The organism is Paenibacillus sp. 2TAB19 (genome assembly GCF_052115185.1).
Lineage (GTDB): Bacteria > Bacillota > Bacilli > Paenibacillales > Paenibacillaceae > Pristimantibacillus.
In genome coordinates, this window is sequence record NZ_JBFRGE010000061.1 from 1 (window position 1) to 42,230 (window position 42,230).

38 protein-coding genes, 1 riboswitch and 1 other annotated feature are annotated in these 42,230 nt (G+C 48.9%); of the genes, 31 read left to right on the plus strand and 7 right to left on the minus strand.

Features of this window, described 5'->3' with window-relative positions; translation table 11 throughout:
- Both AB4Z33_RS22670 and AB4Z33_RS22675 read left to right on the plus strand, forming a co-directional pair.
- The coding region (locus tag AB4Z33_RS22670; RefSeq protein ID WP_442052063.1) for a sensor histidine kinase at positions 1-1,622 on the plus strand (1,622 nt) is incomplete at its 5' end.
- Entirely contained in the window at positions 1,600-2,250 is a 651-nt protein-coding gene (locus AB4Z33_RS22675; RefSeq protein ID WP_442052064.1) for a response regulator transcription factor, read from the plus strand. The genes AB4Z33_RS22670 and AB4Z33_RS22675, both read left to right, overlap by 23 nt.
- A gap of 144 nt (positions 2,251-2,394) precedes the next feature.
- On the opposite strand, the gene AB4Z33_RS22680 is transcribed toward AB4Z33_RS22675, so the two are convergent.
- Positions 2,395-4,329, minus strand: a complete 1,935-nt coding sequence (locus AB4Z33_RS22680) for an ABC-F family ATP-binding cassette domain-containing protein (protein WP_442052065.1) — start codon at positions 4,327-4,329, stop codon at positions 2,395-2,397.
- 158 nt (positions 4,330-4,487) lie between these two features.
- Here AB4Z33_RS22680 and AB4Z33_RS22685 point away from each other — a divergent pair, with 158 nt between their 5' ends.
- The 11 genes from AB4Z33_RS22685 to groL all read left to right on the plus strand — a co-directional run bounded on the left by AB4Z33_RS22685 (position 4,488) and on the right by groL (position 13,959).
- Entirely contained in the window at positions 4,488-5,096 is a 609-nt protein-coding gene (locus AB4Z33_RS22685; RefSeq protein ID WP_442052066.1) for a 5-formyltetrahydrofolate cyclo-ligase, read from the plus strand.
- A 36-nt stretch (positions 5,097-5,132) separates the two neighbouring features.
- Complete coding sequence (gene moaC, locus AB4Z33_RS22690; protein ID WP_442052067.1) at positions 5,133-5,612, plus strand: cyclic pyranopterin monophosphate synthase MoaC; 480 nt, start codon at positions 5,133-5,135, stop codon at positions 5,610-5,612.
- 27 nt (positions 5,613-5,639) lie between these two features.
- Positions 5,640-6,134 (plus strand): MogA/MoaB family molybdenum cofactor biosynthesis protein, encoded by a 495-nt coding sequence (locus AB4Z33_RS22695; protein WP_442052068.1) that lies wholly within the window; start codon positions 5,640-5,642, stop codon positions 6,132-6,134.
- Positions 6,131-7,195 carry a molybdopterin-binding protein gene (locus tag AB4Z33_RS22700; RefSeq protein WP_442052069.1) on the plus strand — a complete coding sequence of 355 codons (1,065 nt, stop codon included), beginning with the start codon at positions 6,131-6,133 and terminating at the stop codon, positions 7,193-7,195. Before AB4Z33_RS22695 ends, AB4Z33_RS22700 begins: the two co-directional genes overlap by 4 nt.
- A gap of 90 nt (positions 7,196-7,285) precedes the next feature.
- Positions 7,286-7,519, plus strand: a complete 234-nt coding sequence (locus AB4Z33_RS22705) for a twin-arginine translocase TatA/TatE family subunit (RefSeq protein WP_442052070.1) — start codon at positions 7,286-7,288, stop codon at positions 7,517-7,519.
- A gap of 79 nt (positions 7,520-7,598) precedes the next feature.
- Entirely contained in the window at positions 7,599-8,408 is an 810-nt protein-coding gene (gene tatC / locus AB4Z33_RS22710; protein WP_442052071.1) for a twin-arginine translocase subunit TatC, read from the plus strand.
- Positions 8,409-8,542: 134 nt separating this feature from the next.
- Positions 8,543-9,703 (plus strand): YhgE/Pip domain-containing protein, encoded by a 1,161-nt coding sequence (locus tag AB4Z33_RS22715; protein WP_442052072.1) that lies wholly within the window; start codon positions 8,543-8,545, stop codon positions 9,701-9,703.
- Between the two features lie 36 nt (positions 9,704-9,739).
- Complete coding sequence (locus AB4Z33_RS22720) at positions 9,740-10,333, plus strand: TetR family transcriptional regulator (protein ID WP_442052073.1); 594 nt, start codon at positions 9,740-9,742, stop codon at positions 10,331-10,333.
- Positions 10,334-10,552: 219 nt separating this feature from the next.
- Positions 10,553-11,737 carry a DUF2264 domain-containing protein gene (locus AB4Z33_RS22725; RefSeq protein ID WP_442052098.1) on the plus strand — a complete coding sequence of 395 codons (1,185 nt, stop codon included), beginning with the start codon at positions 10,553-10,555 and terminating at the stop codon, positions 11,735-11,737.
- A 217-nt stretch (positions 11,738-11,954) separates the two neighbouring features.
- Positions 11,955-12,236 (plus strand): co-chaperone GroES, encoded by a 282-nt coding sequence (gene groES, locus AB4Z33_RS22730; protein ID WP_442052074.1) that lies wholly within the window; start codon positions 11,955-11,957, stop codon positions 12,234-12,236.
- Between the two features lie 88 nt (positions 12,237-12,324).
- Complete coding sequence (gene groL / locus AB4Z33_RS22735) at positions 12,325-13,959, plus strand: chaperonin GroEL (protein ID WP_442052075.1); 1,635 nt, start codon at positions 12,325-12,327, stop codon at positions 13,957-13,959.
- A 355-nt stretch (positions 13,960-14,314) separates the two neighbouring features.
- On the opposite strand, the gene AB4Z33_RS22740 is transcribed toward groL, so the two are convergent.
- Positions 14,315-15,292, minus strand: coding sequence for a tRNA dihydrouridine synthase (locus AB4Z33_RS22740; RefSeq protein WP_442052076.1), 978 nt, complete (start codon positions 15,290-15,292; stop codon positions 14,315-14,317).
- 257 nt (positions 15,293-15,549) lie between these two features.
- Here AB4Z33_RS22740 and AB4Z33_RS22745 point away from each other — a divergent pair, with 257 nt between their 5' ends.
- The 7 genes from AB4Z33_RS22745 to tyrS all read left to right on the plus strand — a co-directional run bounded on the left by AB4Z33_RS22745 (position 15,550) and on the right by tyrS (position 23,778).
- The gene (locus tag AB4Z33_RS22745; RefSeq protein WP_442052077.1) at positions 15,550-16,662 is read left to right on the plus strand and encodes a hypothetical protein; all 1,113 of its coding nucleotides are present in this window, start codon (positions 15,550-15,552) and stop codon (positions 16,660-16,662) included.
- Position 16,663: 1 nt separating this feature from the next.
- The gene (locus AB4Z33_RS22750; protein ID WP_442052078.1) at positions 16,664-17,332 is read left to right on the plus strand and encodes a hypothetical protein; all 669 of its coding nucleotides are present in this window, start codon (positions 16,664-16,666) and stop codon (positions 17,330-17,332) included.
- Between the two features lie 102 nt (positions 17,333-17,434).
- On the plus strand, positions 17,435-18,649 hold the full coding sequence (locus tag AB4Z33_RS22755) for an ROK family transcriptional regulator (protein ID WP_442052079.1): 1,215 nt from the start codon (positions 17,435-17,437) through the stop codon (positions 18,647-18,649).
- A gap of 135 nt (positions 18,650-18,784) precedes the next feature.
- A complete protein-coding gene (locus AB4Z33_RS22760) occupies positions 18,785-19,690 on the plus strand; it encodes an aldo/keto reductase (protein WP_442052080.1) in 906 nt (301 codons plus the stop codon).
- 42 nt (positions 19,691-19,732) lie between these two features.
- Complete coding sequence (locus tag AB4Z33_RS22765; RefSeq protein ID WP_442052081.1) at positions 19,733-20,563, plus strand: amidohydrolase family protein; 831 nt, start codon at positions 19,733-19,735, stop codon at positions 20,561-20,563.
- Positions 20,564-20,929: 366 nt separating this feature from the next.
- Positions 20,930-22,126 (plus strand): MFS transporter, encoded by a 1,197-nt coding sequence (locus AB4Z33_RS22770; RefSeq protein WP_442052099.1) that lies wholly within the window; start codon positions 20,930-20,932, stop codon positions 22,124-22,126.
- Between the two features lie 98 nt (positions 22,127-22,224).
- Positions 22,225-22,446, plus strand: a binding site (T-box leader).
- A gap of 66 nt (positions 22,447-22,512) precedes the next feature.
- Complete coding sequence (gene tyrS / locus AB4Z33_RS22775; RefSeq protein ID WP_442052082.1) at positions 22,513-23,778, plus strand: tyrosine--tRNA ligase; 1,266 nt, start codon at positions 22,513-22,515, stop codon at positions 23,776-23,778.
- 56 nt (positions 23,779-23,834) lie between these two features.
- On the opposite strand, the gene AB4Z33_RS22780 is transcribed toward tyrS, so the two are convergent.
- Positions 23,835-24,134, minus strand: coding sequence for a hypothetical protein (locus AB4Z33_RS22780; RefSeq protein ID WP_442052083.1), 300 nt, complete (start codon positions 24,132-24,134; stop codon positions 23,835-23,837).
- A gap of 101 nt (positions 24,135-24,235) precedes the next feature.
- A riboswitch (cobalamin riboswitch) is annotated at positions 24,236-24,436 on the plus strand.
- A gap of 162 nt (positions 24,437-24,598) precedes the next feature.
- Between AB4Z33_RS22780 and AB4Z33_RS22785 the strand changes: the two genes are divergently transcribed.
- Genes AB4Z33_RS22785 through AB4Z33_RS22805 form a run of 5 tightly spaced genes read left to right on the plus strand, consistent with a single transcriptional unit; the run spans position 24,599 to position 35,137 of the window.
- Positions 24,599-30,931, plus strand: a complete 6,333-nt coding sequence (locus AB4Z33_RS22785; RefSeq protein WP_442052084.1) for an S-layer homology domain-containing protein — start codon at positions 24,599-24,601, stop codon at positions 30,929-30,931.
- Between the two features lie 33 nt (positions 30,932-30,964).
- Positions 30,965-31,873: a DUF4430 domain-containing protein gene (locus AB4Z33_RS22790; protein WP_442052085.1), complete on the plus strand. Its 909-nt coding sequence runs from the start codon at positions 30,965-30,967 to the stop codon at positions 31,871-31,873.
- Positions 31,870-32,775: an energy-coupling factor transporter transmembrane component T gene (locus AB4Z33_RS22795; protein WP_442052086.1), complete on the plus strand. Its 906-nt coding sequence runs from the start codon at positions 31,870-31,872 to the stop codon at positions 32,773-32,775. The genes AB4Z33_RS22790 and AB4Z33_RS22795 overlap by 4 nt, the downstream gene beginning before the upstream one ends.
- Positions 32,748-34,427 (plus strand): ABC transporter ATP-binding protein, encoded by a 1,680-nt coding sequence (locus AB4Z33_RS22800; RefSeq protein ID WP_442052087.1) that lies wholly within the window; start codon positions 32,748-32,750, stop codon positions 34,425-34,427. The genes AB4Z33_RS22795 and AB4Z33_RS22800 overlap by 28 nt, the downstream gene beginning before the upstream one ends.
- Positions 34,409-35,137: an ECF transporter S component gene (locus tag AB4Z33_RS22805; RefSeq protein WP_442052088.1), complete on the plus strand. Its 729-nt coding sequence runs from the start codon at positions 34,409-34,411 to the stop codon at positions 35,135-35,137. The genes AB4Z33_RS22800 and AB4Z33_RS22805 overlap by 19 nt, the downstream gene beginning before the upstream one ends.
- Positions 35,138-35,420: 283 nt before the next feature.
- Here AB4Z33_RS22805 and AB4Z33_RS22810 read toward each other — a convergent pair whose 3' ends face one another.
- Together AB4Z33_RS22810 and AB4Z33_RS22815 are read right to left on the minus strand one after the other, a co-directional pair.
- A complete protein-coding gene (locus AB4Z33_RS22810) occupies positions 35,421-35,831 on the minus strand; it encodes an ImmA/IrrE family metallo-endopeptidase (RefSeq protein WP_442052089.1) in 411 nt (136 codons plus the stop codon).
- Positions 35,832-35,839: 8 nt separating this feature from the next.
- On the minus strand, positions 35,840-36,262 hold the full coding sequence (locus tag AB4Z33_RS22815; protein WP_442052090.1) for a helix-turn-helix domain-containing protein: 423 nt from the start codon (positions 36,260-36,262) through the stop codon (positions 35,840-35,842).
- A gap of 246 nt (positions 36,263-36,508) precedes the next feature.
- Between AB4Z33_RS22815 and AB4Z33_RS22820 the strand changes: the two genes are divergently transcribed.
- From AB4Z33_RS22820 to AB4Z33_RS22845, 6 genes are all read left to right on the plus strand, one after another.
- Positions 36,509-37,129: an ECF-type sigma factor gene (locus AB4Z33_RS22820; protein WP_442052091.1), complete on the plus strand. Its 621-nt coding sequence runs from the start codon at positions 36,509-36,511 to the stop codon at positions 37,127-37,129.
- A 202-nt stretch (positions 37,130-37,331) separates the two neighbouring features.
- Positions 37,332-37,520, plus strand: a complete 189-nt coding sequence (locus tag AB4Z33_RS22825) for a hypothetical protein (RefSeq protein WP_442052092.1) — start codon at positions 37,332-37,334, stop codon at positions 37,518-37,520.
- Positions 37,521-37,523: 3 nt separating this feature from the next.
- Positions 37,524-38,840 carry a phage tail sheath family protein gene (locus AB4Z33_RS22830; protein ID WP_442052093.1) on the plus strand — a complete coding sequence of 439 codons (1,317 nt, stop codon included), beginning with the start codon at positions 37,524-37,526 and terminating at the stop codon, positions 38,838-38,840.
- A gap of 1 nt (position 38,841) precedes the next feature.
- Positions 38,842-39,306 (plus strand): phage tail tube protein, encoded by a 465-nt coding sequence (locus tag AB4Z33_RS22835; RefSeq protein ID WP_442052094.1) that lies wholly within the window; start codon positions 38,842-38,844, stop codon positions 39,304-39,306.
- 33 nt (positions 39,307-39,339) lie between these two features.
- Positions 39,340-39,762 carry a phage tail assembly chaperone gene (locus tag AB4Z33_RS22840; protein WP_442052095.1) on the plus strand — a complete coding sequence of 141 codons (423 nt, stop codon included), beginning with the start codon at positions 39,340-39,342 and terminating at the stop codon, positions 39,760-39,762.
- A gap of 231 nt (positions 39,763-39,993) precedes the next feature.
- Positions 39,994-40,830 (plus strand): hypothetical protein, encoded by an 837-nt coding sequence (locus AB4Z33_RS22845; RefSeq protein WP_442052096.1) that lies wholly within the window; start codon positions 39,994-39,996, stop codon positions 40,828-40,830.
- Between the two features lie 63 nt (positions 40,831-40,893).
- On the opposite strand, the gene AB4Z33_RS22850 is transcribed toward AB4Z33_RS22845, so the two are convergent.
- Complete coding sequence (locus tag AB4Z33_RS22850) at positions 40,894-41,826, minus strand: IS3 family transposase (protein WP_442052100.1); 933 nt, start codon at positions 41,824-41,826, stop codon at positions 40,894-40,896.
- The gene (locus AB4Z33_RS22855) at positions 41,817-42,149 is read right to left on the minus strand and encodes a transposase (RefSeq protein ID WP_442052097.1); all 333 of its coding nucleotides are present in this window, start codon (positions 42,147-42,149) and stop codon (positions 41,817-41,819) included. Before AB4Z33_RS22855 ends, AB4Z33_RS22850 begins: the two co-directional genes overlap by 10 nt.
- Between the last annotated feature and the right edge of the window lie 81 nt (positions 42,150-42,230).

Consider the following 42,230-nt stretch of genomic DNA (forward strand, 5'->3'; position numbering starts at 1 on the left):
TTATTATCGTACTGCAATTAGTACGAAAGTTTTTGTTTTATCGGAATTCAAAGCTTATCTCGCTATTTAAGATTACGCTTATGTCTCATCTTGTTGCCTTTACGCCATTTACTACGATGAATTTGCTTCCGCTTTTTGTCGGTGGAGGTCAAATACTGCCTGCAGCTTTCACAGCGCTCTTTCTGTTTGTCCTTCCAATTGTGTATTTTTATTTGTTGACCTCCAATCAACTATTCGATATCGACTTTATCCTAACAAGGTTTAAATATTATACGTTGCTTGCGATTGTGCCCTCGATGGCCATTGCTGCCGCATTGTTGTTTATCGTGAGCAATACTAGCTACCATTCAACATGGAGCAGCGGATTGGTTATGTTTGTCGTTATCTATACCGGTATGACGTTGTTCTTGTACATGAAGGAACAAATTGACCATCGTTATCGTCCCAAGCTGTTCAAAGCGATGTACAGTTATCAAGACAGTCTTGATCGCTTCTCCCGCAAAATAGCTCGTGTAATGAAGCAAGCCGACTTAGAAGAAATCTTGAAGCAGGAGATCAATGAGCTTCTGCCGGTAAGCGGCATTCATTTCCTGCTCGTCGATTACTCGGAAAACGCTGTATATCCAATAGGCGAGACGCCTGAGGAGCTTATTACGGGAGAGTTTCTGCTAGGAGCTTCATACTCCATGCAGGTTGGCGAGTTAATAGATCTTCCTTACGGACTGGGATTAGTTATCGGACGTCAGAGAACCCGCTATCATATTTTGTGGATCGGCATGAAGACGAATCATACGAGATTCAACTCGGATGAGCTGCGTTGGTTGAAGACAATGTCCAACTACGCAAGCATTGTTTTCGAAAATCTGTATTTAATTGAAGGCTTGATCGAGGATTTGGAATCGGAACTTAAGAAGGAGCATAACACTTCTCCTTGGGTACTGCGCCTCTTATTCTGTCTGTCCGAAAACGAGCGTCGGAAGCTGGCCGCCGATCTGCATGACTCCGCGCTGCAGGATCAGCTTCTATGGTATCGCAAGCTGGAAGCGATTATGATGGATCATCCAATGACGGATACGCTCGAGACGGAGCTGCAGGATATTAAGGAAGGCTTGCTCGACGTTATTCATCAAATTCGGGAAACGTGCAATGAGCTTCGTCCTCCTCTTCTGAAGGAAATGGGGGTTATTGAGGCGGTTGAATCCATTATTGAGCTTACGCAGATGCGCGTAAACTTCGCGGTTGATTTCCGAGCGAAGCCATTCGACCGTCCGCTTAATGAAGAGCAGATTACTGCTATTTACAGAATCGTACAAGAGCTACTACGGAATGCKGGCAAGCACTCCAATGCTAAGCTCATCCGGCTTGAGCTGGAAATGAAGCATGACATGATTTATTTCAGATATAAAGATGATGGAATTGGAATGGATGTCAATCAGATGATTGCGACATTCGAGCATATGGGGCTATCCGGCATTAAAGAGAGAGTGACAAGCCTTGAAGGCGACATCACCTTCCATTCGCAGCGGGGAAGAGGCCTCGAAGTAATTATTTTGATACCGGAGAAAATGACCTCTGGGCTGTCGGAAATGGGGATTTCGCGTGATTCGTATCTTATTAGTTGACGACCATCCTTCTGTAGGCGAAGGGACAAAAACGATGATTGAGCAAGACCCCGACATGGAAGTCACGGTCGTTCTCTCAGCGATAGAAGCGCTTGATATGATTCAAACGAAAAGCTTCGACTTGATCTTGTGCGACTTGAACATGCCGGGAATAAGCGGGCTGGAATTAACGAAGCGGTTAATACAGCAGGATGCTGAACGGAAAGTCATTATTTATACCGGTTATGAGATCGGCACGCACTTTAACTTGTTAATCGAGTCAGGAGTATCTGGGTTTATCTCGAAGACGATATCGAGGGAGCAATTACATAATGCGATTCGTTGTGCGATGCGGGGCGACGCGGTCATTCCAATCTCGCTTCTGAAGCAGCTGCGAAGGAACGAGATTAAGCTTGAACGTCCGGAGCTGTCGATCGAGGATGTATCGATTAATGAGAAGGAGCAAACGATCCTGCATGAGGTTGCGACGGGCGTCAGCAATAAGGAGCTTGCCGCAATGCTGCACGTGAGCCAGCGCAACGTTGAATATCAGCTTTCTAAAATATTCGAGAAGCTAAGCGTTCGCTCACGTTCAGAAGCGATCAAAGAGGCGCAACGCTTAGGCTTAATAAGCTTGGAGCAGTATTAAGAAGAAGCCGGTTAGACATGAGTTATTCATGTCCAGCCGGCTTCTTGCCATTCATGCGATTAACGAGGCTAATCATATATAACATCGTTTGCTCAGATAATGGATGACTGAATTGCTGCATGAAACGATTCCTCCGTTTCGTAGCTACATATATTTCTCCCATTCCTCATATGCGCTTGCTAGAGCGGTCTTGTGCTTCTCGATCACGGCTTGTATCTCCTGAATGCGAACATAATCGTTAAAAATTGCCGGATCAGCCAGCTTCTCTTCCCATTCAGCGATCTGCTGCTCCTCGGAAGCAATATCTTGCTCAAGCTGTTCAAGCTTCCGCTGGCGGCTCCGCTCTTCTCGCTTCGCTTGCTTGTCTGCCTCATACGAGGTAGCGGGAGCATTGTCAATTGTTGCCGATTTKGAGGCGTTTGTGGCTTGCTTCGCTAACGCTTCAAGGCGCGCTTCCTCGATCTCGGCTTTTTTCTCTATCATATCGTCATAATTTCCTAGGAAATGATCAGTACCGTTCGGATTTAATTCGACAATTCGCTCGGCCATCTTATTTAGGAAGTAACGGTCATGGGAGATGAATAGCAGCGTGCCTTCGTAATCCATAAGCGCTGCTTCAAGCACCTCTTTACTGAACAAGTCCAAATGGTTGGTAGGCTCATCGAGAATAAGCACATTCGCTTGCGCGAGCATAAGCTTGGCTAGCGAAACTCGTGCCTTCTCCCCGCCGCTTAGTGACGAGACCCGCTTCAATACATCTTCACCGCTGAACAGGAAGTTGCCTAGTACTGTGCGAATACGAGCTTCTTCCATGTGAGAATAGGCGCTCCACACTTCTTCCAAGACGGTGTTGCTTCCGTTCAGACGTGTATGCTCTTGATCGTAATAGCCGATCTTCACGTTAGTCCCCCATCGCACGGTACCGCTGGAAGGCTCGTTCTGTCCGACAAGAACTTTAAGCAATGTTGATTTGCCGATCCCGTTCGGTCCAATCAAGGCAACCGTTTCGCTGCGGGAGAGCTGGAAGGAGACGTTATTGAATAGCGGCTTCGGTTGTCCAGGAAATGCAACGGACAAGCTGCTGACGTCAAGTACGTCCTTGCCGGTCATTCGCTCAATCTCGAAGCTGAAGTGGGCTTTCTTCAAGTCGCCCATCGGCTTGTCGAGGCGATCCATCTTTTCCAGAGCCTTGCGTCTGCTCTGCGCTCGCTTTGTCGTAGAAGCTCGTACGATATTTTTTTGTATGAATTGCTCCAACTTGGAAATCTCGTCCTGCTGCTTCTCAAATTGCTTCATATTACTCTCATAATCGGCAGCCTTCAGCTCCATGTAGCGGCTGTAATTGCCTGTATAGCGCTTAGAGACATGCCGCTCGATCTCAATGATGGTCTGGGCGAGCGCATCAAGGAAATAGCGGTCATGGGAGACAACGACGATTGCGCCCGAGTATCCGCGCAGGTAACCCTCAAGCCATGTCAACGTTTCGATGTCCAAGTAGTTAGTTGGTTCATCGAGCATAAGCAGATCAGGCGCTTGCAGTAGAATTCGGGCAAGCGCGAGCCGCGTCTTCTGTCCGCCGCTTAATGTAGCGATTCGCGTATCAGGCGGGAACTGTCCGAAGCCCATCCCGTGCAGTACGCTGTTAATGCGCGTGTTGATCTCGAATCCGCCTTGCTCGCGGAACCAGTCCGAACGCTTCGCATATCTCTCAAGCGTGTCAGCATATCGCTTCTCATCGTCATGCAAGGCAGGATCGGCAATCTTCACTTCGAGATCGCGCAGCTCCTGCTCAGCCTCCAGCAGATGAGCGAAGACAGCCCTCATTTCGGCTTCGATTGTACGATCCGTGTTAAGGCCGCTATTTTGAGCTAAGTAACCGATTCTGGTTTCTTTCGCTTTATGAATATCGCCGGAATCGGCAGTGATCTCGCCGGCAATAATTTTTAACAATGTCGACTTGCCTGCACCGTTGACGCCGACGAGTCCGATACGTTCGCGCTCCAGCACTTGCATTGAAATATTGGATAGTACGACGTCAACGCCGTAGCTCTTCGTTATATTGGATACTTGCAGCAGCATCTTGAAACCTCCAGCCAATAATTGCATCAGAATTTGTTGCTTGCCATCCTCTCTAGTTTACCATAAATGGGCGCTTCCATTGGCGAAAGTTGTATAAGAGTGGTAAACTAAAATAAATGGAAGCATATGACGGGACATAGAGTAGGTGGTCTGCCCTTATGGAGGATAAGGAACGGAATGGGAAGCAGGCTATCCGCTCGGAAATGACGCGAATACGGAATGGACTAGCCGAGGAAGAGCGGAGAGCTTGGTCGCTCGCGGCTAGCGGACACGCAGCAGCGTATTTGGAAGCGCGCTCGGTGGAAGCTTTTATGGCGTATGTATCCTTCCGCAGCGAATTGGATCTTTCATCTCTTATCGAGTGGGGCTGGGAGAAGGAGCTGGAAGTGATCGTTCCCAAGTGTAATACTGCCGATCGCACCATGACRCTCTATCGACTCAAGAACTGGAATCAATTGAAGCCTGGCGAATATGGCATTATGGAACCGGACCCGCTTGCAGCCGAGGAGCTTAATCCTAAGCGGATGCCTCAGGTCGTCTTTGTACCAGGTATTGCTTTCGATTTGAACGGTGGCAGAATGGGTTACGGAGGCGGCTATTATGATCGGTTCGCTGCGAAGCTACATGATGCTGGAGGAGCGGCTAATCGTGTTCAGTGGATAGGAGCCTCGTTCGAAGCTCAATTGGTAGAGGAATTGATGCTTGAGCCGCATGATATTCGTATGAATGGAATATTGACGCAGCGTCAGCTATATTTGACAATATAGGAAGCAGAAGAGTATGGATAGAAGGAGCGAATAGTGGTGGAGCTGACTCACTTTAACGAACAAGGCCGCGCGCGCATGGTGGATATATCGGATAAGGAAGTTACGGCTCGCTCGGCAACAGCAAGTACGCTGGTGAAGATGAATCCGGACACGTTATCGCGCATCAAGGCAGGAACAATAGGCAAAGGCGATGTCCTTGCTGTTGCTCAAGTGGCAGCGGTTATGGCTGCTAAGAAAACATCAGACTGGATACCGATGTGTCATCCGCTTCCGCTAACAGGCGTGAATATTGTATTCACTGATAATGGAACGGATGAGCTTTATATAGAAGGAACAGTTAAGACGACAGGTAAGACAGGCGTTGAGATGGAGGCACTAACTGCAGTATCTGCGGCTGCGCTGACCGTATACGATATGTGCAAAGCACTGCAGAAGGATATGATAATCGGGCCGACACAGCTCGTTGCGAAGAGCGGCGGCAAGAGCGGCGATTACCGAATATCAACAAACCTGTAATCGGACTTGGGATGGGAGGAATGGCAAATGCGTTGGAAGGTAGCCATACTGACGGCAAGCGACAAAGGCTCGCGCGGGGAACGCGAGGATACGAGCGCACAAGTGATTCGCGAACTTATCGAAGAAGAGCTTGGCGGGGAAATCGTCGATTATCGAATCGTTCCAGATGAGCAGGATGAAATTATGGCGGCTATTATCGAAATGACGGAATATTTCCATGCGGATCTCGTGCTTACGACAGGCGGTACTGGGCTTGCCGCAAGAGATATTACGCCGGAGGCGACGATGAAGGTGATCGATCGTATCGTGCCAGGACTTGCAGAAGCTATGCGCATGGGCGCTTTGCAGAAGACGAGACGAGCGATGCTCTCGCGAGGCGTTTGCGGCATTCGCGGCAACTCCTTAATCGTTAACTTGCCTGGAAGTCCGAAGGGTGTACATGAGAGTTTGATGGCGATTATGGATCAATTGCCGCATGCATTGGACATTTTGTCGGGAAGACTTGGTGATCATAGAGCATGAGCAATACGAACGATAACTCGGAAATAACGACTTCATCTACATCATTGGTTCAATCGACGAGGCTGAGGGAAGTGTCGGTGTACGATGCGATCGGCTTACGACTTGCGCATGATCTAACGCAGATTATCCCTGGCCAGTTCAAGGGAAGGTTATTCAAGAAAGGCCATCTGGTGACGGAGGCTGATATTCCTAAGCTGCTCGACATTGGCAAAGAGCATATTTACATCATGGAGCTTGGCGATAATGATCTCCATGAGGATGATGCTGCCATACGGATGGCCAAAGCGCTTTACGGTGAGGGATTAGTACTTAATGAGCCGCATGAGGGCAAGGTCAGCATGAAGGCGAGCGCTCAGGGACTTGTTCATATTGATCGTTCAATTGTGGATGCTATTAATCGTCTTGGCGAAATCGCGCTGGCTACGGTGAAGACGAATACGGTTGCTGAGCCTGGCAGGCAGTTAGCGGCAACGAGAGCGATTCCACTGTATGTTCCGAAAGAGAAGGTTGAGGAAGTCGAACGATTGGCTGAAGAATATCGGGCAACACATGATGGCGCCGCGCCCATCCGTGTGCGTCCGCTTCGTTCATTAAAGGCGGGATTGCTTACGACGGGCGGAGAAGTGTTCAGTGGACGAATCGAGGACAAATTCGGTCCAGCCGTTAAGAGMAAGCTGGAGGCACTCGGATCAGAAGTTGCAGAACAGCGCTTCGCTCCTGATGATCGACAAATAATTGTCAAGGAAATACACTACTTGCTGGGCAAGCGGTATGATATGATACTAGTAACAGGCGGAATGTCGGTTGATCCAGATGATCGAACGCCAGGCGCGATTAAGGAAGCCGGTGCTCACATTGTCAGCTACGGAACGCCGATGCTGCCAGGCTCTATGCTGTTGATCGGCTATTTGGACGGCGTGCCGATTATGGGACTGCCAGGCTGCGTTATGCATGATCCTTATACATCATTCGATGTACTGCTGCCTCGTATTCTCGCTGGAGATACGATTGTGCAGGACGACATTGTAGATATGGGGTACGGAGGGCTATACGGCTGTTAAAGCGAACCTCGCATTGTCTTTCCATATTGAGCTAGGTAATAATTGTGAGATCGCAACTGCTAATTACGTTATTGTATAGGAGGTTTTGGAATGTCAGGCATAGGTGCAACAGGTATTATATTGCTCGTTCTTGTCGCATTGCTGCTGTTCGGTCCTAACAAGCTGCCAGAGCTTGGACGGGCATTCGGACGGACGCTGCGCGAGTTCAAGGCAGGAGCAAAGGACATCATGGAAGACGATGATCGCAAGGACAAGGATACGAATCGTGTTGAAGTGAATCRGGTAGACAATTTGGAGAAGAACAATAAGCGGCTTCCGGACTGACCGGGCCCGCTTTTTTGTTGAAATATGGACTTAGATAAGCATGATCTAGGCAGTTCTTGCGGAATGGAGGATAAAGCAGATGGGATCGGATCAAAACAGCTCGTCGGAGCAAAAGTCGCGCAAGCAGCTTATTCGTGAAGAAGGGCTCATGCCGCTGCTTGGACATCTCGGCGAACTGCGCAAACGTATCGTTTACATACTGATTGCCCTTACGTTAGGACTTGTTGTAGGACTGCTGCTGGCTCAACGGGTCTATAACTTCCTAATGAGTCAAAAGCCTGCGAATACGATATCGCTTCATACGTTCTCGTTATGGGACGGTATCGGCATGTACATGAAGTTTGCTTTCGTCATAGCGTTAATCATTGCGTTGCCGATCATTGCTTACCAGCTATGGGCGTTCGTAAAACCTGCGCTGCATGAGCATGAGCAGAGATCGACTTTAAAATATGTGCCGTTCGCGCTCATTATGTTTTTGATCGGACTCGCCTTTTCGTATTTTGTTGTGTTTCCGCTAGCTTTCAACTTTACAAGAAGCGTATCGGAGCATTTGAACCTGGAAGAAACGTATGGCATTGCTCAATACTTTACGTTTATGTTCAATATTCTAATACCGATATCGTTACTGTTCGAGCTGCCGCTCGTTATTATGTTCCTTACAGCGATTAGGCTGCTTAATCCGAAGCGGCTGCGCAAGATGCGCCGCGTCGCTTACTTTATTATGATCTTCATTGGCGTAACGGTGACGCCGCCGGATTTCATTTCGGACATATTGGTCGCCATACCGTTAATATTGCTGTATGAAGTCAGCGTTATTCTGTCAGGCTTTGTGTATCGCAAGCAGCAGGATAAGGATGCAAGATGGGAAGCGGAATTCGGACAAGGTTAGATATGATGCCAAAGGGAAGAAGAAGGTGACCAGACCTTCTTCTTTTTTTATTGTTGACAGAAAATAAATCCGGCAGTATTATTTAAACAGTTGTTTAAAACGAATGTTTAACAGAGACAGAGGAGTGGATAGGGATGGGTACAGCAATAAAGGCATTTATGAAGCGGCCGACGACAATCGTTGGTATTGTTACAGCACTGATGTTTCAAATTATTTTTTCGGTCATTTGGATGACTGGCTATAACGGTGTAACGGATCGGGTGGATCAGCTGCGTATTGCGGTTGTTAATGAGGATGCACAATTCGGACAGCAGATTGCCGATAATTTGGTGAAGGAGCTGCCGTTCGACATGGTTCAGCTCGATAGTATCGATGAAGCGAAGGAACAGCTTGACGCGCGCGATCTGCAGATGATTGTGTATGTGCCGGCTGACTTCTCGCAGAAAGCATCTGCGCAAGGCGAGCAGGCTTCGGTGCAATATTTGCTTAATGAGTCGAATCCGGCTCTAATTAAGAGCATTATGAGCGGCGCAGCAGCTCAGATTACTTCAGAGGTTAATACACAAGCGGTAGCAGCAGGACTGCAAAATGTACTTGGCAGCTTGAACATGCCTGAGGAGCAAGCTACGGCAGCAGCCTCGAGCTTGTCGCAGCGTGTCGTATCCGATATTCAATCGACAAATGTGGTACAAGGAATGAACAATCAGATGGTTCCGATGATGATGGTTCTTGCATCATACGTTGGAGCAATGATTATGGGGATGAATCTAGAGCAGTCCTCAATGGCCGTAAGCGGCCAAGTAAGCAGATGGAGACGCTTCGGCGCGCGCAGCATCATTAATATTGTCGCTGCCTTATTCGTATCTCTTGTAGGTGCTTCTCTCCTAGTAGCTCTTGGGGGACAGATCGAACAAGGTTTCCTGCTGCTATGGCTGTTCGAGTTCGTATTCTTGCTTACCTTCATGTTCGTATCCCAAATGTTCTTGTACTTGTTCGGAATGGCCGGCATGCTCTTCAACATTATGCTGCTATCGGCACAGCTTGTATCGTCCGGAGCGATCGTTCCGCGGGAACTGTTGTCTGATTTCTATACCGGCTTAGGCAATGCGCTGCCGGCTACTTACGCAGTCGACGGCAATATGAACTTGCTCTTCGGCGGTCCGGCAGTCGGTTCAGATATTATTAGCTTGCTCATTATCACGGTCATTGCCGCTGCTATCAGCGTCTTCGCAGTAGCCGTTAAACGCCGCCAGCCTGCAACGCAGCCGACGGCAGCTATCGCAAGCCACAAATAATAATTTGCAAAAGAACAGCTTTGACGGAGGAACGCCATGTCGAACGTGGATACCGATATAAAAATAAGAATATTGCATGCTGCCAAGAAGCTGTTCGCCGAGAACGGCTTCGAAGGTACGTCAGTCCGGCAAATCTGCGAAGCGGCTGGCGCTAACGTAGCGCTTGTGTCGTATCATTTTGGAGGCAAGGAGAATGTGTTCGCGGCCTTGTTCGAAAATTTTTTTCCTAATGATAAAATACGTACTTTGCAGGCCAAGCAGATCGAGCCGGTCGCTGGCGTTAGGCTGGTTATCCGCGAGGTAACACTCTACCGCCAGGCCGAGCCCGAGCTCATCCGCATTGTTCAACAGGAGATTATACTGAACACGCCGCGGATTCAGAAAATTCGCGAGCATGTAATGCCGATGTGGGAGCAGCTGCGTACATGGTTGAAGCAGGGCCGTGAACAAGGCAAGTTTGAATTCCGATCATTGGATACCGTGCTCATGTCGATTGTCGGGACGCTGCTATTTCACCGCGATAAAGAATATTGGACGGTGCTCCAGAGCCAAGAACAAGATTCTATTGAGATGATGATTGAAGATATGACGACGTTTATCATGAACGGCCTGCAATGTAGCTCGGAATAGAATACTGAAACAATAGAAGCCGCAGGCGATGGGTACATTGCGATGCGGCTTTTTTTTTGCTGCAATCCTATTTTGGTAGAGTAGACGGATCGTCGATGAATAGAAAATAGAGTATAATTTACCACATAACAACTTATTGCTACTTAGGTGTGCAGACATAGAAGAGAGCAAGGTGATTAACCCATGTTAAACCAGGCTGAAGGGAGAGTCGGGTATAGGATGCGAAGCGGCAAATCGATTCACGATGAGGTGGAGGAGCGCGATTATTGGCTGGAGCAGCTTGATGCGATTGGAGGTCCTGTGCTGGAGGCGCTGGCGGAACGTCGGTTGAAGCTGAGCATGCCGATTGAAACGAGCAGCGGAACGGCGGAATCCGCACTAGAGAGGGGCAAGTATTCGCATTTGGAGGCGTTTGGCCGATTACTAGCGGGTATTGCGCCATGGTTGGAGAGCGGTGAGAGGTACGGAGCAGAAGGAGAGCTGCGTGAACGTTATTCGGAGCTGTCCCGAGCAGGATTGGACGCGGCAACCGATCCGTCATCCTCGGACTATATGAATTTCGGGGACGGCTTGCAGCCGATCGTCGATGCGGCATTTCTTGCGCAAGCGCTGCTTCGTTCACGTAAGGAGCTATTGGGGGCGCTTGAGCCGCGCGTGAAGAATAATGTTGTTCATGCGCTTAAGCTGACGCGATCAAGGAAACCTGTGTTCAGCAACTGGCTGTTATTCGCGGCTACCATTGAATCAGCGTTATATGCGCTCGGCGAAACCGATTGGGATCATATGCGCGTYGATTACGCGTTGAAGCAGCATGAGCAATGGTATCTAGGCGACGGCGTATATGGAGACGGGCCTGAGTTCCACTTTGATTATTATAACAGCTTCGTGATTCAGCCCATGCTTGTCGATGTCTTGGCCGCCGTGGGCGATACGTATGAAGAGTGGAGCTCGATGCGGGATGCGGTTCATATACGGGCACGTCGATTCGCCGAGGTGCAGGAGCGGTTAATAGCGCCGGACGGTACGTATCCGCCGATTGGCAGATCGCTTGCTTATCGTTTCGGTGCGTTCCACAGTCTTGCGCAGAGTGCTCTGCGCGATGATCTGCCTGCCGGACTCGCTCCAGCCCAAGTTCGCAGTGCGCTAACGGCCGTCATACGGCGTACGTTTGAGCTGCCGGGCAACTTCTCGGAGGAAGGCTGGCTGACCATCGGCTTCTGCGGGCATCAGCCTGGAGTTGGCGAGCATTATATATCGACCGGTAGCGTTTATTTGTGCGCTGCTGTATTTCTCCCGCTTGGCTTGCCTGCCGTTCATCCGTTCTGGAGCGGTGCAACACAGGACTGGACGTCGAGAAAGGCGTGGTCTGGCATGTCTTTTCCAATCGATAAAGCAATCAAATAATGTGCACATGAATTGTACGTGATTAGGATAAGCTAACAAGTAGGCTTTGCAACCATGTCCGTACATAATCAGGACTTATGAATTTATCGCAAAATAGTCCCAAGCACTTGAAATCAGACCTGAAAATGAGTATGATAAAATGGATTGTTAGCACTTCATGCTTACGAGTGCTAACGAAATACCAATAAGCGACAAATTTAGAAGGAGGCTATTTTCAATGATTAAACCTTTGGGTGAACGCGTATTGATCGAACCGATCGCGAAGGAAGAAACGACTGCTAGCGGAATCGYATTGCCGGATTCGGCAAAAGAGAAGCCGCAAGAAGGCAAAGTGGTGGCAGTTGGCAGCGGCACGCTTAAGGACGGCGTTCGCGTTGCATTGGAAGTTAAAGAAGGCGATCGCGTTCTGTTCTCCAAATATGCAGGAACAGAAATCAAATACGAAGGCAAAGAGTATTTGATTATGAAAGAAAGCGACATTCACGCTATTTTTGGATAAGCTGCCCGTCACCTATTCGGGTCACATAGAACGCTAGACAGTAAGAGGCAACACTACTTAAACCTATTTCTAGGAGGTCAAGACAATCATGGCTAAAGAAATTAAATTTAGTGAAGACGCACGCCGCGCTATGCTTCGCGGGGTTGACGCGCTTGCGAATGCGGTTAAAGTAACGCTCGGTCCTAAAGGCCGCAACGTTGTTTTGGAGAAAAAATTCGGCAGCCCGCTCATCACGAATGACGGTGTATCCATCGCCAAAGAAATCGAACTGGAAGACGCTTTCGAGAACATGGGCGCTCAACTGGTTAAAGAAGTAGCTACAAAAACGAATGACGTAGCAGGCGACGGTACAACTACGGCGACTGTTCTTGCACAAGCGATGATTCGCGAAGGCTTGAAAAACGTTACAGCCGGCGCTAACCCTATGGTTATCCGCAAAGGCATCGAGAAAGCCGTTAAAGCTGCTGTTGAAGAGCTGAAAGCAATCTCGAAACCAATCGAAGGCAAACAATCGATCGCACAAGTTGCTTCGATCTCCTCTGCTGACGAAGAAGTCGGCCAACTGATCGCGGAAGCGATGGAGAAAGTCGGCAACGACGGCGTTATTACAGTAGAAGAGTCGAAAGGCTTCGTAACGGAGCTTGAAGTGGTTGAAGGCATGCAGTTCGACCGCGGTTACGTTTCCCCTTACATGATTACGGATACGGACAAAATGGAAGCGATTCTTGACAACCCGTACATCCTGATCACCGACAAAAAAATCACGAACATTCAAGAGATCCTTCCGGTTCTTGAGAAAGTCGTTCAATCCGGCAAGCAATTGCTGATCATTGCTGAAGACGTAGAAGGCGAAGCGCAAGCTACGCTGATCGTCAACAAACTTCGCGGCACTTTCACATGCGTAGCGGTTAAAGCTCCTGGTTTCGGCGACCGCCGCAAAGCGATGCTGCAAGATATCGCGGCTCTTACTGGCGCACAAGTGATTACGGAAGAGCTTGGCCTTGAGCTTAAATCGACGACTGTCGACCAACTCGGTTCCGCTCGTCAGATCCGCATCACAAAAGAAAACACGATCATCGTTGACGGCGCTGGCAACTCGGCCGACATTAAAGCTCGTGTGAGCCAAATTCGTGCTCAACTGGAAGAAACAACTTCCGACTTCGACCGCGAGAAGCTGCAAGAGCGTCTTGCTAAGCTTGCTGGCGGCGTAGCGGTAATCAAAGTCGGCGCAGCTACTGAAACAGAATTGAAAGAGCGCAAGCTTCGCATCGAGGATGCCCTGAACTCCACTCGCGCAGCTGTGGAAGAAGGTATCGTATCGGGCGGCGGTACAGCTCTCGTGAACGTATACAAAGCGGTTGCAGCTGTTCAAGCAGACGGCGACGAGCAAACAGGCGTTAACATCGTKCTTCGYTCCCTTGARGAGCCRMTCCGCACRATCGCWGCGAACGCWGGCCAAGAAGGYTCSGTTATCGTTGAGCGTCTGAAAAACGAGAAAATCGGAGTAGGCTACAACGCTGCTACCGGCGCATGGGTGAACATGTTCGAAGCAGGTATCGTTGACCCTGCCAAAGTAACGCGTTCCGCACTGCAAAACGCAGCTTCCGTTGCGGCTATGTTCTTGACGACCGAAGCGGTTGTCGCTGACAAACCAGAGCCTAAAGGCGCTGGCGGCGGCATGCCTGATATGGGCGGCATGGGCGGTATGGGCGGCATGATGTGATGAAATCATTATCGAAGTAATTCGATGATGAGCGACCGCGTTTAAGCGGTAGATTTCATCGCCGATGGAGCAAAGTGCGCTCCATGCGGTAATAAGGGATTAATCCCTTATGCATCAAGGGTTTTTCGTAAGGAAAACCTCTAAATGGTAACACAAAAGAAGCCTCGTAAGTTCTTTGAACTTGCGGGGCTTCTTTTTTTTGTAAAAATATAAGAAAGTATAAAAATTTTATTTATACAGTGCTTATATTTCATCCGCGAAACGACAGCTTACTCCGCCAAAGGACGGCGATAGCAGTTTACGCTTGTTGGAGGAAGTGTCGTATTTTAAAACCTAGGTCTCTGATGGGTATGATTCAATCTAATTCTTGCTCTAATACAGGAAGTACTAGACGACGTACTTCATCAGTAGATCGGGTATCCATTAATTGGTTTCTTAGTTCACCTGCGCCTCTAAACCCGCGAACATAGATTTTGAAAAAGCGAAGAAGCGGTTTAAATGAACGCGGTGAGGTTTCTGTTGAATATTTATCGTGAAGATCTAACTGTAAAAGCAGTAGATTGAGAAACTCCTTCGCGCTATGTTCTTTAGGTTCTTTTTCAAAAGCAAACGGATTGGTGAAGATGCCGCGGCCAATCATGACGCCATCAACGCCGTATTGTTCAACCAATTTCAATCCTGTTGCACGGTCAGGAATATCTCCATTTATCGTTAATAACGTATTAGGAGCTATTTCATCGCGTAATCTTTTGATTTCAGGGATTAGTTCCCAGTGCGCCTCTACTTTACTCATTTCTTTCTTTGTCCGAAGGTGAATGGATAGATTCGCAATATCTTGTTTCAATATATGTGATAACCAATCGCGCCACTCTTCAATCTCAAAGTAACCCAATCTTGTTTTAACACTAACGGGTAATCCGCCTGCTTTGGCTGCTTGAATAATTTCTGCCRCAAGTTCAGGATGTTGGATTAAACCAGCACCTTTTCCATTGGATGCGACGTTTTGTACGGGGCACCCCATGTTTAAATCGATACCACGAAAACCAAGTTTTTTCATATCGATACTCATCTGTTCAAACAATGCGGGCTTATTGCCCCAAATATGAGCGACGATCGGCTGCTCATCTTCTGTGAACGTTAGCCGACCACGAGTACTGTCTATTCCTACGGGGTGACAATAACTTTCTGTACTTGTGAATTCCGTGAAAAACACGTCAGGTTTTGCAGCTTCGCTAATGACGTGACGAAATACCACATCTGTGACATCTTCCATTGGCGCTAATATAAAAAACGGCCTCGGTAAATCAAGCCAAAAATTGTGTTCGTTACTCATATAATCTCCTTTTGTTGCAACATATAATGGTGATTTGCTTATTGTAAAGTCCTTTACCCATCATACATAGTATCATTTTTTTACGTTTGATGCACAGAATCAGTATTGAAGATTTTGAAGAGATCTCTCATCTGGATAAAAGGTCCTTTTTTTATATTGTTCAATAAAAAATAAAAATTCGAATTGACTGCGTAATACGTTGCGATTCATTATTATAATGGGGATAGCACAAAAGTTGCCAAGAGAGGAAGGTCGCGATGGAACCGAATATTTTCCGCTATGCGACGAAAGAGCTGTCGCAGGATGCTTTCTTATGTTGGCTATTCGGCCATGCGAGTATGGAAGAAGATCGTGCGCCTAAGCGGATCGCGAGAAAGCTATTGGATGTTATGATAGACAGTTATAACGGCTTGCACCGAGAGCCCTTCATCGCCGAGCAATGGGATCATTACAACGTTAGCATTCAGCAGCAGGTCCAGCAGATCGATATTTTGCTGACCTTTACTTCCAAAGTGAGCGGCCACCAATTTCAAGTAATGATTGAGGATAAGACGCGAAGCGGCGAACATGGCGACAAGCAGCCGGAGCGCTATGAATTAAAGCTGAGGGAGCAAAATCCGGAGATGGCCGTTTTGCCGGTTTTCTTCAAAACAGGCTATATGACGCCGGCTAAGCTTGAGGAGTTGCGTGAACGAAGGATTGTGACGATCACTTACGAACAGATTCATGATGCTTTTGAGCCTGATATCGATCCAGATAATGTCGTTTTGCAGTCTTGGTGGGACTATTTTTTGGAAGCATATTATTTGCCGATTACTGCCGCATTATCAGTGCCACTCGAAGAGGCTCTTGCCGATTTGCATGATTGGAGCCAAGATCAGACGGAGAAAGAGATTATTTTCGACCGATTGACTGACTATCTTTTCGGGGGAGAAGCTCTCCCTTACATTAGCCGTCGAAATGTAGAGAACGGGAAAGCGCAAATCTTATATGAATTTATTTTTCACCTGCCGTATTGGCATATGGCGAACAAAGAGCTTGAGATTAACCTCTATTTCTCTTGGTACAAGGACCTTACTTTCGAAATGAAGACGATCCCCGTTCCTTACGTCGGAAAAAACAAAATGTCGGAGACGCGTTTGAACCGTTACTTGGACGAGCAGCAAGCAGTCAGGAGCGGAATGGCATGGCCATCCCTTTGGAGCGAAAGTCGTTCCCATCTTCAAATAGGCAGATACAAGCATGGACCGAGGCTTCATACGCTAAACCTAGAAGGACTGAAACAAAAACTGTTGTCCGATATGGCATTCATAGCGGCACAGTTCAACTACACAGAAGCGAATATGCTAACTTCGAAGGAGTGCAGATGAGATGATCGATGTGGAAAAACAGGRCAAACTGGTATTGAAAGCCTATCAGCTATATAAGAGCAATACGAAGCCGGATGTAGAAGAACTGGCGAATGTAACGCTGAAGAAGCTCCGTGATGAGATCGACGAATGGGATGGAACGATTGACAATATGAAGTTTTATAGCGGCTACCTTGTTAGCAGAGAGATGGCAGCAATCTCATCTACGGGAATGGCACAAGCAGCAGTCAACACAAATGACTTTCTAGCCGTAATGGCACAACCCGCACAACAAGCTTTGTTTCAAGAACTGTTGCTCGTTCGTAAAAATAATAAAATCATTTCTGAGCGATTGGCAGGCCCGATTGCTGATGTTAGATTCATCTATCGAACGCTTAACTTGGACGCGTTCGCAAGCGGTCAGCCTAAACAATACGTGAACCGATTCGTGGTATCTGTGTTTACCGAATGTATGACGACGATTGCCAAAGAAAAGCAGCTAAAAGACACAGCAATAATTTTAGGCAAGAATCCAAACGGTGTATCAAACGAGAGGCTGCAAATACAAGTTCGCACACTTGTAGATGAGTCGCTTGAACGCCTTCTATTGGATGAGAGCTGGAATTTGTTCAATCGAGCTGTCATAGGTTATTATCTGCTAGATGCCGCTAAGGAGCTTGGGCTTAGATAACTAGGCAGGCTAACTGTCCGAGGTGAAGCTGCTTGACTTTCGCCGCACCCGTTCATACACTTACTTAAGTAAATGAAATAAGTTAGCGGGTGCGCAGCGGCAATGAAAATAGATAAAAGCGTTATTAATGCGATGAACAAGAGAAACGTACTGTTGGCGATCCGGGCATCGGGACAAATATTCAAGGCGGAAATTGCCCGCAGTACAGGCCTTAGCATTCCAACCGTTATGAAGATAACAGATGAATTKATCGGACGCGGACTCGTGAGAGAGACTGGCAAAGGGGAGAGCAGCGGAGGTAAGCCTCCCCAACTGCTGGAGTTCGTTCAGGATCGCCATTATGTAGTCGGCGTCGACATTGGAACGACGAATATTTTATCCATTCTGATGGATATGTCGGCGAACATTGTGTATAAGCACTCGGTGCCGACTATGGTAAACGATTCACCTGATGCAATTATTGATCGTATCGCGACTTCCATCGAGACGCTCATGGCTCAATCAGGGTTTGAGCAGGAAAGCCTGCTCGGCATCGGACTTGGCATGCCTGGACTGCTTGATAAGGAGACTGGCAAGGTACTGTTCTCGCCCGACTTCCATTGGGAGGGGGTAGAGCTGCTGTCCGCGCTTAAAGCTCGGTTTGCGATGCCGATGGTCGTTCATAATGTGACTCATTCCATGGCTATGGCTCAGAAATGGTTTGGTTATGGACGCGACGACGTTAATAGCTTCATCTGCGTTAATCTAGGACATGGCATCGGTTCGGCTTTGTTCCTTGACGGTGAACTGTTCAGTGGAGGTTCGGGCAGCGCAGGTGAACTAGGGCATATGACGATGGAAAAGGACGGTCCCATATGCGTATGCGGCAACACTGGATGTCTAGAAGCTCTTGCATCGGGCGATGCCATCGCGAGACGCGCTCGAGCGGAGCTCGGCATTCTGGACGATGCGACTATTCGGAAGAAAGCCGATGAAGGCGGGCTGGAAGCGAAGGACGTTTTCGAGGCCGCAGGTCGTCAGAACGAGGCGGCGCAGCGAATCATAGGAGATGCCGCAGAATATATCGGTCTCGCGCTTGCGAAAGTGATTAACCTGCTCGATCCGGAAATGATCGTCCTTGAAGGAGGGCTGTCACGGGCAGGATCAAACTTTATAACCGCTATACATGATAACGCCCAGCGCTACCAAATGAAATATGCCGGTCGCAATACGAGGATTGTTGTGTCTGAGCTTGCAGAGCAATCCGCGGCGATCGGTTCAGCTACTTTCCTTATCAAACGATTGTTTGATGTTGGGGGAGATCAGACCTTACTGTAAGCCTGTGTATGCCCCTCTCCGAGGGGCGTATTTATTTGATTGACACCTAGAGGAGTCGACCTATATACTTACTTAGTAAAGTTAAGTAAGTATAAGGGCGGTTTATTTTAATAACTAATAAAGGTGGCTATTCGCATGCAATATCGAGCGTTAGGGAATACAGGCTTGAAGGTGTCGGCACTTAGTTTTGGAGCTTCTTCGCTCGGTTCCGTCTTCAAGAATATTGATGAAAAGGAAGGCATTCGTACCGTCCATGAGGCGCTCGATCAAGGCATAAATCTCATTGACGTCTCGCCTTACTATGGGCTTACGAAAGCGGAGACCGTGCTGGGCAAAGCGCTGCAGACCGTGCAGCGGGACCGCTTCATTCTATCGACGAAGGCGGGACGCTACGGGGAGAATGAATTCGATTTCTCGGCAGACCGAATCTTTCGAAGCGTGGAAGAGAGTCTTGCAAGATTGAATACGGACTATATCGACATCCTTCATCTGCATGACATTGAATTCGGCAATCTAGACCAAATCATAGAGGAAAGCATACCAGCGTTGCAGAAGTTAAAGGAACAAGGGAAAATCCGGTTCACCGGCATCACGGGATTCCCGCTCCGTATCTTCCGTTCCGTGCTTGAGCAGACGCAAGTAGACGCTATTATCTCGTACTGCCACTACAGCTTGAACAATAACCGTCTAACGGAGCTTCTACCGCTATTGCAAGCAAAAGGAGTAGGGCTTATCAATGCGTCGCCAATCTCAATGGGACTGTTAAGCAAGCAAGGACCTCCCGATTGGCATCCGGCAACCGAAGAAATCAAGCGCGCCTGCTTAGCTGCAGCGCAGCTATGCCAGGAACGAGGCAAGGACTTGTCCAAGCTGGCCATCCAGTATGCGATCGCTAATCCGGACATTCCGACGACGCTCGTCGGTACAGCKAACCCGGCCAATATCGTCAAAAATGTATCGTGGGTGAACGAACCGATTGATCTGGATCTGTTCCAGGACGTGCAGCAACTTCTAAGACCTATTCATAACCTTTCTTGGTAAGCATAAGAGTTAAAATAATGAATAACAAAGAAGGTGAAACGTATGCGAATCGACTCGCATCAGCATTTTATCGATTATCGGCCTGAGGATTATCCGTGGATCGGCGAGCAAGAAAGCATCTTGAAGCAAAAATTTCTGCCCACGGATCTTAAGCCGCTGCTGGATTCCATAATATTCGATGGGGCTATTGCGGTGCAAGCGAGGCAGATGCTGCAAGAGACCGAGTGGCTTCTTACGCTGGCGGATCAGTATGACTTTATTAAAGGCGTTGTCGGCTGGGTAGAGCTATCCTCGCCGGACGTCCGTCAGCAGCTCGAAGCATTCAGCAAGAACCCGAAGCTAAGAGGAGTCAGGCATGTTATTCATGACGAGCCGGACGATGATTTTATGCTTCGCGATGACTTCTTGCGTGGATTGTCGATTCTAGGTGAGTATGGTTTGACGTATGACTTGTTGATCTTCGAAAAGCATTTGCCGAATGCGATCCGTTTAGTAGAGCGATTCCCGGAGCAGCCGTTCGTTGTGGATCATTTAGCAAAGCCTCGAATTAGCATTGGATCGATAGTAGAGTGGAGCCGGAACATAAAGGAGTTGGCAGCCAACGACAACGTATATTGCAAGCTGTCGGGCATGGTAACGGAAGCGGATATGTCGGTATGGAATCCGGAGCAGTTCAAGCCGTATATGGACGTCGTATTCGAAGCATTCGGGCCTGACCGGCTTATGATTGGATCGGATTGGCCAGTTAGTCTGCTTAGCCGCGATTATCAATCTGTTATGAATATCGTGATTCACTATGCCGATCAATTGTCGGCCGAGGATAGGGAAAAGGTGCTTGGCGACAATTGCGCGCGATTCTATGGAATTGTATAGGGCAGGTCGGTCATTTGTTGACAAGGTAGGTTCGCCATACTACAATGGCATCAAATGAAAGGATGTTCGAAGATGGACACTAGTCGCTTGAACACTGTGAAACGTTATCCAACACGCTGCTCCGGACAAATGACAAACGATGAACGTTGTGCGGAGCTTAATCGGGAAGCGTAATCGCTTACGCTTCCCTTCTATCATCGGCAGATCGCATGTATGGAAAAAAGCGTATGGTCATACGCTTCTTTCGTGATGCTCTCTGCCGATAATGTAGGATTAAGAAGCTGCTGACGTTTTTGTCGGCAGCTTCTTTGCGTGTAAATATGACATTTTAACAGGAGTGTTCACACTATGCATAACGATAACAACATAAATGATAAAGGCTGGCAGCGAAAAATAACGTTGTTCCTGACCGCTCAGACGATTTCCTTATTCGGTTCTTCCATGGTTCAATTCGCGATTATTTGGTATATCACTTTGCATACGTCCTCGGGAACCATGCTTATGATTTCCACGGTGTGCGGCTTCTTGCCCCAGATTCTCATCTCGCTGTTCGCGGGAGTGTGGATCGACCGCTATAACCGCAAAACGATGATTATGTTGGCTGATGGTTTAATTGCCATCGCGACACTCCTACTAGCGTTATTCTTCATGGCAGGATATAACGATATCGTGCTGCTCTATCCGGTATTGCTCATTCGTTCGTTCGGGACGGGTATTCAGACACCGGCCGTTCAAGCGATCATTCCGCAGATTGTGCCTAAGGATCGGCTCATGCGGGTAAGCGGCATCAACAGCAGCATATCTTCGATGATGATGTTTCTGTCACCTGCGGCAGGTGCGGCCGTGCTGGCTTTTGCTACTATCGAGACGGCTCTACTAATTGATGTCGCAACGGCAGCGATAGGAATCGTCATCATGCTGAGGATTGCCGTGCCGACGCTTGTGAATGAGTCCAAGGCAGGAAGCACCAGCGGACAGAATATAAAGCAAGGATTCGCATACTTGAAGGAGCATGCCTATATCCGCCGCTTGCTCGTCTTTTTATTCGCAATCATGCTGCTCATTAGTCCTACCGCTTTCCTGACACCGCTAATGGTTAGCCGTTCGTTCGGCTCGGAGGTATGGCGCCTATCGGCTAGCGAAATGACTTTTAGTGCAGGTATGCTCATCGGGGGGCTCATCATAACAGCATGGGGCGGCTTCCGCAATCGCATGCTAACGACACTGCTCGCATGCTCGCTGTACGGTTTGCTAATGATTGCACTCGGTACCGCGCCTTATTTTGGTCTGTATTTACTGTTCAATTTGCTGATAGGCATTACATCGCCATCGTTCAATTCGCCACTCACCGTCATGATGCAGGAGAAGGTTGATCCACAGATGCATGGCCGCGTCTTCAGCTTCATGCAGGTGTCGAATTCATTCGCGCTTATGCTGGGCATGCTGCTGTTCGGTCCTCTTGGAGACGTTGTAAAGGTGGAGAAAATATTAATTGCAGCAGGGGTTCTAGTTGTTGCTTGCGCGGCTGTAGGTTGGAGGTTATTAATTGAACGTGAGAAGTAATGGAGATATGACGCGCAGCACCGCCAGAGGACGGCGATAGCCATTTAACCTTGTTGACATTCGAATCGCAATTCTCTATACTTGTCGTAATCTCATACGTGAATACGTTGAACGAGCGCAGTAGCGGCTTTGTCCCTGTTACAGAAAGCCAGGGGTCGATGGGACCTGGCACACACAGAGATCGCGAAGTACACTCCGGAGTATCTTGGGTAATGCCAAGCGGAATGGTGAACGATACATCACCGAGAGTGGCACGAACGTCTTTGTGGTAATAGGTTCGTGTAATTTGGGTGGTAACGCGGTTAATAATCGTCCCTAGTCTTTTATAGACTAGGGGCGTTTTTTGTTTTTATTGACATTTAACGAAAAAAGGGAGTTGTGTGGCTGTGAACATTATCGACGAACTCGAATGGCGTGACGCCATTAATCAGCAGACAGATGCAGAGGGCTTACGTGAATTAACGAATACGAAGGCGGTATCGCTGTATTGCGGCGTTGACCCGACGGGGGACAGTATGCATATCGGACATTTGATTCCGTTCATGGTGCTGAAGCGATTCCAGCTGGCCGGTCATCGTCCGGTTATTCTGATCGGCGGAGCGACAGGTACGATTGGCGATCCGAGCGGACGGCAGACAGAGCGTTCTTTGCAGACGCTTGAACAGGTACAGGACAACGTGAATGCGCTAAGTGCTCAACTGCGTAAGCTGTTCATCACGGACGGCGACAACGAGATTCGCATGGTGAACAACTACGATTGGACGCATAAACTCAATATCATCGACTTCCTCCGCGACTACGGCAAAAACTTCAACCTCAACACGATGCTGGCGAAGGATGTCGTAGCGAGCAGGCTGGATAGCGGTATCTCGTTCACCGAATTCTCGTACCAAATTCTTCAATCGCTCGATTACTTGCACCTGTACCAACACGAGGATGTGCAACTGCAAATCGGAGGTTCTGATCAATGGGGCAATATTACGAGCGGTCTTGATCTGATCCGCAAGAAGGAAGGCTCGGAGGCGAAGGCGTTCGGCCTTACGATTCCTCTTATGCTTAAGGCGGATGGCACGAAGTTCGGCAAGACGGCAGGCGGAGCCATATGGCTTGACCCGAACAAGACGACACCTTATGAGTTCTACCAGTTCTGGGCGAATACCGATGACCGCGATGTTGTGAAATACTTGAAGTACTTCACGTTCCTCAGCAAAGATGAAATTGAGGCGCTTGCGGAAAAGGTGCAGACCGAACCGCATAAGCGTGATGCGCAGAAGGCGCTTGCGGAAGAGATGACTCGTTTCGTGCACGGCGACGAACTGTTGGACCAAGCAAAGCGTATTACGGCTGCGTTGTTCAGCGGCGATATTCGTTCGCTTACGGCAGACGAGATCGAGCAAGGCTTCAAAGAAATGCCGACGTACGAGGCGAGCGGCGAAGGCGAAGCGAAAAACATCGTGGAGTGGCTCGTAGAGATTGGTATCGAGCCTTCGAAGCGACAATCGCGCGAAGACGTATCGAACGGCGCCATCTCAATGAACGGCGAGAAGATCACCGACCTCGAGTTCGCGGTTTCGTCCGAGCATGCAATCGGCGGGAAATTCATCATTATTCGCAAAGGCAAGAAAAACTACAGCCTTGTTAAACTAACGTAAATTACTTAAAAAAAGCTTCCGAAGGCATGTTATCATGCGCTAAGGAAGCTTTTTTCTTATTGCTGCTTCGACTTAGCAAGCTGCTGCCTAAGCTCGGCGTTTTTCGCCGTCAGTTGCTTCGTTAAGTCTGCTTGCGATGCTTCAAGCTTCGCGGCTTCATCCTTCAGCTTCGTAAGCTGAGACATTTTGCTGCTCAGATCGCTATGCGTAGAGCTTAGCTTGCTGTCTTTTTGCAGCTGTTTTATTTTCGCGCTCACTTTTGCAAGTTTCGTTTTATCGTTCGCAAGTTGATTCTGCGTATCGGCAAGTTCTCTTTTTAGGCGGCTAATAATTGAAGAAGTGAAGCTAATGGACATATGGGCACCTCATCATCGTAGTGTATGGCTTCGTCCTATTTTACCACAATTAAAAACAATAGAATGACAAATGCCGATTAATCGGATATGATAAGCAACATAATTTCATAGTAGGAACAGGTGCCAACGATCAGTCTTGACTTCGTCGAGCTGTCGATTGGTTAAAAGGGAAGCGAGTGCAAATCTCGCGCGGTCCCGCCGCTGTATAAGAAGAGTTCTTGCAAGATGCCACTGGGAAACCGGGAAGGATGCAAGGGCGATGACGCTTGAGCCAGAATACCTGCCTGTTTCGATATGCCATTCATTCTACGAGCGATAGGAGGATGTTTTTTAGTGCGGGCTTTTTGCTGTGTGCTCTATTAAACCTTTTGCCAATTGCGGCGGAAGGTTTTTTTGTGCGCGCTGAAAGTATGGTAGACAAGATTTAATAGAAATAGAAGGACTGGAAAGGAAGTAATGAAAAGATGATCAGGAACAAGTATTTAGCGTGGCTGCTTATCGCAAGCATCCTATTCTCTGTTGTGTTCACGAACGGAGCCAGCATTGCGCTCGCGGCGGAGGATGAATCTGATCCGGTTGGATTCGTAACGATCACTGTCGAGAAGTTTACGTTAGGGCAGGGCTATATAGAAGAGCCGGTTAAGGTTCCTTTTTACGAGAACGATAATGGCGCAGCCATCATAACGCGTTTGCTTGGCGAAGGGAATTATGAAAGTACGGGTGCCATTGATAGTGCGTTCTATCTGGCATTTGTTAAAGACAACGATCCAAGGCCAGTAAACGTTCCAAGCTATATATTGGAGCAATCCGGCGAGGTCAGCACGAAATTAAGAGAAGAGTGGCTTGGTCAATTTGATTATACTTCGATGTCGGGTTGGATGTATGCGGTCAATAACGTATTCCCGAGCGTCGGATTTTCGGATTACCACCCCGAGGACGGAGACGTTATTCGTACCCAGTTCACGGTATACGGATTCGGAGCGGACCTGGGTGGCTCGGAATGGAGCGAAGGCTTCTATTCTACGGCTAATAAGGATGATCTGACTGAACTGGTCGGAGAAATCAACAGCGATCCGAACAGAGAAGCAATCATATCGGATGACGACGTAAACGCGGCATATATTAATGCCTATGACGCGCTTGAAAGCATGGTTAGCTCCCAAGACAGCGTCGATGAAGCACTTGCCGCTCTCAGCGAAGCATTGAGCGCCAATGAGGAAGATACGGAGCTACCCGTTATCCAAGTTGCAGGGTTAGAAAACAACGCAATTTTAACCAATAGCGAAATAGATTTCGCCGTTACGGTAACGGACAACGTATCGGAAGCGATCACTCCTCAAGTGAAGCTGAATGGGAAAGTCATTACGGGAACGGATGGACAATATACGGCGACGCTGATCGCTGGCAACAACACGATTGCGATAACAGCTGAGGATGAGGCCGGCAACAAAGCAGAGCAAACCTTTGTTGTTACGTACAAGCAAACGTTCGACGCCCTGCTGGAGCAACAAATCCATGCAAACCTTGCATATATCCAGAAAACCGTCACGAATCCCGTATTTGGAACGGGGAGCGGGGATTGGTCCGTCCTCTCTCTTGCGCGGGGACAATATGACGTACCAAACGGATATTACGATCTCTACTATAAAAATGTAGCCAATAAAGTCACCGAGCTAATGACGGCTAACTCGGGCGTGCTCGACAAGACGAAAAGCACGGAGCATTCCCGCGTCATTCTTGGCCTTACTTCCGTTGGCCGGGATATAACGGATGTTGCCGGCTTTGACTTGAGAAGCGCGTTAGCAGACTTCGATTACGTCAAGAAGCAAGGCAATAACGGTCCGATATTCGCGTTGATTGCGCTGGACAGTCATGACTATGAAATTCCTGACGCTCCTGTAGGAAAGACGCAAACGACAAGGGAAAATCTCGTTCAATTTTTGCTCGATAAGGAAATAAAGAAAGGTACCGATCAAGCAGGCGGCTGGGCGCTAGGAACGAGCGCAGCCGATGTGGATATGACAGCCATGGCGCTGCAAGCACTGGTTCCTTATTACGAGACGAACACTAATGTAAAGGGAGCTGCGGATCGAGCGATTGCGTGGTTGTCCAAAGCGCAGAGCGCGGACGGAGGCTATACGAGCTGGGGAACCTCGAGCAGCGAAAGCATCGCGCAGGTCATTACGGCTTTATCCGGCTTCGGCGTAGATGCCCATACGGATGAGCGTTTTATTAAAAACGGTATTTCGGCTCTAGACGCGCTATTGGCTTTCGCGGTGCCCGAAGGCGGCTTCAAGCATGTCAAGACGGGTAAAGTTGACGGCATGGCAACCGACCAAGGCACATACGCGCTTGTTGCCTACAGTCGATACATTAACGGTTTGACGTATTTGTACGATATGACCGATGTTGATATTTTGACGAAGGACACGGAGCAGCCAGTCATTTCGGTCGACGGTTTCGTGAACGATCRGGAAGTCAACTTCGAACAAATCAGCTTTGGCATTTCGGTTACGGATAACCGGACGTCAGGCATCGTCCCGCAAGTGAAGCTGAACGGTATGGGAATTACGGGAATCAACGGACAGTATACAGCGACGCTTGTTCCGGGATCGAACACGATAACGGTAACCGCTGAGGACGAGGCAGGCAACAAAGCTGGGAATACATTCAATATCGTTTATAAAAAAAGTATAGCTTCCATACTCGAACCGCAATTGCGGGCTAACCTGGATTATATACATCGAAAGGTGACGAATCCCGTGTTCGGAACGGGAAGCGGAGACTGGTCAGTGCTGACATTGGCACGGGGGCAATACGAGGTTTCCAGCGGTTATTATGATATCTACTATAATAACGTATCTAATAAAGTAACCGAATTAATGGCAGCTAATGCTGGCGTACTCGATAAGACGAAGGGAACGGAGCATTCCCGCGTCATCTTGGGACTTACGGCTATCGGCAAAGACATTACTAACGTGGCAGGGTTTAACCTGCTTAGCGCGCTGACTGATCTCGATTACGTGACGAAGCAAGGCAATAACGGACCGATTTTCGCGCTGTTGGCCTTCGACAGTCATTATTATGCCATTCCGGTCGCAACTGAGGGCAAGACGCAAACGACAAGGGAATCGCTCATTCAATATTTGCTGGATAAAGAAATCAAGAAGGGAACGGAGCAGGCAGGCGGATGGGCGCTTGGTACAAGTGCTGCTGATCCAGACATGACGGCTATGGCCCTTCAAGCGCTTGCTCCATACTATGAAACGAACAACGATGTCAAAGCGGCGGTGGATCGTGCCGTAAGCTGGCTGTCCAAAGCACAGAGCGCGGACGGCGGCTATACGAGCTGGGGATCGTCGAGCAGTGAAAGCATCGCGCAAGTCATTACGGCTTTATCCGCTTTGGGTATTGATGCGCATACGGATGCACGATTCGTGAAAAACGGTATTTCAGCCTTGGAAGCGTTGCTGGCGTTCGCTGTGCCGGAAGGCGGATTCAAGCATTTGAAAACGGGTCAGGTTGATGGCATGGCGACAGACCAAGGCACATATGCGCTTGTAGCCTACGATCGGCTGCTTCAAGGAACGAATTCTCTATACGATATGACGGACGTCGAGTTGCAATTGCCGGAGACTCCGCAGGAGAACGGCGAACTGCCGTTGCCTGAGGGCGACATGCCGGAAGTTATCGTGCCGCAGGACAACAAAGAGTACACGGTACTGATTACCGAGGGCGACAGCGGCAAAGAAGTGACGATTACGATTCCGGAGGGCAAGTCGTCGAAAGTATCCGTCGATCTTTCAGGCGCAGTGAACCTGCCGGAAATCAAGGCCGTTAAGGGCGGTGCTGCTGCTTTCATTCCAAGCGGTACGCAGGTTGTGAGCGGCGATGCTTCGGCGATCGAGCTTCTGACATCGAAATCGGTCACGGACCCGGCTCTGATTGCTCAAGTAAGCAACAGTCTACCTGATAATCGCAGCCTGGATGCGCTCGTACAAGCGTTCTCCATGGGCGGCAGCGGAAGAGTCGAGTTCAGCGATTACGTAACGCTGACGTTCATAGGAAAAGCTGGCAAGGATGCGGCTTACATCGAGGGGGGCATCGCCTATCCAATCGGGAAGTTTGCCAACGATGCGGCGGGCAAAGCAAGCGGCAAGAACGAATATGCGTATGACAGCGGATCCGATCTCATCGTCAAAACGAATCATTTTACGGACTATGTCGCTTATTCGTCTTCTGAGGTCGAAGCACCAGGTGGCGGTACGGAGCCTCAGCCGAAAACATATGCGACGTTGTCGGTCGACAAGATGACGATTAATAAATGTTTTGTATTGAGCCCTACTAAAGTTGAGCTGCAGTCCGGGGATACCGTATGGACGGTGCTCAAGCGTGTGCTTGGCAGCAAAAATATTAACATGCAATATTCATGGAGCGAGGAATACAACAGCGTCTACGTAGAATCGATTGCCGGAGACGGTGAGTTCGATCACGGCCAGTATAGCGGTTGGATGTACAACGTGAATGGCATTTATCCGAATTACGGCGCAAGCTTGTATGAGCTTGAAGACGGAGACGTTATTCAATGGCGCTATACGACAAATTTGGGTGAAGACTTGGACATATACGATCCGAGCCAATGTTTCTCGGAGCTCCCATCGGACGGAAAATCGTCAGAACTGATCGTAAACCCTAACGAATCTAACCCGGTCGTTCAAGTACCGAACGATGCTCAGAAAAACTATTTCATTAAATTATCAAAAGAACATAACAATACCGACAACATTACGGTTCAAATTCCTACTACGAACTTAAAGCTGCAACTGCAGCTGGCGGACGTTGCGGACGGTATTCCGCATGTAACGGCCGTTAAAGGAAATATAACCGCGGCGATCGCGAAGGGCACAAAGCTATTGTCTGGCCCGCAAACGATAGAGCTTCTGTCTGCGCCGAGCATTACGATTTCCGAGCTTGAAAATCTGATTAAGTCAGCTCTTGCCGGCAGCACAGCTTCTCTTAAAAATGTGAATTACGCTTTCGTACTTGGCAATGACAAGGAACCTGTGAAATTCGATACGCCGGTAACTATCAGACTGAAAGACGCGGCAGGACAAGTTCCGGGGTACTACGAGAAAAACAAGTTTTCGGAAATAAAGGTTTACGATACGGAAGAGCAAGGCGCACTGGAAACGAAAGACAACGAGAAAAAAATCTATGCGTTCGTGAACGGCAATAATCTTGTCATTAAATCGAATATCGGCGCGGCATTCGTGGCGTATACGAAGCAAGCGATCGATATCGCGAAGCTGTATTCCGATAGCTCATCAATCTCGGCATGGGCTTATCAAGCCATTACCGATGCGACCGGGAAAGGGTTCGTTCAAGGCAGCAACGGAAAGTTCAATCCGAAATCGACGATAACAAGAGCGGAGTTCACGAAGCTGTTGGTATCCGTGCTTGGATTGAAGACGGATATTGACAATGCGATCGCCTTTACGGACGTTGCCAAGGATGATTGGTTCTATCCGTATGTCAATGCGGCGTATAAGGCAGGCTTCGTATCGGGCTACGATAATAAGTTTGATCCGAGCAAGAGCATTACGCGCGAACAGATGGCGGCTACGATTGTTCGAGCGCTCGGTTTGAAAGCAGCAACCTCTGCAACGCCGATCAAAGATTTGAACTCAGTATCAAACTGGGCCAATCAAGACGTACAAACGATTGTCGCATTGGAATTGATGCTCGGTTACGGCAACCAGTTCCAGCCGAAAGCTGACGTTACGAGAGAAATGGCAGCAGTCGTTGCAATGAGGGCTTATGCCCTTACCGGTAAGATGGCAGAACAGCCTGAAGCTGGGCAGGATCGAGCAGTCAAGCAGGTTATCAATGAGGCTGCTGCTTACTTGCAGAAGACTGTAACCAATCCAATTATCGCAAGCATTGGCGGTGAATGGTCAGTACTGGGACTTGCTCGTTCGGGGTTAAACGTTCCAGACGGGTACTATGCCAAGTATTTCGCCAATGTCGAACAAACCCTTAAGGAAAAAGAAGGCAAGCTTCATCATGTCAAATACACGGAATACGACAGGGTCGTCCTAGCGCTTACTGCGCTAGGGAAGAAAGTCGACAATGTGGCAGGATACAACCTKCTTAAGCCGTTGGCCGATTTCAATACCGTCATTAAGCAAGGTATTAACGGTCCTATATTCGCGCTGATTGCTCTGGACAGCAAAGATTACGAGATTCCAGTCGACTCGGCAGTCAAGACGCAAACGACGAGAGAGCTATTGATCGACTTCATATTGGGACGTGAAATCGCAGGCGGAGGCTGGGCGCTTGGAGAAGATGCGTCAGCTGCGGATCCGGATATTACGGCAATGGCTATTCAAAGCCTTACGCCTTATTATGGCTCCAACGAGAAAGCGAAGGCTGCCGTGGATCGTGGCTTGGCATGGCTGTCCAAGGCGCAGCAAGCGGACGGCAGTTATGCAAGCTGGGGCTCGTCGAATGCCGAGAGCATTGCACAGGTCATCGTGGCTCTATCGGGACTTGGCATCGACGCGGATACCGATCCGCGTTTCGTGAAGAACGGCCATTCGGCGCTTGACGCGCTGCTTGGCTTCGCCGTGAAGGGCGGAGGCTTCTATCATGTGAAGCCGGGCGGTATCGACAACGGAGGCGCGAAGCCTGGCGAAGTCGACTTGATGGCAACGGATCAATCCTTCTATGCGTTAGTCGCTTATGACAGGTTCGTTAAAGGGCTTAACCGATTGTATGAGATGTCGGATGTCGCTTAATAGAGCAGATGCAAGCGAGGCAGGTGCGGCAACATGAATAATAAAAAATGGCTCGCAGCGCTGGCGATAATAGCCGTTCTGGCGGTTGCTTTCTTCTGGGGCGGCGATTATGGCAAAAGCACGCAGCCGAGCAAGGGCAGTGAGGCCGCTTCGCAGGTGGTGGAAGAGGACGAGGTTTCGTTGGACGAAGAGAGCGAGCGGCCGACAACGACTCCGGACATCGCCGGTGCGAACGAGCCGAGCTTAAATCCGCAGGCGACGGAAAGTGTTATTGTTGAAGCGGGCGAACCATCGCCTGCTTCAACCGAAGCTGCCGGCACGCCTTCGGCAACGCCGGAGCCGAAACCCGATAAGCCTGAGGCGACGGCCAAGGCTACGAATCGTCCAGCTGAAACGAAGACGCCGGCAACGACGCAGCCGAGCAAGGAACCCGATAAGGATAAGTATCTTACTGATCCCGTCCCTTCAGGCAAGCCAAAGCCAGTAGAGCCGCAGGACGTTACGGTCGATAAGAGCAAAGCGTTGACCGTCACGTTATCTGTAAGCGCCGCTACTATACTGGACAATTTGGATATGCTCGACAAAGATAAGCTAGAAGTGTTGCCGAAGGACGGGGTCATCTACAAGGCGCGCAAAGTGACATTTTACGAAGGGGAATCGGTATTCGACGTACTGCTTCGTGAAATGAAGGCGAACAAAATTCATATGGAATTCGAGATGACTCCGATCTATAACAGCAACTATATCGAAGGTATCAACAATTTGTACGAATTTGATTGCGGCGAGCTGAGCGGCTGGATGTACAAGGTGAATGGATGGTTTCCGAACTACGGCAGCAGCCGCTACAAGCTGAAGGACGGCGATGTCATTGATTGGGTATATACATGCGATCTTGGACGCGATGTGGACGGCGATGCGGCCACGGGAGGAACGGGACAATGAATAGGGAAGCGAACCGCGACAGCTTCTCCGGTTATCATCCATTCATAAACTTCGGATATTTTGCCGTCATTATTGCTTTCAGTATGTTGTTTATGCATCCCGTTTTTCAAGCGATAGCGCTATTTAGCGCTATCGCTTACTCAATTATGCTGAAGCGCAAGAAAGCCATTACATTCAACGTTCTATATATGCTTCCGCTGCTGCTTGGGATGGCGGCATTGAATCCGCTTTTTAACCACGCGGGTGTCACGATTCTATTTTATTTGAAAAACGGAAATCCGATTACGCTGGAATCGATCTTGTACGGGCTCGCTTCCGCGTGTATGTTCGTAACGGTTATTGTATGGTTCTCTTGTTATAATGCCGTCATGACTTCGGATAAATTTATTTATTTGTTCGGACGAATTCTACCTGCGCTGTCGCTTATTTTCTCTATGGCGCTTCGGCTCGTGCCGCGCTATATGCATCAGATCAAGATCATATCGAACGCGCAGCGGAGCATCGGCAGGGATGTGACGCAAGGCAGTCTGCTTACCAGAGTTCGCAACGGTCTGACGATCCTTTCCATAATGACGACCTGGGCACTCGAAAATGCAATTGAAACGGCCGATTCGATGAAAGCCAGAGGTTATGGGTTGCCGGGGAGGACGAGCTTCTCGCTTTATCGGTTTGATCGGCGGGATAAAGCGGTGCTTGCTATCATGTTGGTACTCATCGCCGCCATTCTATACGGGTGGGCAATAGGAGAAAATACGATGCGTTATTTTCCCTCGATGAAAGCGGCTGAAATGACCGCGGTTACCCTGGCCGTGTATGTCGCGTATTTCGGATTATGTTTGCTGCCTGTCATTACAAATGCGGTGGAGGAACTGAAATGGAAAGCTATCGAATCAAGGACTTAAGCTTCAAGTTTCCTCTTGCAGAAGAGGAGGGGCTGAAGGGTATCAATCTCACAATCCATAGCGGTGAGTTCATTACGATCTGCGGAAGGTCCGGCTGCGGCAAGAGCACGCTGCTAAGGCAACTGAAGCCGATGCTTGCGCCGCACGGCGAGCGTACGGGTCAGATCCATTTTCGCGGCATTCCTATCGAGCAAATCGACCAAAGAACACAGGCATCGGATATTGGCTTTGTGCTGCAGCATCCCGACAACCAGATCGTAACGGACAAAGTGTGGCATGAGCTGGCTTTCGGCCTCGAGAGCTTAGGCGCAGACAACACGGCGATTCGGCTGAGGGTAGCCGAAATGGCGAGCTTCTTCGGCATCCAGACATGGTTTCACAAAAACGTGACGGAATTGTCAGGCGGACAGAAGCAACTGCTCAATTTGGCTTCCATTATGGCCATGCAGCCTTCCGTGCTTATTTTGGACGAACCGACCTCTCAGCTCGATCCGATCGCGGCGACCGATTTTCTGGAGACGGTGTTCAAAATTAACCGCGAGCTCGGTACGACGATCATTATGACCGAGCATCGGCTCGAAGAGGCGCTTCCGCTCTCGGATCGCGTCATCGTTTTGGACGAGGGCTCGATTATAGCGGACGATTCTCCTTGGGTTGTAGGCGAAGCGCTAGCCCGCATGAATCATCCGATGTTCGCTTCGATGCCGTCTCCCATTCAAATCTGTGCCGGCGTTGACAGCGAGCTGCCTTGTCCGATTACGGTCAAGGAAGGGCGACAATGGCTGAATGCGTATCTGGAAGGCAAGACGGCTGCCGAATCGGAGATCGCTGAGGGACGACGGGACGTTTCGATGAAGTCGCACAGCAAGGCAATCATGTTCCAAGACGTTTGGTTCAAGTACGAGAAGAACGGGCCCGATGTCATCAAGGATTTGTCGCTGGAGGTTGGCGAAGGCGAGTTCCACTGCATCGTCGGTGGCAACGGGACAGGGAAGTCTACCGCGTTATCTTTAATTGGCGGTATTCTTAAGCCTTATAGAGGGAAGGTGCTTATCGGCGGCAAAAACGTCGCGAAGCTGAACGCCAGAGAACTATTCACAAGCAATCTCGGCATTCTACCTCAAAATCCGCAGCATCTGTTCGTGAAGAAAACGGTTGAGCAGGATTTGTACGAAATGCTTGATTCATCCGGATTGACGAATGAGGAGAAGGTCGCCAAAGTTGCGGCTGTAGTCGAGTTCGCCGAGCTGGATCGGTTAATGGCTATGCATCCCTATGATCTTAGCGGTGGGGAGCAGCAGCGTGCCGCGCTCGCAAAGGTGCTTTTGCTCGAACCAAAGATTTTATTGCTCGACGAGCCGACGAAAGGGCTTGACGGTTACTTTAAGGAGAAGCTGGCCGCATTTCTGAAGCGGTTGAATACAAGAGGCGTCACGATCGTGATGGTGTCTCATGATATCGAGTTTTGCGCCAGGCATGGGGAGGTTTGCTCGATGTTTTTCGACGGGAGCATTATTGCGACGAACGAGACGAAAACGTTTTTTGCAGGCAATAGCTTCTACACAACGGCAGCCAATCGCATGGTTCGCCACGTATGGCCGGGCGGCGTAACGGTAGAGGATGTGATTGAGCAATGCCGGAGAAGCGGATAGTGGGCGACAGGCTCAGCCGCCGAACGCTGATATCCACTGCGCTCATCTTGCTGGTTATTCCTGCGACGATTCTGTTCGGCATCTTCGTTCTGGACGACCGCAAATATTATTTTGTTAGCTTACTGATTATTTTGTATACGATGCTGCCCTTTGCGCTCGTCTTCGAGAAGCGCAAGCCGCAGGCGCGCGAGTTAATCGTTATTGCTGTATTGTCAGCTATTGCTGTAGCCGGACGGGCGGCTTTCTTCATGGTGCCGCAGTTCAAGCCGGTTGTGGCGATCGTTATTATCGCTGGTGTTAGCTTCGGCGCGGAGGCAGGTTTTCTCGTCGGCGCTGTAGCGGGATTCGTCTCTAACTTCTTTTTCGGACAAGGTCCATGGACGCCATGGCAAATGTTCTGCTTCGGTATCATCGGTTTTGTGGCGGGCATTTTGTTCAAGAAAGGTTTGCTGAAGAACACGAGGCTGGCGCTTTGTCTATTCGGCGGACTAGCAACGTTCTTCATCTACGGGGGCATTATTAACATCGGATCGTTGATGATGTTCACGTCCACCTTCTCATGGGAGGCGCTGCTTGCAACGTACGCTTCGGGCTTCTGGTTCGATATGGTGCATGCCATCGCGACAGTCGTGTTCCTGGCCATTCTCTCGCGGCCGATGCTGGAGAAGCTGGAACGGATCAAAAGCAAGTATGGGCTGATCGAGCGCTAAAGAAGCTTAAAAAAGCTAGCAATCCGGGGAACGGGTTGCTAGCTTTTTTGTTGTGTATTCGAAAGTTACTAGCCGTTTAATTGGATTTCGTACAATCAAAAGCTTAGAAAATAGAGAATATTTGAGTTTGATTGGATTTCGTACAGTCAAATAGACGGTGAGAAGCTTCTGAGGTTTAAAATGCCGGTTTTGACTGTATACATTCCACTCAAAAGTTGCTTAACAAGAGATTGGGTAGGATTAGACTGTATGAAATACAGGCTTAACGACAACCTCCCATTTATTAGTAATAAAATTTCTGCATCTCTGGCGGGACACCGTTGCGCCGCAGCAGCTCCTCAAGCGTCTCGCTTCGCCCAGGGGCATCACCGGCGGTTAGTAGCCGTACGGCGAACTTGCTTGCCTGCCGTTCATACTTGCCTACATTAAAGAAGGATTGCTCGTCCAGCCAGAACCGGTTGAATCCGGGATGCAGACGGTCATGTCCAAGCTCATGCGCGCATACGAACCGACGCCAATCCTCGGGCAGCTGTTCGTGAATAACGATGAAACGCCTGCGCAATATTTTATAATAAATGCCTCTCGTATCCTCGCCTAAATCCGCGTACCGCAAATGGATGCCAAGCCCTTCGGCTATCGTGAAAGGGTCGTTGGTCCGAAACTTTCGGATCAGCTTACGAATTAGTTTATCCATAGCAACAGCTACCTTTCGGCATCGTCAGTTCTCGCGTCCTGCGGTGCAGTCTTCTTATGCTTGTTCATTTGCTTCGCTTCCCAGAACAGTCCGGTAAGCACATCCATGACACGCTGGCGGTCGGTAGGGCTCATCGGCACGCCGTCGAACATTACTTCTCCGTCGTCCTCCAGCAGCTTCTTGAAGTCGCGTTTATCTTTATACGTGGCCCATTCCGGAATAGTTGCCGTGGAATGGTCGCGGCCGAGTAAATAATCGGTTGTCGTTGTTAAAATATCCGCTATTTTCTGCAAGTCCTCGCTCGTCGGCGTTACACGGTCGTTCTCGATATGGCCGAAGTTGGATCGGCCCATTTCCAGCTTGGCAGCAATTTCCTGCTGAGTCAGCCCTCTTTCGGTGCGCAGCTCTTTGATTCTTGACCCTAGTGACATTTTGAATACCCTCCATTATTGTTGTAACGGTATTTAAACTACTTGACGGTATTATAAATACCGAATACAATGAAATTCATCAGAAGGAAACATATGGCTGTCTAATGAATAGCGGGGTTGCTATTGAAAATACTTCACAGCTAGTATATTTCTCGATGATRGTATTGTCAATACCGAGATGTGGATATATTTTTTGTGGTAAAGGGTATTTAAAATACTTAAACGATAAATAGGAGGTCGTATTCAATGAATAAGGAAGAAATCGCACTTGAATTGCTGGGCTCATATCGCCGTCTGACGGCACGCATGAAGCAGCTAGAGAAAACGTCGGTCGGACCGGGCATCCGACTTAGCGCAGTGTCAGAGGACGATAAGCTGCAGGAGCTGCACCGAGAGCTTCGCAAGCTGCCGACTTATATGTACCTGGACGAGAGAGAACAGCAGATTGAATCGGCGGCTCATGCGAAATTAACGAAATATCCGCTTGGGACTCGCGCGCAGTTAAAGGAAGTGAAACGAATTCAGGCTTCAGCAAGCCCGGAGGACGAACAGCTGCTCAAAGAGCTGGAGGCCAAGATCAAGAAGGTGCTGGAGGCGCGGGCAGGCGCTTCTTCATCGGAAGGGTATCGTGGCGTGCTGGATAAATTAAGCGAGCTTCAGGATCTGGAGCGTCAGAAGCGTGAGATCGACGAAGCTCTGGAAGCGCTGGAGGAATGCGAGCCGCAATACGCGCAGTTGTTGAAGCTTCGTTATATAGAAGGAAAGCAAGCGGAGTTCGTTGCTTCAGAGCTTGGTATAGTGGATCGCACATTCCGCAGATGGAAGCAGAAGGCTGTGCAAGAGCTTGTCCGGTTTATGTCCGCTTAATGTCCGAAGGTTGTCCGCCGGATGTCCGATATCGCCAAAAAAACCGTGCTACTATGATATTGTGCAAGAGATCATGAGTGAGGGACAAGCGGTTGAGGAATAAGCCGCTTGTCCCTTTTTATGTACCTGGCCCGAGAGGAGTGATTCAGATGTAGCAGCGGGCAGCACGACCTAGGCTTTTAGAAGATGGAGGTAAGGATCGATGAAGAAGAGCGACAGGAAAGCATCGAGGCCGGAGCAAAGCTTCAGCAAATCACAGCTGCTTGCAGCGAGCAGGTATTCGACTTCCGAGAAAGACGTTCTAGCCGCAGTGCTGAATGGGGAAGCGACTTACTCGCATGAGCAAGCAGCGAAACAAATCAGCGTTTATTTGACAAAGGAGGTCATGTAGAACATGGCAGGAGGAAATTGGACAACGCAAAACAAAATTCGTCCCGGCGTTTATATTAATGTGGTCGGCGAGAAGAAGGCAGTAAGCAACATTGGTGAGAGAGGAATCGTATCGGTCCCGCTAACGCTAAACTGGGGTCAGCCTCAGCAAATGATTGAAATCAATGCGGAGTCGGATGTATTCGGCTTGCTGGGCTACAGTCTTGACGCACCGGAGCTAGGATGGCTCGCAAGTGCGCTGAATCGTGCGAAGACGGTTCTGGTGTATCGCTTGAATGAGGGGACGAAAGCAACGGCTGCGATCGGCAGTCTTACGGCAACAGCGAAGTTCGGCGGCGTACGAGGCAATGAGATCAAGGTTGCTGTTCAGGAGAACGTCGATGACGGTGATTTGTTCGATGTGATCACTTACGTATCGAACGTACAGGCGGATGTCCAGACGGTGGACGGCATTGCATCGCTTGTTCCGAACGCTTTCGTCGTATTCGGCGGTACTGGCGCTCTTAGTGCAACTGCTGGCACTGCGCTTGAGGGCGGAGCGAACGGTTCGATTACGAATCAGCAGCATATCGACTTCTTGTCGAAGATCGAGCTGCTCGATTTCCATACGGTCGCACTCGTATCCAGCGATGATTCGCTCAAAGCGGCGTATGCGGCTTTTGCCCGTCGACTTCGTGAAGTAGAAGGCCGCAAAATCCAAGTTGTCGTTGCGAAATACCCTGCTGCGGATCATGAAGGCGTCATTAGCGTCAAAAACGGCGTTAAGCTGGCGGATGGCACGATCGTGGATGCGCAAAATGCGACGGTATGGGTGGCAGCAGCAACGGCAGGAGCTGCAATGAACAAATCGTTGACTTACGAGGCTTACGAGGACGCAGTCGATGCGGATGTTCGCTACACGAATACGCAGATTGAAGCGGCACTGCAAGCCGGAGAATTCGTATTCACCGCAAGCAACGGTCAAGCGATCGTAGAACAGGACATTAATACGCTGACGACGCTAACGACTGGTAAAAGCCAAGTATTCGCCAAAAACCGTGTCATTCGCGTGCTGGACGGTATCGCGAACGACCTTAAACATATTTTTGAAGCATCGTATATCGGAAAGATCGACAACAACCAGGATGGCCGAAGCCTGTTCCGCAGCGAATGCGTGAAGTATTTGGACGGCTTGCAGCGCCGCGGTGCTATTCAGCAGTTCGATTCGCAGACGGATCTAACCGTTTCGGGCGGCGAGTCGCCTGACAGCATCTTCATCGATGCTTATATCCAACCGGTAGACAGCGTAGAAAAAGTATATATGAAAGTGACGGTGAAGTAAGATGGCATTTCTGAACGCAGGAGATACGATTTCCGGCCAAGAGGGACGGGCATACGCCACGATTAACGGACAAACCGAGGAAATGTTCTATATTAAGACGCTGGAAGCGAGCATCGAGAAGACGAAGGCCGAGATCAAGACGCTCGGACACCGCGGCTTGCAGCACAAGGCGACAGGCTGGTCGGGCACCGGCAGCATGACGATCTATTACGTAACGACGAAGTTCCGCCAAATGATGCTGGATTACGTGAAGACGGGCATCGACTCTTACTTCGACGTCGTCATCGTGAACGAAGATCCGGCTTCTTCTATCGGCAAGCAGACGGTTACGCTGTATAACGTTAACCTGAACAAGGTCATCATCGGCAAGCTCGATACGGAGAGCGAAGCGCTGGAGGAAGAGCTGGAGTTCACCTTTGAAGGCGTGGATATCGCCGATCATTTTACAAGGCTTGCAGGCAATTAATTCAAAATAATATAAACATATCGGAGGACGAACATGAGTGAATTAAGTTTATTTTTTGCGCAACATGCGGCTGCGGAGGAGACCGAACCTTTTATCGTATCGAATCGCTTCAAGAACGCAGAGGGCGAGCCGATTGCATGGCAGCTTCGCAGTATGACCGAGGCGGAGAATGAGGAATGCCGGAAGTCGGCGACGCGCAAAGTGAAAGGTAAGAATGGGGTATTCGTACCTGAGACGAATACGGATGAATACTTGGCGAAGCTGGTCGTCAGCAGCATACATTACCCGAACTTGAAGGATGCAGAACTGCAAAAGTCATATAGTGTCATGGGAGCGGAAAATTTGCTTCGCAAAATGCTCCGTCCTGGTGAGTATGCATCACTCGTCCAGTACGTGCAGGATATAAACGGTTTCAACCAAAGCCTAAACGATCTGGCCGATGACGTAAAAAACTAATCAAAGAGGGCGACGGAGAAGCGAACTACGCTTACTACGCCCTCCACGAGCTACGCATATTGCCCCACGAGCTGATGGCGATGTCCCGCCGCGAGAAAGCGGCTATCTATGCCATGATCGACGTCCGCATCGAAAGCGAGAAAAAGCAGCGAGCCAGATCGAAACGAAAATAAGGACGGGCAGCGCTCTCGGCTTCGGGAGCGCTCCTGCCCGTGTGAAGGGGGTGAAGGGATGAGCGGCACAGTAGAAAGCTCATTAAGTGCCACAATTAACGCCTTTGGCCAATCGATAAGCGCTTTTCGAAAGTTTGATAAGCAACTAGCAAAAGCAGCTAATACATCAAAATTATTTGCCAAAACCCGCCAACAGCTTGTTACTTTCCAGAATGCTGTTACTCGTGTTCAGACAACGATTGAGGATACGGCTAATTCCTTTAATCGATTAGTTGGTAAAATTGACGATACCACTAAAAAACTGAAAGAGAACGTTTCCTCAGAACAATTGGGCAAGGCATTACTTGATTCAATTAAGGATATGACGGTTTCGAAAGCTATTAATATCAATTTAATTACAGAAATGAGTCAAGGTGCAGGATCTGAGAAAGTAGCTGCTCCTAATGCTGCTTCGATGCAACCAAAAACCCCATCAATATTAAGTGTTAATAATGGGAAAGTCTTGCTGGATCAACTAAAAAAAGGTGTTGAGGCCTTATTCAAAGATCCCTTAATAACAATTGTTGAATCTAGTGCTAGGAATGCATTGGAGGAGCAGCAGATAAAGGGGCTAATAACGAACGCAGTAGGCAGTGCAAGTATTGGTAAAGATTTATTTGAACATGTACAAAGCGAATCGCAGAGGTTGGGAGTGAATATTAGTGAAGCTGCCAAAGGAGTTCTTACATTTGCAACGATTACAAACAATCCCGATCGTCTAAAGGAGTTATCTTCAATTTCTACAACAATGGCAGCACTTGATCCATACGGTAAAGGTGCTGACGCTTCTGCAACAGCAGTAAAGACAGCAATAAATGGTGATAGTTCTTTATTAGAAAAAAATTATAGCGGTTAAACACCCGAATTATTGAGTCTAGGACACTTAACGTTCTTCTATCTTAGAAATACTCGTTTTCACTCATACTTTTATAGTTTTTGGCACGATCTGCCCTGACGCTATTGCTTTCCGATACTGCTCGGGAGCCAGATCCTTCAGACTTCCATGCAATCGACGTTTGTTATAAAACTCGATGTATTTTGTAACAACACTGTAGGCTTCCTGGTAGGTTGCGAATTCATGCCTTTGCAAACACTCTGATTCAAGCACACTGTGGAACGATTCAATGTGAGCGTTCTTATTCGGCGTTTTCGGCGGAATGCGCTCATGTACCGTTTCGTTCGTCAAGCAAGCCTCTTCGAAGACATGACTAATAAACTGTGGTCCGTTGTCTGTTCGAACGACAGGACGTTTATTGGTTTGAAACAACTGCCTTTTCCACAAGCTGCGCCCTATGAGAGCCGCTGCATGCTTTCCTTCACAGGAGAGTCCGAAGTGAAAATCCACAACTTCCCGATCGCAAACATCAAATACGCAAAGAAGGAAGAAGAAGCGCTGCTCACCTGCAATATAACCGTACTTTACGTCCATCTCCCAGAGTTGGCTCGAAGCCGTGATCTCGCGGTTGTTCGCCAGCCTGCGTGGATATGCGGTACGTTTCCGACGCTGTGGCTGTAAAAGTTCCATCTGCTTCATTAATCGATAGACCTTCTTCTTGTTAATGATAAGCCCGTACTCTCGTTGCAGACTGACGGTGAGTTTACGATAACCATATACCTCTGTTTCATCGCTAATGAGCTCACATAGCCATTCACAGATCTGCTCGTCGCTGATTTCTTTGCCGGTGGTTGTTTTCGAATAACCAGGCACAGGACGACCACCTCCGCGCTTTACAGCTTGCGGGGATGGAACGTTCTTTTTGCGATAATAGTAAATCTGCTCACTAACACCGACAATTTGCAAGATGCGCTTAGCCGCATATCCCAGCTTGATCCACTTGTCGGCTATTTCAATTTTGTCCGATAAGCTGGGTTCTGCTTTTTTAGCAAGTCACGTAATACAGMAATTTCCAGATCTTTCTCGCCAAGAATCTCTTTCAGCTGTTTGTTCTCTCCTTCGAGAGCTCGAAACTCCTGAGGTGAGGGCACATACGCCTTAATAGCCTTGGATGATGGCTCGGTTTGTTGCCAGTCGGTATGCTCCGCTTGCTCCATCCAACGATAAAGCACTTTGGGATTAATGTTGTGTCTACGTGCAACCTGCGAGGCGTTTCCGACTTCCTTGGCCTCCTGTACGACCTGTTGCTTAAACTCTAATGTGAATCTTCTACGTTGCATAAAAAATCCCCTCCACTGGTTCTGCTTCTAGCTTACACTGTTAAGTGGGCTAGTCTCAAATCCAATTTCGGGGCTTAAGAG

Excerpts from the sequence above, each read along its gene's own strand:
- AB4Z33_RS22820 (WP_442052091.1), top strand. The coding sequence starts at position 36,509 with ATGAATAAGGAAGAAATCGCACTTGAATTGCTGGGCTCATATCGCCGT.
- AB4Z33_RS22745 (WP_442052077.1), top strand. The coding sequence starts at position 15,550 with ATGGAACCGAATATTTTCCGCTATGCGACGAAAGAGCTGTCGCAGGAT.
- AB4Z33_RS22800 (WP_442052087.1), top strand. The coding sequence starts at position 32,748 with ATGGAAAGCTATCGAATCAAGGACTTAAGCTTCAAGTTTCCTCTTGCA.
- AB4Z33_RS22795 (WP_442052086.1), top strand. The coding sequence starts at position 31,870 with ATGAATAGGGAAGCGAACCGCGACAGCTTCTCCGGTTATCATCCATTC.
- AB4Z33_RS22805 (WP_442052088.1), top strand. The coding sequence starts at position 34,409 with ATGCCGGAGAAGCGGATAGTGGGCGACAGGCTCAGCCGCCGAACGCTG.
- AB4Z33_RS22765 (WP_442052081.1), top strand. The coding sequence starts at position 19,733 with ATGCGAATCGACTCGCATCAGCATTTTATCGATTATCGGCCTGAGGAT.
- AB4Z33_RS22830 (WP_442052093.1), top strand. The coding sequence starts at position 37,524 with ATGGCAGGAGGAAATTGGACAACGCAAAACAAAATTCGTCCCGGCGTT.
- AB4Z33_RS22715 (WP_442052072.1), top strand. The coding sequence starts at position 8,543 with ATGGGTACAGCAATAAAGGCATTTATGAAGCGGCCGACGACAATCGTT.
- AB4Z33_RS22695 (WP_442052068.1), top strand. The coding sequence starts at position 5,640 with ATGCGTTGGAAGGTAGCCATACTGACGGCAAGCGACAAAGGCTCGCGC.
- AB4Z33_RS22835 (WP_442052094.1), top strand. The coding sequence starts at position 38,842 with ATGGCATTTCTGAACGCAGGAGATACGATTTCCGGCCAAGAGGGACGG.
- AB4Z33_RS22790 (WP_442052085.1), top strand. The coding sequence starts at position 30,965 with ATGAATAATAAAAAATGGCTCGCAGCGCTGGCGATAATAGCCGTTCTG.
- AB4Z33_RS22840 (WP_442052095.1), top strand. The coding sequence starts at position 39,340 with ATGAGTGAATTAAGTTTATTTTTTGCGCAACATGCGGCTGCGGAGGAG.
- AB4Z33_RS22720 (WP_442052073.1), top strand. The coding sequence starts at position 9,740 with ATGTCGAACGTGGATACCGATATAAAAATAAGAATATTGCATGCTGCC.
- AB4Z33_RS22810 (WP_442052089.1), bottom strand. The coding sequence starts at position 35,831 with ATGGATAAACTAATTCGTAAGCTGATCCGAAAGTTTCGGACCAACGAC.
- tatC (WP_442052071.1), top strand. The coding sequence starts at position 7,599 with ATGGGATCGGATCAAAACAGCTCGTCGGAGCAAAAGTCGCGCAAGCAG.
- AB4Z33_RS22845 (WP_442052096.1), top strand. The coding sequence starts at position 39,994 with ATGAGCGGCACAGTAGAAAGCTCATTAAGTGCCACAATTAACGCCTTT.
- AB4Z33_RS22825 (WP_442052092.1), top strand. The coding sequence starts at position 37,332 with ATGAAGAAGAGCGACAGGAAAGCATCGAGGCCGGAGCAAAGCTTCAGC.
- AB4Z33_RS22815 (WP_442052090.1), bottom strand. The coding sequence starts at position 36,262 with ATGTCACTAGGGTCAAGAATCAAAGAGCTGCGCACCGAAAGAGGGCTG.
- AB4Z33_RS22780 (WP_442052083.1), bottom strand. The coding sequence starts at position 24,134 with ATGTCCATTAGCTTCACTTCTTCAATTATTAGCCGCCTAAAAAGAGAA.